Below are 56,815 nucleotides of genomic sequence, written 5' to 3'. Positions count from 1 at the left end.
CGACTTCCAGCCTCAGATGCTGTTCATCTCGGCCGGGTTTGACGCGCACCGCGAGGACGACATGGGTTCGATGGGGCTGACCGAGGCGGACTTCGAGTGGGTGACCCGCCATCTGGTGCAGGTGGCTGACCTCTACTGCCAGGGCCGGCTGGTGTCGGTGCTCGAAGGCGGCTACGACCTCTCCGCGCTGGGGCGCAGCGCCGCCGCGCATATCCGCGTGCTGTCCGACCTGTAAGCCGCCGGCACGCGCACAAGACAAAGCCTGCTTGCACGGCAAGCAGGCTTTGTCTTGGATGACCGCCGCCGACGCTGGCGGCCGGCAGCGTCACACGCCGATCTGGTTCAGCGGCAGCGCCGTGGTCTGCTTGAAATCCTTGAGCACGAAGCTCGACTTCACGTCCTCGACCCCCGGCTGCTGCAACAGCTGGTCCATCACGAACCGCGAGAAGTGCTCGAGGTCCTCGAAGTACACCTGCAACAGATAGTCCATCTCGCCGGTCATCGCATAGCAGTTGACCACCTCGCTCCAGCCCTGCACCGCCTCGATAAAGCCCTTGAGGCTGCTCCCGCCCCTTTTCTCCAGCTTGACCCGCACGAAGGCGTGCAGTCCCAGCCCGATGCGCGCCGGATCCAGCAGGGCCACGTACTGGCGGATCACGCCGGACTCCTCCAGTTGCTTGAGCCTGCGCAGGCAGGGCGACGGCGACAGCGCGACCTTTTCGGCCAGTTCGACGTTGGAGAGCCGCCCGTTCAATTGAAGGGCGGCCAGCATTTTCAGGTCCGTTTTATCCAGCGCAACAGTCGGCATGATTTCTCCTGTAAAGACGATTTGTTTGTAATTTTTATCCGTGCAGGCCGGCGCGGCACACCGAGAACGCACATTAATTGCAGCGCTTCTACTCTAGAATGAAATGCCAAATTCAGTCCAGATGATGGTGTCAGATTGCGTCGTTTAGTGTTGTAAGGGAGAAACCGCCATGCTCGCAGCCCCTGCCGCCGCCAGGACATCCAGCACGTGCTGGCCGGATATCCACGGCGTGCCGGTGCCGGCCTACGACGAGGCCGAACACGCTGTGTGGCGGGCGCTGATCGGGCGCCAACGCGCGCTGTGGCCCGGGCGCGCGTGCGACGAGTACCTGCAGGCCCTCGCCGACACCGGGCTCGTCTGCGAACGCATCCCCAGGCTTGCCGACATCAGCGACCGCATCTCTTCACACACCGGCTGGCAGCTGGTGCGCGTCGACGGCATCGTCCCCGACGACGAATTCTTTGCGATGCTCGCAGCGCGCCGCTTCCCGTCGACCGACTTCATCCGCGACGCCGCCGACCTCGACTACACGCCGGCCCCCGACATCTTCCACGACCTGGTCGGCCACGCACCGCTGCTCACCCACCCGCGCTTCGCCGCCTTTTTCCAGCGGTTTGGAGAGGCCGGCGTGCGCGCGCACAAGCTGGAGCTCCCGGCACGCCACGCGCTCGCCCGCCTCTACTGGTACACCGTCGAATTCGGGCTGATCTGCACCGGCGAGGGCTTGCGCATCTACGGCGCCGGCATCCTCTCCTCGCACCAGGAAGTGGGCTACAGCCTGTCTGCGGCGACCCACAAGCACGCGTTCGACCCCGACCTGATCGCACGAACCGATTACGACGTCTGGCACCTGCAGGACGAGCTCTTCGTGATCGACAGTTTCGACGCGCTCGAAGCAGGCTTCGCGCGCTGGACCGAACAAGCCGGGCTTTCCGGCTGAAACGGGACGGGGCAAAGACCCCGCCCGCCCGACAACAAGCAAGGAGACAGCATGTTCAACCCCCTAGGCTGCGACGGCTTCGAGTTCGTCGAGTACACCGCCCCTGACGCCGCCGGCATCGCCGAACTCAAGGCGCTGTTCGCCACGCTGGGTTTCACCGAAATCGCGCGGCACCGCCACAAGGACGTCAGCCTGTTCCGCCAGGGCGATATCAACTTCATCGTCAACGCCGAGCACAGCCACCCGGCCCACCTGTTCGGCCAGGCGCACGGGCCGTCGGCGTGCGCGATGGCGTGGCGGGTCGAAAACGCCGCGCGCGCGTACGAATACGCGCTTGCGCACGGCGCGCGGCCGTACACGCACAAGGCCGGCTTCATGGAGCTGAACATCCCGGCGATCGAAGGCATCGGCGGCTCGGCGATCTATCTGGTCGAACCGCTTGCAAACGGCTGCGAGATCTACGACGTCGACTTCGTCGCGCTGCCCGGCGCCGAGCGCCACCCGGCCGGCGTCGGCCTGCAGGCGATCGACCACCTCACGCACAACGTGCACCGCGGGCAGATGCAGCACTGGGCGTCCTTCTACCAAGACATCGCCAACTTCCGCGAGATCCGCTACTTCGACATCGAAGGCAAGCTGACCGGCCTGCGCTCGATGGCGATGACCAGTCCGTGCGGCAAGATCCGCATCCCGATCAACGAGTCGGCCGACGACAAGAGCCAGATCGAGGAATTCCTGCACGCCTACCACGGCGAGGGCATCCAGCACATCGCACTCGCCAGCGCCGACATCCACGCGACGGTCGAGGCGCTGCAAGGCGCCGGCGTACGCTTTCTCGACACCCCGGACAGCTATTACGCGCGCGTCGACGCGCGCCTGCCCGGCCACGGCGAAAACGTCGAGCGGCTGCGCCGCAACCGCGTGCTGATCGACGGCGCGCCGCAGGACGGCGGCGGCATCCTGCTGCAGATCTTCACCGAGACCGTGATCGGCCCGATCTTCTTCGAGATCATCCAGCGCAAGGGCGACGAGGGCTTCGGCGAAGGCAACTTCAAGGCGCTGTTCGAGTCGATCGAGGACGACCAGGTCAGGCGCGGCGTGCTGCAGGAATCGTGAGCCGGCAAGGGGTAATTTTTGAAAAGCGGGTTTTTTCCAAATTCACGCTTGACCATGCCGTTTTTGTCTGGTTAAATGCACGCCTCTGAACGCGATGCAGCAAAGGCGTGAAGGCCAATTAGCTCAGTTGGTAGAGCAGCGGATTGAAAATCCGCGTGTCCGTGGTTCGATTCCGCGATTGGCCACCATCCACCTTTACGCATTGCTTCGAGAGGCCAATTAGCTCAGTTGGTAGAGCAGCGGATTGAAAATCCGCGTGTCCGTGGTTCGATTCCGCGATTGGCCACCAGATTCCACGCCCGACCGTCACCGGCCGGGCGTTTTCACGTTTAAGCCCCTCCTTTCGGTGGACTTGCCGCCCCAGCCAGACGGATCGCCGTCTGCCTGCCGCTGATAAGCAAGCATCGTCATCGTGCTGCGCCAGTAGGGATGTCGCCCCTGCGGCATCAGCCAGGCCACTTCGCCGTCCAGCGGAACCAGCACACCGTCTTGTCGCTGATAATTGGATAGCCGACCCTCCCACGGCGTAGAGACCAACCGCCCCCCCACCAGCCTTCCCCGCTGCTCGGCGCGGACAGCCTCAACCAGACCGTCCCGGCCAAAATGGAATGTGAGCGACACTACAACTTCGCCATCGCAAAGCGTGGCGAGGGCGCTGGTTCCGTCGATTGCTTGCCACTTCACCCCCTGCCCAGGCAGTAGCACGTGCGGGTACCACGGCGCTTCCGCCAGAAACCGTGTCAGTTCGTCATGTGCGAGCTTAGATCGGTCGCAAGGCGCTCCCAGGGCAAACAGTCCCAGCAGCGCCGGCTCGAGCAGGCCCTCCCCGGCGACGTAGCCGTCATGTACGCAGACCGTCAGCAGAGGCAGCAGCGAAACCCGGGCATCCCAGACAAAGCCGGGGCGCTGCAACACCACCGTCTGCCGCGCACTGAACGGCCGCCAGCACTCGCCGCTTTGCCGCAAGTTGAGCACGCCTTGCTGACTCAGTGTCACCGAGCGGACTTGCACGGCACCTGCCGGCAAAACCTGTCGCAAATACCGGGCGACCGGTGCAGGCAAACCATGCAGGGCGTCAGGGTAGAAGCGTGGAACTGCCATGTCTTGGCGCAAGACGCATAACCGCGCCTGCACGGCACGCGTTTTCGCCGCCCAGCGCCGCAAGCCGTACCAGCGCAGCGCTGCAAGCAGCACACAGCCGGCGGCCAGCACGTCCCATGGCCAAGCGCTCATCGTCGCACCCGGGAAGGCTCACCAGCGGCAGGATGCAGCACGCTGTCCAGCGAACGCCTGGGTGTCACCGGCAGCGGCGCCTGCGGGTAACCCCAGCACAAGAGCAACTGCGGAAATGCCTGCGTGCCCAATAGCGACTGCAAACGCCGGCGCAGCACTGGCAACTGCACTGGCTGGTTCAGATAGGATGCCTGGATGCCATGGCGGCACGCCGTGAGCAAGGCGCGTTGCAAGGCCTGCCCGGCCATCAACCAGGCGCGGGGGTTGTCTTCCTCGCTGCTGACCACCGTCAGCCAGGGCGCCTGCGTCAAGCCTTGCCGGTCGTGCCCGGCCACCCTCTTGCCCAGGTCCAGCTTCCGCACGGCGGCCCGGGCCAACGGTGCCAGCAGTGCCGGCAAAGCCAGCCCGTCGCCGTCGCGCCGGCCATGCAGCCACATTGCCAGCTCCGCCCGCCAGGCTCTGTCGCGCCAACGGATGCGGTCGCCCTCGGCGACCAATTCGCCCACGGCCAGCCGCTGCGCCGCGTCGACCGTGATCAGCCCGGCGCCTTCCTCAGCGAGTGCTGCCACGACCGCGGCAGCTACAGCCGGCTCGGGCGCACGGCCGTCGTAAGCATGGCGGCAGGTACGCCGCGCGTCGATGCCAGGGCCAAGCCAGGCAAGCGAGGCGTCGGCCGGTCCGCACGACAGCCCGACATGGGCCAGCAAGTCCGCGTCGGCACGGCATGGCAGCAGCTCGACCCGCGCCGCCAGCCCGGCGGCGGCGGCCGCGACCCGCAACGTCATCAGCGCCGCGCCGCAACTGATCAGCAGCTCGCGGCCGTCCGGGTCGTTGACCGGCAATGCGCGGCGGCGGTCTGCCCACAGTTCGATCCGCGCGTCGTCCACTGCAAACTGCCACGGTTGGCTGTTGTGGCTGGAAGGCGCCTGCAAGGCCCGGGTGAGGAGGCTGGTGACGATGTCGGCCTGCATGAGTCTCCCTTTCTGGCTAATGCCGCGCGCCAAGCGGCACGCAGCGTACAACGGGACGCCTGTGCTGCTGCGACTAGCCCATCTACCACGACACAGGCCCCGCAGAAGCGTTAACGGGCGGATGCGTCCGGCTCGCCGACACGCGCCAGCATCACCGCGCGTGCCGCATCGCGCAACGCAAGCGCCGAACGCCAGTCCGTACCGGACGGAAACAGCGGCGGGTGGATCGTGACCGACAGCCGGGCAAACCGCGGCCAGCGCCGCTCGCCCGGCAACAAGGCGCGGGTTCCGCCCAGCGTCACCGGCAGCACAGGCGATCCCGTGCGCGCGGCGGCGAGGAAGGCGCCCATATGGAAGGGCAACAGCCCCGGCGCTTCGCCGAAGGTGCCTTCCGGGAAGAACACCAGCGCGTCGCCCGCCGCGAGCCGCGCCTCGAGCGCTGCTGAATCCTGTGCGCCGCGCGCGGCGTCGAAACGCTCGACGAAGGCTGCGCCCAGGCGGCGCAGCGGCAGCGCAGATAAGGCGCCGTTCAGCAGTTCGCGCTTGGCGACGTAGCCGAAGCGCGCGGGCAGCACGGCGCAGAGCAGCAGGCCGTCGACGTAGCTTGCGTGGTTGGCGACCACGACGACCGGCCCGTTGGCCGGCAGCCATTCAAGCCCCTCCACGTGCGCCGGCAGGCCGGCGGCCGCGAGCGCGAGCCTTGCGCCCGTGCGGGCCGCGTACCGGCGCAGGCGCAGCGTCGGCCCCAGCGCGATCAGGCACCACACCAGCGGCACGCACAGCACGAACACCGCCCACGCCCAGCATGGCCACAAGGTGCCGAGCGCCCTACGCAACGCGGCACGCACGCGCACCAGCGCCGCGGCGCCGGCTACCGTCGCCGCCTGGCGCCGCGCCGAGCGCGCCCGGCGCAGCAGCGTGCCCTGCTCGTAAGCCGCGCGGCAGGCCGCCCGGCGCAACTTGCCGCTGGAGGTCTTGAGGACCGTCCCCGGCGGCGCGAGCACCACGTCGTCCGCCGGCAGCCCGGTCAGGTCGACGGCCAGCGCTTCGACCTGCCGGCGGATCGCCCCCCTCGCCGCCTCGTCCCGTACGCGCACTTCAGCGAGCACCACCAGGCGCTCGGTGCCGGCACCCTCGTCGGTCGCGGCAAACACCACCACATTGCCGGCGCGCACGCCGGCGATGCGGCCGACCGCCTCCTCGAGCTCCTGCGGGTGGATGTTGTGCCCGCCGCGGATGATGATGTCTTTCTCGCGGCCGGTAATGAACAGTTCGCCGTCGGCCAGATATCCGAGGTCGCCGGTATTCAGCCACGCACCGTCGAACAGTTTGGCGGTGGCAGCCGGGTTGTCGAAATAGCCGGCGCACGCCGACGGCCCGCAAAACTGGACGCGGCCGACCCGCCTCTCGGGTAGCGCCAGACCTGCCGCGTCGACGATGCGCAACGCGTGCCCCGGCAAGGCATGGCCGCAGCCGGGCACGGCCTGCACGCCGGCACCGGCCGCTGGGGCAGGCTCGGCGACGCCGTCGTCGGCCAGCGCGCGCCGCGCCACATGGTCGATGCGCGGCCCGCGCCCCGATGGCGGAAAGGCCAGGCCCACCGACGCTTCGGCCAGCCCGTACACCGGCGACAGCGCCTCGCGGCGCAAGCCGTAGGGTGCGAGGCGCGCGGCGAAACGCTCGAGTGTCTGCGGGCTGACCGCCTCGGCGCCGTTGCACGCCATGCGCCAGGAAGAGAGGTCGAGCCCGGAGAGCGCCTCGTTGGCAAGCTTGCCGGCGCAGATCTCGTACGCGAAGTTGGGCGCCGCCGAGAGTGTGCCGCGGTAGCGCGAGATCGCCTGAAGCCAGCGCACCGGCCGCGCGAGGAAAGCAAGCGGCGACATCAGCACCAGCGTGAAGCCGATCACCATGCTGCCAAGGCCGGCGCCGATCAGCCCCATGTCGTGGTAGAGCGGCAGCCACGACACGAACACGTCGTCGGGCGTCGCCCGCGCCGCCTCCTGCATCGCGCGAAGGTTGGCGAGCAGGTTGGCGTGGCTCAACATGACGCCCTTGGGCTCGCCGGTGCTGCCCGAGGTGTACTGGAGGAAGGCAAGGTCACTACCCTGCCGGCGCGGCAGGCTCGGCGCCGCGCCGTACGCATTCAGCTCGCCGACGGTCAGGATGCCGTCCAGTGCCGGGCAGCGGGCGGACAAGGCGCTGGCGAACACCCGCGCGCGCGGGTCGGTCACCAGCCAGCGCGCGCCCGAGTTGGCGAGGATGGCGGCGACGCGGCGCAGGTGCTCTTCCAGTTGCGCCGGGCGCGCCGGCGGGTAGAGCGGCACCGGCACGCAGCCGGCGTAGAGCGCGCCGTAGAACACGGCAAAGAAGTCGAGCCCGGTCGGCAGCATCAGCGCGACGCGGCTGCCGGGCGCGGCGCCTTGCGCGAGCAGGCCGGCAGCGACCGCCCGCGCCGCGGCAGACAAGCGCGCGTAGCTGACCGCATCGTCCCGCCCCGCCTCGTCCAGCAGGTGGATATGCACGCGCCCGCCCTGGTGGCGGACATGCCAGTCGAGCACGACGGTGAGCGTCGCAAGGCTGGGTGGCGCCGCTGCGAACGCGCCGCCAAGCGAGGGCGCGTCCTCGGGCGCGGCCGCGCCTTGCTCCCGCTCCGCCAGTGCGGCGCCGGCCAGCGCCAGGAGCTCGGCCGGGGTCTCGGCGGCGAACGCGTCCTCCCCCAGTTGCACGCCCAGTTCGCGCTCGACGCGCGCAAAGAGTTCGACACGGGAGAGGCTGTCCAGGCCGAAGTCGCGCTCCAGGTGGTGATGGAGCCCGTAGCTTGCCAGCTCTGGCGCACCCGGCTTCAGCTCGCCAGCTAACTCGCGCACGATGGCCAGCAGACGCTCGTCTTGTCCCATGCTGCCGTCTCCTTATGCCCGCGGGACAGACGCCCGGCAGCAGGCGGAATCCGGCGGGCCCGGGCGAGTCCCGGCGCCCGCCTTCCAGCCAGGCGCAATCGGTGCTCCTGACCGCCGGATCCCTGACGTACAGCTCAGCCAGCCAACCCTGCTACGCGGGCACAGCCCGCCCCGTCCTCTTCCACACCATGCCGCAAACCCTGCAGGCGGGACAGCAGCGGCAGGTCAGGCTCTTCGACCCATTCCGCCGCACCTGCGATCACCTGCCCGCCCTCCGCATCCAGCGTCAGGCATGCCCCCTCGGCGACCACCTGATCGCCAAAACGCAGCACCCGCAGGGAGAGGTCCACCTGCATCGACTCGCACCCGACCAGGCAGACCTTGCCCAACTGCCGTGCGACCACCGCCGCGTGCGAGGTTCTGGCGCCGCGGCTGGTCAGCAGCCCGACCGCCACCTGCAGGCCTTCGATGTCGTCGGTTTCCGCATCCGTCCTCACCAGCACTACCATAGCTCCGGATGCAGCCCTGCGCCGGGCGGTATCCGCGTCGAGCACGACCTCGGCGCTCACCACCCCCGCGCTGGCCGGCGTCGCCCGCGCCAGCACCTGCAAGCCCGACGCGTCCTTGACGGCCAGGCGGGTATGCGAGAGCTCGCCCGCGGTGAGTTCCCGGGTACGGCTCAAGGCAAGCGCCCTGTCGATCACCCCCTCTTCCTGCAGGTCCAGCGCGATCCGGGCCGCCGCAATGCCGGAGCGCTTGCCGGCCCGCGTTTGCAGCAGGTAAAGGCAGCCCTCCTCGACGGTAAACTCCAGGTCCTGCATGTCCTGGAAATGACGCTCCAGCAAGCGCGCAGCCGCCTCGAGTTGCGCCAGACACTCGGCAGGCATGCCTGCCTCCTGCCCGGGGGCGCGGCGACGTCCGCCGACCACGTCCTCGCCTTGTGCGTTGCGCAAGTAATCAAACCAAAGACCCGGGGCGCCCGTGACCGGGTTCCGGGTAAAACCCACGCCGGCACCGGAACGCAAACCCGCATTGCCGAACACCATCCGCTGGATCATCACCGCCGTCCCCATCTCCTCGCCCAGACCGTGCATTTTCCGGTAGGCCTGCGCCTTGGCCTGATGCCAGGAACGGAATACGGCGAGCACTGACTGATGCAACTGGACTTGCGGGTCCTGCGGGAAGTCCTGGCCGGTACTGCTCAGGAAGAAATCCAGATAGCTGCGGACCAGCGACCGGTGTTCGGAGAAGTCCAGTTGCCGCTCGTCGCGCCCCTGCGCGACCTCCTCCGTCAGCCGCTCGAAGTGCTGCGCGGGAATACCCGCGACCACCGATCCGAATGTCGCGACCAGGCGCCGGTAGGCATCCCATACCATGCGCGGGTTGCCCGTCTGGCGCAGCAGGCCGCTGACGGTTTTGTCGCACAGGCCGACATTGAGCAGGGTCTCCAGCATGCCGGGCATCGATACCGGCGCGCCCGAGCGGACGGACACCAGCAGCGGCTGCCTCTCGTCGCCAAAGATTGCCCCTGCGGCCGCCTCCAGAGCGGGCATGCCGTGTGCGGCCAGCAAAGGCAAACAGGACTCCGGGCTCGCCGTGTAGGCCGTACCGATCACCAGTGCGGGCGGAACCGGCAGCCCCAGGTTTGCCATTTCGCGCAGGTTGAAGGCCTTCGCCCCCATGTCCTGCAAGGAGGCGTCGTTCCTTTTCGCCTGCGGACATCCGGCTATCAGGTAAAAATGCGGCGGCCACCGCGTATCCATTCTCATGACTGAACTCCAGACTTCTCGAGGACCCTGCCACGCAGGACGTAGGCAACCTCCAGCAGGCGGTCGGTCGCCTGTTCGACATTGGACGCGAACTCGACGGCCATTTGCAGCGCGGCGGCTTGCCCGCGCCACTGGCCGACCAGTTCCCAGCGCGCCATGCGCAGCGCCTCGTCACACGCGCGCTCGGCACGGACGATTCGCCAGAGCACCTGCAGGAATTCGTCGCCGTCACGCTGGGCGCTCCCCTCCTCCAGGTGGCGCGAGATTTCCACAACCTTGACCTGGTCCTGAATCGCGCCCAGGGTCAGTTCGGCAATGGCAGACAGATGCCGGTTGACCTCGGCAGGCATCACCGGCATGCCCGGGTGCTGCAGCAAGCCCAGCACAAAGACGGCCTCCTCCAGCACGTCGGCGACATCGTCCATCCGTTCAAGCAAGCCGAGCATCGGCTGCCAGCGCTCGAAGTGGTGGCTGCGCTGCCTGGCCTCGACCAGCAAATGGTCCGCCTGCCGCTCCCATGTCTTGGCCCGCGCCAGTTGCTGCTGGAGCCCGGAAGGCGAAGCCGGTTCGAGCAGCATTTCCACGATGCTCTGCGCCAGCGCTTGACAGTAAGCCGCCTGCTCTGCCAGCAAATCGAATTCGAAAGCGCGTTTGCGCATGGCCCGCGCCAGCAGCAGGCGGGCCTCGTCCGCCACCAGCGCCACCGGCTGCTGCTCCCTCAGCCTGACGCTGGCCTCCCGCATCAGCGCATACAGGTAGTCGCGCGCCGCGGCCTCTCCCAACACCCGGTCGAGGCGGTCGCCCACCCGGAAGCCCCCGCCATCCATCGACTGCATGGCGTCGTACACCAGCTGCTCGCCTCCGGCGAGCAGCCAGGCCATGTGTCCGAGGTCTTCCCGCGCCAGCTGTTCGAGAATGCCGACCGCCACGGGTTTACGGACAAAATGCTGCAAGCGCTTGCGCGCCCGGTTCCAGTCGATGACAAAGACGATCCTGGAAGCCGCCCGCTCCAGGGCTTCGGCCAAACGACTCTCGCTGCCGGATTGCAAGGAAGCGTACCCCACCTGATAGGACTTGCCTTCGTTGAGTGCCGCATCCTTGCCCGGAGAGATCGCCGTCCACTCGAACCCGAGTGGGCGCAACATGCCGGCAAAGAATTCGAAACGCGCCGGGTGCAGATCGGAGTAAGTCAGGTGCAGCGCATCCGGTGTCCATTCGATCACCAGCACATGGGCGTCGTTGGTACCGATATCGTTTTGCAGCAGCAGGCGGTCGCCGTCACGGGTGACCGCGGTATCCAGCCCGGGATGGCCGAACTTGAGCGCGGCGGTCGAGTGGAGTCCGCGCATGAAGGCCTGGACACGCGGGCGATCCTCGTCGAGGACCTGCCAGGCATGGGCGCCGTCAATTTCCTCGGTCGCCACGTCCCCCGCCAGGGTGTTGATCGCCTTGTGCAGATCCATGACCAGCAGGTGCAGGCTGTCCCCCGACTTGCGGTCCCCGTGCGTCAATTCATGCAAAAGGGCGGGGCCGATTTCCTCTGAGCCTGCCAGCGCTTCGAGCCTCGCATGCCAGGCGTCACATCTGGCCGCAAGCTCGGGCACGGGATGATCCGGCCGCCCGCAGACCGGCCTAGCCATGGCATGCAAGTCCCTGTCCAGCGCATCCAGCCACTCGCCCAGCCGCGGCACAAAGACAGCGTCGCCCTGCCGGTAGGCGCCATGGCCCAAGGCGGGCCAGCCAAGCCTGGCCCTGCAGGCCGAGGCGGACAAACTCTTTTTGCCAGTCGATACCGATGTCCCCACCGTGGTCCACTGCGTGGATCACGGTCTGCATCAGGCTCAGGTAGAGTTTCAGCCTGTCGTTCGCGGCCAGCGCGGCGGTAATCCACGCGGGCAGCAGTAAGGATGACTCCCCAAGGGAGGCGACAGCGCCTGTTTTCTGCATCGGGACGTCCTCATCGAGTGCGATCCGAGCATCATTAGCATGTGCAGATGTCACTTCCGTGACGCCCAAGGCACAAGGCAAGCAACAGGCCGCACCTGTGGCCAACCGGCTACAGTGCGGCTGCACAACAGGCGGACTGGGCCGCCACACGGTTCAGGACAAAGGCGCCCATTCCGCCAGCCAGAGGCCGGAGCCCAACGACAACGCCCGGCCAGATGGCCGGGCGTTGTCGTTTCGGGCGTGAAAAACGGCTAGCCGAACTGGCGGATATACGCGGCGATGCCGCCTAGCAGCATCTCGATCGAGATCGCCGCGAGCACCAGGCCCATCAGCCGCTCGAGCGCGGTGATCGCCTGCTCGCCCAGCAGCTTCTGAAGCCGGGTGGAAAACAGGAAGACGACGGTGGTCACCAGCATGGTGATGGTCAGCGCGCCGACCCACTCGAGCATGCGGTCAGGCTCGCGGGTCGCCATCAACAGCACGGTCGCCATCGCCGACGGCCCGGCGATCAGCGGGATCGCGATCGGCACGATAAAGGGCTCGCCGCTGACCTTGTCGCTGCCCAGTGCCCCGCCTTCGCCCGGGAAGATCATCTTGATCGCGATCAGGAACAGGATCACACCGCCGGCGACGCTCAGCGACTCGTCGGTCAGGTGCATCACCTTGAGAAAGGTCTGCCCGCCGAACATGAAGGCGAGCAGCACGCAGAACGCGATCAGGCATTCGCGGTAGATGACAAGACGCCGCCGCTCGGGCTTGACCTGCTTGAGCGCGGCGATGAATAACGGGATGTTGCCCAGCGGGTCGGTGATCAGGATCAGCAGGATGGTCGCGGAAACGAAGGTTGATTCCATGGTCGTCAAATTAAACGGCACAAAATGATAAAGGCGTGCGAATTATCGCACGCCTTGACCCTTTACGCCGCCGCTTAGCGGTTGGAGCCGGCGACCATCGGCAACACGAACAGACGGCAGTCGAGCGCGCCGTTGTAGAGCGGGATCTTGCGCGCCGGCGTCAGCCGCATCAGCTTGGGCATGCGCAAGTCACCGGTGAAAAAGTTCGCCGTCCAGCCGGCGAAGTGCTGCTTGAGCCAGCTGCCCAGTTGCGGGTAGAGCTCGGCGAGCGCGTCCTGCTCGTCCAGGCGCACGCCGTAGGGCGGGTTGCACACGATCAGCCCGCTTTCGGCGAACGGACGCGCGTCGAGCACGTCGCGCTGTGCGAGCGTCACCGCGCCGGCGAGGCCGACCCGGCCCAGGTTGTGCCGCGTCTTCACCAGCATCTGCACTGCGCGGTCCGAGCCGTGGATAGGCAGGGGCGCCACCGGCTTCTCGGCCTGGCGCGCGCGCGCCCGCACGCCTTCCCAGGCGACGGCGTCATAGCTTCTCAGTTCGGTGAAGCCGAATTCGCGCAGTCGGCCCGGCGCGCGGTTCAGCGCGATGTCGGCCGCCTCGATCAGCAAGGTGCCGCTGCCCATCATCGGGTCGAGTAGCGGCTGGCTGCCGTCGTAACCGGCCAGCAGCAGCACGCCGGCGGCGAGGTTCTCGCGCAGCGGCGCCTCGCCGGTCTCGTCGCGCCAGCCGCGCTTGAACAGCGGCTCGCCCGAGGTGTCGAGGTAGACGGTCGCCCACTCGGCGTCGAGGTAGACATGGATGCGCACGTCCGGGTAGCGGGTGTCGACGCTCGGGCGCGCGTCCTGCGCGCGGCGGAAGCGGTCGCATACCGCGTCCTTCACCTTGAGCGACACGAAGTCGAGGCTGCGCAAGCCGCTGCCGTGGCCATCGGTCTTGACCTTGATGGTGCGGCTGACGTCGAACCAGCGCGGCCAGTCGACATTCAGCGCCAGCGCGTAAATGTCGCGCTCATCGCGGTAGCGGCCGTGCGCGAGCCTGAGCAGCACGCGGCTGGCGGTGCGCAATTCGAGGTTGGCGCGCATCATCAGCGTCATGTCGCCGACAAAGCCCACGCCGCCGTCGGCCGTCTCGACGCGCTCCGCGCCCAGGGCCGCCAGCTCGCGCGCGAGCACGCCTTCCAGCCCGCGCGGGCAAGGCGCGAACAGGTCGAGCTCACGCGGCGGGCGCGCGGCCGCCTCGCGCTGGACGGGGGCGCGACGCTCTGCGGGCGCCTCGGGCTTGCTCGCCTCGTGCTCGGCTGCCGGCCGGATGAAATGGCGGCCAGCCTGGCTGCGCTGGCGGGATCTGAAACTGGACATGCCGACTCCTTGGAACAATCCCGCATCTTAGCGGATTTCGCGCGCCACTTCCCGCGCCGCAAGGCCGCATTTGGGCTAACATCGGCGGTTTTCCCGCAAAAGAGCGCCGCATGCAAGCGCAAGCCTTCGCCCCCCGCCTGATCGCCTGGCAAGCCCTCAACGGCCGCCATGACCTGCCCTGGCAGGTGAACGACCCGTACCGGGTGTGGCTATCCGAGATCATGCTGCAGCAGACGCAGGTCAGTAGCGTGCTCGAATACTACCCGCGCTTTGTCACGCGCTTCCCCGACGTGCAACAGCTGGCCGCCGCCCCCCAGGAAGAAGTGCTCGCGCTGTGGAGCGGGCTTGGCTACTACAGCCGCGCGCGCAACCTGCACCGCGCGGCGCGCATGGTCGTCGACGCGTTCGGCGGCCGCTTCCCCGAGACGCGCGAGGCGCTGGAAACCCTGCCCGGCGTCGGCCGCTCGACCGCCGCGGCGATCGCCGCCTTCGCCTTCAACGCGCGCGAGACCATCCTCGACGGCAACGTAAAAAGGGTGCTCACCCGGGTGTTCGGCGTCGAGGGCTGGCCGGGCGAGCGCAACGTCGAGAAGGCGCTGTGGACGCTGGCCGAGTCGCTGCTGCCAGAGGACGCCGCCTCGATGCCCGCGTACACGCAGGCGCTGATGGACCTGGGCGCGACCTGCTGCACCCGCGTAAGGCCCGCCTGTACGCGCTGCCCGTTCGCCGCCGACTGCGTGGCCCACCAGCAGGCGCGCACGGCCGAATTGCCGGCGGCGCGCCCGAAGAAGGTGCAGCCGACCCGCTACGCGACCCTGCTGCTCGCCTGCCACGGAGGCCGCGTGCTGCTCGAGCGCCGGCCGCCGGCCGGCGTGTGGGGCGGCCTGATGTCGCTGCCCGAACTGCCCGCGGGCGAATTGAGCGAGGCGTGGCTCGCGCAGTTAGGTACCGGAGAAGTGCTGCCGGCGTGGCCCGAGTTCGTCCACGTGTTCACCCACTTCAAGCTGGTGATCACCCCGCAGCCGGTAGAGGTCGACGCGCTCGCGCCACGCGCGGCGGACGACACGCGCCAGTGGCTGACGCCCGAGGCGGCGATCGAGGCCGGCGTGCCGACACCGGTGCGCCGTCTGCTCGAAGCGCTCAGTTCGGGTACACTGTCGGTCAGCCACCAGATCAGTACATAGTGATAGTCGTATGGTTTCTGTCGTCCGCCCTGTTGCCGATACCCTAGCCGACGCCGTCGACGCTGCGGCGTGGCTCGACCGGCTCTCCGCCGCCCTGCCCGCCGCCGACGGCGAGCTGCTTGCCCGTGCCTTCGCCGAGGCGCGTACCCTCTACCAAGACAAGACGCTGCCCTCGACCGGCGAAGACGTGTTCAGCCACGCGGTCGGCGCCGCCGCCATCGTCGCCGACCTTGACCTGCTGCCGGACGCGATCGCCGCGACCTTGCTGTTCGCGGTGCCCGACTACCTTGCCAACGGCCACGAATGGCTCGCGCGCACCTTCAACCCGACCGTCGCCATGCTGGTCGAGGGTGTCGGCAAGGTGCGCCGGCTGACCGAACTGGCCCGCCTCGACCGGCTGGCCACGCCGGAAGACCGCGCGCGCCAGGCCGAGACCATGCGCAAGATGCTGCTGGCGATGGTCACCGACATCCGCGTGGTGCTGATCAAGCTCGCGTGGCGCACGCAGACCATGCACTACCTGCCCAAGGTCGACGACGAGCCGCTGCGCCGGCAGATCGCGACCGAGACCATGGACGTGTTCGCGCCGCTGGCCAACCGGCTGGGGGTATGGCAGATCAAGTGGGAACTCGAGGACCTGGGCTTCCGCCACCAGGACCCGGACAGCTACAAGAAGATCGCCCGCCTGCTCGACGAGCGCAGGCTCGAACGGCTCGACTATATCGACCGCGTGCTGGACACCCTGCGCGGCGAGCTTGCGCGCGTCGAGGTGCACGCCGAAGTCGCCGGCCGGCCCAAGCACATCTATTCGATCTGGAAAAAGATGCGCAAGAAGAAGCTCGACTTCTCCGAGCTTTACGACATCCGTGCGGTGCGCATCCTGGTCGACAAGCTACAGGACTGCTACACGGCGCTGGGTATCATCCACAATATGTGGCAGCCGATCCCCGGCGAGTTCGACGACTACATCTCGCACCCCAAGGCCAACAATTACCGCAGCCTGCACACCGCGGTGATCGGCCCCGAGGACAAGGCGGTCGAGGTGCAGATCCGCACCTTCGAGATGCACGAGCACGCCGAATTCGGCGTCGCCGCGCACTGGCGCTACAAGGAAGGCGGCAAGGGCGACTCGGCCTACGAGGAGAAGATCTCGTGGCTGCGCCAGTTGCTCGACTGGCGCGAGGAGATCTCGTCCGAGCGCGAGGACCTGGCCGACGCGTTCAAGACAGAGCTGTTCGCCGACACCATCTACGTGCTGACGCCGCAGGGGCGCGTGCTGTCGCTGCCAGCCGGCGCGACGCCGATCGACTTCGCGTACGCGCTGCACTCCGACCTTGGCAACCGCTGCCGCGGCGCCAAGGTCGAGGGACAGATCGTCCCGCTATCGACCCCGCTCGCCAACGGCCAGCGCGTCGAGATCCTCGCCGCCAAGGAAGGCGGCCCCAGCGTCAACTGGCTGCACGAGGGCTGGGTCAAGAGCTCGAAGGCGATCACCAAGATCCGCCAGTTCATCCGCCAGCAGAACGCCGACGCGGTGCGCGAGACCGGCCACCAGCTGTTCGAGCGCGAACTCGCCCGCCACCCGGCGCACCACCCGAACCAGGCGGCGCTCGCCGAGAAGCTCGGCTTTGCCAAACTCGACGAGGTGTACGCGGCGCTCGGCCACGGCGAACTCTCCTTGCGCGCGCTCGCGCAGGCGATCGAGAGCTTCGCGCCGCCGCCGCCCGAGCTCGCGCCGGAAGACCTGGTCAAGCGCAGCCGTGGCGGCCACAACGCGGGCGGCATCCTGATCGAGGGGGTCGACAACCTGATGACCATCCTCGCCGGCTGCTGCAAGCCGGCACCGCCGGACACGGTGGTCGGCTTCGTTACCAAAGGGCGCGGCATCTCGATCCACCGCAGCAACTGCCTGACGCTCAAGCGCCTGTCGTCCGAGGCGCCCGAGCGACTGATCACCGCCGACTGGGGCGAGCAGAAGAACAGCGTGTTCCCGATCGACATCGAGATCATCGCGCGCGACCGCGCGAGCCTGCTACGCGACATCTCGGACACCCTGTCGCGCGAGAAGCTCAACGTGATCGCGATCAACAGCCAGACCAAGGACGCGCGCGCGCGCATGCGCTTTACGGTCGAGGTGCGCGGCGTGCAGGAAATCAGCCGCGTGATCGCGCATATCAACGAGATCCAGGGGGTGCAGGAGGCGTACCGCTGCTGAGGCGGAACGGGAATGCGTCGCGTTTTGTGCTTTGCACAAAAAATTGCTTGCCTTTCCGTGATGCAATGCACATAATTCGTATCGCATCATCACGTCGCACCTCATGCACGTTTTGGTGTTGTCTCCTCCATCCTCCTTCTTTAGGTGGAACTTGGCGCGATCTAACCGATTGCGCTTTTTTTTGTCCGCTCGCCCCCATATGCCATACGACTAGACAGCCGGCACCGGCTGCGGCAGTCTCGGGCGAAACCTTTCGGGAGAAAAGCATGCTCAGTCGCCGCGACCTGCCCGCGCTCGCCGCCGGCCTCGTCACCGTCCTCGTCGGCTACACCAGCTCGGCCGCGCTGGTATTCGAGGCGGCGCGCGCAGTCGCCGACACGCCGGAGGCGATCGCCTCATGGCTGATGGCGCTGGGGCTGGCGATGGGCGTGAGCTGCATCGCGCTGTCGCTGCGCTACCGGGTGCCGGTGGTCACCGCGTGGTCGACGCCGGGCGCGGCACTGCTGATCACCGCGCTGTCGGGCGTGTCGTTGCCGGACGCGGTCGGCGCCTTCATGTTCTCGGCGCTGCTGATCCTGGTCAGCGGCGCGAGCGGCGCCTTCGAGCGGGTACTCGCGCGCATCCCGCTGCCGATGGCCGCGGCGATGCTCGCCGGCATCCTGTTCAAGTTCGGCGCCAACGTCTTTCTCGCGATGCAGCACGAGACGCTGCTGGTCGGCGCGATGTTCATGCTTTATCTCATCTTTCGCGCCGGGCGCTCGCGCTATACGGTGCCGCTGGTACTGCTCGCCGGCATTGCCCTCGCCTCGCTCGAGGGCAACCTGAGAAGCGACCTGATCCGTTTCGAACTGGCCGCGCCGGTATGGACCGCGCCGTCGTTCGACCCGGCGGTGCTGTTGGGCGTCGGCTTGCCGCTGTTCGTCGTCACCATGGCCTCGCAGAACGTGCCCGGCGTCGCCACCTTGCACGCGCACGGCTACCGGCCGCCGATCTCGCCGATCATCGGCTTTACCGGCCTCGTCAACCTGGTGCTCGCGCCCTTGGGCTGCTTCGCGCTGAACCTGGCGGCGATCACCGCCGCGCTGTGCATGAGCCCGGACGCGCACCCCGACCCGTCGCGCCGCTACCTGGCGAGCGTCGCCGCCGGCGGCTTCTACCTGTTGCTCGGGGTGTTCGGCGCGACGGTCGGCAGCCTGTTCTCGGCCTTGCCGCCGGCGCTGGTGCTGGCGATCGCCGGCATCGCGCTGTTCTCCACGCTCGCCGGCGCCCTCGCCACCGCGATGCGCGACGAGGCGATGCGCGAGAGCGCGCTGATCACCTTCCTCGTCACCGCGTCGGGCTTCACCCTGTGGGGGGTCGGCTCGGCGTTCTGGGGACTGGTCGCCGGCGCGCTCGCCTGGCTCGCGCTCAAGCCGCGCGCCGCCTGAGTCAGTCCGCCGGCACCACCATGCCGCGTACCACCGCCGGCCGCGCGCCGACTGCGGCGAGCCAGCGCGCGACATGCAGGAAGGGTTCGAGGTCCACGCCGTGCCAGTCGTGCTTGGCCGCCCACGGGTAGAGCGCGATGTCGGCGATGCTGTACTCGTCACCCGCCACGTAAGGCTGCCCGGCCAGCGTCGTGTCGAGCACGCGGTAGAGACGCAGCGCCTCGTCGTGGTAGCGCTTTTGCGCGTAGGGGACCGTCTCGGGCGCGTAGCGCAGGAAATGGTGCGCCTGGCCGAGCATCGGGCCGAAGCCGCCCATCTGGAACATCAGCCACTGCAGCACCCGGTAGCGCGCCTCGCCCGCGGCGGGCAGCAGGCGGCCGGTCTTCTCGGCGAGGTAGACGAGGATCGCACCCGACTCGAACAGCGCGAGCGGCTGGCCGTCGGGACCTTCCGGGTCGACGATCGCCGGGATCTTGTTGTTCGGGCTGATCGCAAGGAAGGCCGGCGCGAACTGCGCGCCCGCGCCGATATCGACGGGGTGCACGCTGTACGCGAGGCCCAACTCCTCAAGCGCGATGGAAATCTTGCGGCCGTTCGGCGTACCCCAGGTGTAGAGCTGGATCATGACTTGCCTCCGTCATCAGGAAGACGCCATTGTGCCAGCCGCCAAGCCGCGCGCAAATTCCCGTCTCAACGCCCGTCTCAACGCCCGTCTCAGCGCCCGGCGGTGGTGCCCAATTCGACCACCTGCTCGGGCGGCAGGCGGTAATAGTCGGCGAGGTTCTGTCCTTGCCGGGCGAGGAAGCGGAACAGCGCGCGCCGCCAGCGTGGCAGCCCCGCCAGCGTCTCCAGCCGGCCGACCTGGCTCAGGAAATACGACACGTCACCCGACAACAGCGGCGCGAGCGCCGGCTCGGCCATCAGCGCGGCGGGCACGTCGGGTTCCTCGCGAAAGCCGAAGCGCAGGTAGACGCTCCAGGTCTCCGGCCCCAAGGGGTAGAGCGTCAGCCTTTGCCCGGCGCCGGCCTCGGGCGACTCCAGCATGCCGACGTGCACGAACAGGTTGCGCGCATGCAGGCAGTGGTAGTGCTTGAGGTTCTGCTGCAGCGCGAGCGGCACCGCGTTGTCGTGCGAACTGAGATAAACCGCCGTGCCGGGCACCCGTACCACGTCGGGCAGGTGGACGACGAAGTCGTGCAGCGGCAGCGCGCATTGATGGCGGCGCGCCTCGATCACGGCCTGCGCGCGCTGCCAGCTGGTCATCAGCGCGAACAGCGCGAGCCCCAGCGTCAGCGGCAGCCAGCCGCCATCCGGGATCTTGCTCGCGTTGGACGCGAGAAAGACGAGTTCGGCCAGCCACAGCCCGGCGAACGCCGCCAGATAGCGCAGCCTCTGCGTGCCGGAGAAGGTCAGCGCGACCAGCGTCAGGCACAGCACGGTGGTGATGTTCATCGAGCCGGACACCGCGATGCCGTAGGCGGCGGCCATCGCCTCGGCCGAGCGGAAGCCGAGCACCAACAGCACGACCACCGCGAGCATCAGCCAGTTGATTCCCGGCAGGTAGACCTGGCCGCGCTCGCGCGCGGAGGTGTGGCGCACCGCGAACGGCGGCAGGTAGCCCAGGTGGCCAGCCTGCTGCGTCATCGAGAACACGCCGGCGATGGTCGCCTGCGCGGCGATCACCGTCGCCATGGTCGCCAGCACCACCAGCGGCAGTTGCAGCGCCGCGGGCGCCAGATGGTAGAAAGGGTGGGCGGCGGCCTCGGGCGAGCGCAGCAGCGCGGCGCCCTGCCCGAAGTAGTTGAGCATCAGCGCAGGCCACACCGCGCGGAACCAGGCGACGCGGATCGGCGCGCGCCCGAAGTGGCCCATGTCGGCGTACAGCGCCTCGCCGCCGGTCATCGCGAGGAACACCGCAGACAAGAGCAGGAAGGCCGCCGTCGGGAACTCAAGCGCGAAGCGCAGCGCGTACCAGGGGTTGAGCGCGGCGAGCACCTCGGGCGAGCGCGCGATGCTGGCGCCGCCAAGCAGCGCGAGCACCGCGAACCACAACAGCATCACCGGGCCGAACAGTTTGCCGACCACCCCGGTGCCGAAACGCTGCAAGGAAAAGAGCGCAAGCAGGACGGCGAGCGAGAGCGGCAGCACCATGGGCAACAGCGCGGGGTCGGCGACGCCCAGTCCCTCGACAGCGGACAGCACCGAGATTGCCGGCGTGATCACCGCATCGCCGAAGAAGAGCGCGGCGCCGAACACGCCGAGCAGCACCGCGAGGCGCGCCACGCGCGGGTGCGCGTCGGCCTGGCGGTGCACCCGCGCCGCCAGCGCGAGCACCCCGCCCTCGCCGTCGTTGTCGAAGTTGAGGACCAGCGCCATGTACTTGAGCGAGATCACCAACAGCACCGACCAGAACAGCGCGGAGAGGGTGACCAGCACATGGTCGGGCGTCGGCGTGAGCGCGAAAGGCCCGGCAAACGCCATCCGGAACGCGTAAAGCGGGCTGGTGCCGATATCGCCGTACACCACCCCCATCGCCGTCAGCGCCATCAGCCACGGCGTGCCGCCCTTTTTCGCGTCCATCCTGTCCTCCGCCTGCGCGTATTTCAACAGACTAGATGACAGTTCCCAAAATCGCGCGGCTAGGGCTTGCCCGCGTCATCGGGCGCGCCGACAGCCAGCGCGCGCCAGCCGGCCCAACCCAACTGGTGCAGGGTTTCGATATTGGCGCGGTAGATCGCGTCCGGGTCGGCCAGCGCGGACACTGCACGCTCGACGTCAGCCTCGCGCAGCAAATGCAGCGTCGGGTAGGGCGAGCGGTTGCTGCAGTTGGCGACATCGCCCTCTTCGGCATCCTCGAAGCGGAAGTCGGGGTGGAAATGCGCGACCTGAATCACGCCGGTGAGCGCGTGCTCGTCGACCACCTCTTCGGCAAGATCGAGCACGTCGTTGAAGGTCTCGAAGTCGGGAAACAGCGTAGGGTGCACCAGCAAGGTGGTGTCGATCTTGGCCGGGTCGGCCTCGGCGAGGGTGTCGAGTTCGCGGTCGAGGTCTTCGAGGAAGGCGTCGAGGTGGCGCGCGGCGCTCACCACGATGCGCACCCGCCCCTCGACGTAGACGCTGCGGGCGAACGGACACAGGTTCAGGCCGATCACGGCCTCTTCCACCCAGCGGCGGGTAGCTTGTTCAACGGTTTTCGGATCCATGACCTTCTCTTTCTGGCTGCGGGACGGGTAGACGGGACGGGGCGGCACCGGCGCTCAGGGCTTGATGTAGGCCGCGCCCGCCTGCTGCAGCTCGACCAGCCGCACGATGCCTGCCGGCACCACCTGACAGCAGGCGGGCAAGGCCTCGCGGGCGACCCCGAAATTTTGCATCGCATTATGACAGACCTCGAAGCGCAGCCCCTGCCCGGCAAGCGTTGCTGCCAGCGCGGCGCTGTCGCCGGAGAGGTCGCGCACCAGCAGGATGGCGGGGCCGGTCACCACCAGGGTCAGCTCGAACGGCTGCCCCTGTCCTGAGACGGCCTCGAGGGTATGCCGGATATTGCCCAGGGCCATGCCAAATACCTGGAGGTCCTGGTGATCGACGTGGAACGCGGCTTTGAACATGCTCGATACTCCCCGGGAATTGAAAGTATCCACAGCATAGGACAGCCCGTGCGCGCAGCGCCCGGGCAGAAAAGACAGCCGCCGGATCAGCTGACCCGGCGGCTGTGGACTCAGGCTTGGCGGGGAATTACTTGCCGGCCTTGAACTGCTGCCACAGGCGGGTGTAGCCCTGGATCACCTTGGGCGGCACGGTCAGCATCACGAAGCTCGACTTCAGGCTGTCCTTGGACGGGAAGATCGACGGGTTGCTGACGTATTCCTTCTTGATCAGCGGCTTGGCGGTCAGCGCGCCGGGCGCGTAGGTCACCGTGTTGGCGTTGTTGGCGGCAACCTTGGCGTCGAGCGAGTAGTTGATGAACTTCAGCGCGTTATCGACGTTGGCTGCGCCCTTGGGGATCGCCAGGCTGTCGATCCAGATGCCGGTGCCTTCCTTCGGCATCAACACGTCGACCTTGACGCCGTTCTTCGCCTCGGCCGCGCGGCGCTTGGCGATATTGAGGTCGCCCGAGTAGCCCATCGCCACGCAGACCGAACCGCCGGCCAGCTCGTTGATGTAGCCGGACGACGAGAAGCGGGTGTACGACTTGCGCGCTTCCTTCAATTGCGGCATCAGCGCCTTGTAGTCGTCGAGGTTGGTGCTGTTCGGGTTCTTGCCGTAGTAGTGCAGCGCCATCGGGAAGAACTCGGCCGGCGAATCAAGCACGCTGACCCCGCAGCCCTTGAGCTTGGCGACCACTTCCGGCTTGAACACCAGGTCCCACTGGTTGGCCGGCAAGGTGCCGCCCAGAGCCTTCTTCACCTTGTCGACGTTGATCGCCAGCGTGTTCACGCCCCAGAAGTACGGCACGCCGTACTGATTGCCCGGGTCGAACTGCGCCATGATGCGCAAAAGCTCGGGGTCGAGGCTCTTGTAGTTCGGGATCTTGCTCTTGTCGATCGGCTGGAACATGCCGGCCTTGATGCCGAGCTCCAGCGTGTTGTTGGTCGGCACCACCAGGTCGTAGCCCGAGTTGCCGGTCATCAGCTTCGCGCGCAGCACTTCCATGCTGTCGTACACGTCGTAGCGGACCTTGACGGCGTTGGCCTTCTGGAAGTTGGGGACCGTGTCCTCGGCGATATAGTCCGACCAGTTGTAGATGTTCAGCGTGCCTGCCGCGTGCACGCTCCCGGCCATCCCCAGCGCGGCCAGCACGCACCCCAGCGTCTTCTGTGTCTTCATTGTTTTCTCTCCTTGCAGGAAATGCCGTCGTCGTGATGCGACGCTACCGGCAAGGCTAAACCCGGACATCATTTTTGTCTAACAATTTCAACGCCATAACCGGACAAACAGAGCACAAGCTCGACAGACAGAATAAACAGCACGCGAAACAGATAAACCGGCAATAAAAACAACGGCCTGCACACCGGCCGTTTAACAAGTCAAACACCCGGTTCCGTCCACCCGATCAGCGTGCGCTTTTCAGTCGCTGCCACAGGCGGGTGTAGCCCTGCATGGTCTTCGCGCTGAGCGTCTTGGCCATATAGCTGCCCTGCAGGTCCTGCGAAGTGGGGAACACCGAGCGCTCACGGGTGAAACGCGCGTCGATGTACGGGCGCGCCGCGCTCACGCCCGGCGCGTAGCTGACCGCGTTGGCGTTGGCGGCCGCCGTCTTCGGGTCGAGCATCGCATTGATGAAGGCGTGCGCCTCGTCTATGTTGCGCGCATCGACAGGAATGGCCATGGTGTCGACCCACACGTCCAGCCCCTTCTTCGGCAACAGCACCTGGATCTTCACGCCGTTTTTCGCCTCCTCGGCACGGCGCTTGGCAATATGAAGGTCGCCCGAAAACCCCATCGCGACGCAGATCGACCCGCTCGCCAGTTCGTTGATATAGCCGGACGACGAGAAGCGGCTGTAATGGGGGCGCAGCTTGCCCAGGGCCGGCATCAGCGCCTCGTAGTCGGCAATATTGTCGCTGTTCGGGTCCTTGCCAAAATAGTGCAGGGCCTCCGGGAAGAACTCGCTGGGCGAGTCGTACACGCTGATGCCGCACTGCTTGAGCTTGGCGACGGTCGCCGGGTCGAACACCAGCGCCCACGGGTCATCCGGCAACTTGCCGCCGAGCGCCTTCTCGACCTTGGCGACATTGATGCCGATGGTGTTGATCCCCCAGAAATACGGCACCGCGTAGCGGTTTCCCGGGTCGAAAGACGCCAAGAGCCGCAGCAGCTCCGGGTCGACGTATCTCCAGTTGGGCAGTTTGCTCTTGTCCAGCGCCCGGAACATGCCGGCCTTGACGCCCAGCCCCATCGTATTGTGCGACGGCACCACCACGTCGTAACCGGTCTTGCCGGTCATCAACTTGCCCTTGAGCGTCTCGTTGCTGTCATACACGTCGTAGCGCACCTTGATCCCGGTACGCTTCTCGAACGCAGGTACCGTTTCCTCGGCGATATAGTCGGACCAGTTGTAGACGTTGAGCGACTTGGCCGCCTGCGCGCCGGGCAGCCACGCGCAAAGCAGAAGCACACCGCAGAGCTTGCTCATTTTCATGTTGATTTCTCCTGGGAAGCACGGATGGGCAGGCGCCGCCGCACCTGCCCGGGCAACGCTTAACGCCGGTAGACCTGCCGGCCCATGAAGACGGTCATCTCGACTTGGGTGTCGGCGATCTGCTGCGCCTTGCCGGATGCGACCAGGTCGAACAGGTTGCGGTCGAGCACGATGAAGTCTGCGGACTTGCCCTTTTCGATCGAGCCGCTGACGGCATCCTGCCGCACCGCACGCGCACCGTTGATCGTGTACGCCATAAGCATGTTCTGCAAGGACGTGCGCTCGTGCGCGGTATAGCCCCCTGTGCCATCACCTTCCGTCGAGCGGGTCACCCCGCTCGCGATGTTGACGAAGGGGCGTGGATCGCGGCTGTCGACCGGCGCGTCGCTGCCGGCTACCAGCACGGCGCCTTCCTTGCGCGTGCTCTCGACCGGGTAGAACGCCTTTTTGACGTAGCCTAACGGGTCGTACAGCACGTCCTCGATCTTCTGCCCGGCCTTGCTCGGGTGAATGAAGGGGGTGACCAGCAGGTCGTACGCCATCGACGGCGCGGTCCAAGCGTAGGTGTAGGTCAGGAAGATGCCCAGCGCGCCCAGACGCTTCTGGTCATCGGGGTGGACCATCTGCAGGTGGGCAACGGTGTGCGGGATCCCGCTCTTGCCGTTGCGTTCCCGTGCCGACTGCAAGGCGTCGACGGCGGCGCGGGTGCTGCGGTCACCGATGCTGTGCATGTGCACGCTGAAGCCCGACTTGTCGAGCGCGCTGACGTAGTCGTTCAGCAGGCCCGCCTTTTCTTCGTAGTTGACGATGCCCCTTTCACCGGAGTCCTCGCTGTCGGCGCTGACCGTCACCTGGCCGTCTGCGTCCTTTTGCAGGTGGGGCTTGTGGAAGCTCTCCAGCATGCCGGCATTGGGGAAGGCCGGCGGCGAACTGAACGGATCGCCCTCCAGCACGCCGTCGACGAAGATCTTCACTGCGTCAGCCTTGATCAGCGGGTTGCCGGCAAACTGCTGGCGGACCGCCTGCGCCCTGGCCAGGTGGGTATCGACGTACGCCTGCGCCTCGTCGCCGGACTTGTCGCGGTAGTCGTCGCCGATAAAGCAGGTCGCAGCCGTGACCCGCATGTTGAGAATCCCCTGTTTTTGCATGTTGAGGTAGCGCTGCCGGATGAAATCGCTGGTACACGCGTCCTGCACGCTGGTGATGCCGCGCGAGGCAAGCAGGGAAGAGACCGCGGGCAGGATCGCGTCGTACAGTTTCGCCGCCTTGTCGTCCGACGCGCTGAGCAGGCCGGAGTCGGGCACCGGGATCGCGCTGCGCGCATCCTCGCGCACCACCCCGCTGTCGAGGCTCACATACGGCGCAAACTCGGCGAATACGCCGCCTGCGGCCAGCGTCGACGCGCTGAAGCCCACCGTCCTGCCCTGCTTGTCCTGCGCCAGGTCCAGCGCCCGCTGGCTATACGCGCTGGCATGGCCGTCGGTCCCGGCCAGCACCACCGGGTTGTCCGGCGCCACCTTGTCGAGCACCTCCCGCACGTTCCGGTAGCTCGCCGTCGGATTGTTGCCTTCATAGGGAGACCACTGGTTGACCACCAGCCAGTCGCCCTTGGCCGGCGCGTACTTGGGTAGGCAGGCTTTAACCTTGTCAGCCAGTTCGTCCAGCGTCACCCCCTTGCTGTCCAGGTCGCACATGTCGAGCGCGACCGTCCCCATCGCATGCACGTGGTTGTCGTGCAGCCCGGGCAGGACCATCTTGCCGCCCAGGTCGACCACCTTGAAGCCCTGGCGCCGGTAGGCCGCGACGTCCGCGTCGCTGCCTACCTCGACAAACTTGCCATCCTGCACCGCAAACGCGCTCGCCTCCGACAACTTCGCATCCTGCGTATACACCTTGCCGTTCACGTACACGGTCCCCGACACCGGCGCCCCGCCGCCGCCTTGCGAACACCCCAGCAGGAGCCCTGCCCCCACCCCCATGACAAGTGCCCTGCCCACGGCACGCTGGTCAATCCTTTTCATCCTGGCTTCCTCCTTTTTGCAGTTATTGCTGCAGTATGAAAGCCATTTATCGCACCCAGATCGATTTATTGCAGTAAAAACTTAACTTCAAGACTGGAATCTGTAGTTGCTTTACAACTTCGTCATCTCCTAGAGTGGGCACTCCGCAGCGCCTGAAGACCATCATGCCACCAGTCCTTTCCGCTTCCGCCCTTCCCGGGCACCTGCAGATGCGCCGCCAGCCCAGCCAGGCGCGCAGCCGGGATACCGTCCACAAGATCGAGCAGGCCACCCTGGCTCTGCTTGCAGAGCAAGGGTTCTACGCGCTGAACACCAACGCGATCGCCGAGCGCGCCGGCATCGGCATCAAGTCGCTGTACCACCTGTACCCGAACAAGGAGGCAATCATCGGGCAGTTGGTGGAAGAATGGCTGGAGGCGGTCTGTCGCATGCAGGAGCAGGTTCGCGAAGCCTTCCCGCAATGGCCGCTGCTGTACCTGAAATTCGACGAGGCGCTGGACGAACTGGACCTGCGCTATTCGGGTTACGGCCCGCTCTGGCGCGCAGTCACGCTGATCCCGGACCTGCAAGGGCTGGAGGACATGCACGAACAAAGACAAGTCCGATTCTGGAGCGGATGCTTTCGAGAACTGGGTTGCCGCTGGCCGGATGAGGAACTGGCGGCGCTGGCGACCTACTTTTACCGCAGCGGCGACTCCGCCCGGCAATGTGCGAGCGAATGCGGCACAGCCGGCCGCTGGGTGTGGACGATGCACCGCAACTGGCTTATCCGCACGATAGACACCGCGCTCGCAGAACCTGACGCCGGCAAGGCCCTCGCGGCGCTGGGTCTCGCCACGCCGGGCTGAGCCGGGCAAGGCGGAGCAGCCCCCTTCACCGCATCAGTCCTTCCATGGCATCCGTCATCACGCATCAGCAGCGAAACACCTGCCAGATAGTAAAAACGGCCTGCGAGCAGGCCGTTTAAAAATTCAAACATTTGTAAACGATCAGCGTCCGGCCTTTAGTTGCTGCCATAAGCGTGTATAGCCGCTGATCGTCGTCGGCTTGAGCGCGACCGTGACGAAGCTGCCTTTCAGGTCATCCTTGCTTGGGAATAGCACCCGCTCGGACACCAACGACTTGTCCATCAAATCTCGTGCGGCCAGCACTCCCGGGGTGTAGCTGACGAAGTTGCCGTTGGCTGCGGCCGTTTTGGGCTCAAGCATTGCGTTGATGAAGCGGTGCGCCTCAACACGGTTGGTCGCGCCCTTGGGAATGGTCAGGCTGTCGACCCAGATGTTCAGTCCCTTGTTTGGCATCAGCACCGCGAGGTTCACCCCACGGCCAGCCTCGGCAGCACGCTTGCGTGCGGTGTTGAGGTCGCCCGAGTAACCCATTGCCACGCAGACAGAACCGTCGGCCAGTTCGTTGGTGTACGACGCAGAATTGAACGTGCGGTAAGACTGACGCGCGGCCCTGAGGGTGGGCATCAGCGCCTGATAGTCCAAGAGCGCGTTGCTGTTGGGGTTCTTGCCCGCCCAGTGCAGCGCGGAGGCGAAATAGACGCCTGCCGAATCAAGCACACTGACGCCACACCCCTTCAGCTTGGCGACGACTTCGGGCTTGAACACCAGGTCCCATGGGTTGTCCGGCAACTTACCCCCTAGCGCCTTCTTCACCTTGTCGACGTTGATCCCGACCGTATTCAGCCCCCACAGGTAAGGCACCGCATAACGGTTACCCGGGTCGAACTGCTCCATCAGCTTCAGCAGTTGCGGGTCGAGGTACTTCCAGTTCGGCAGCAGGCGGCGGTCAAGCGGCTCGAACATGCCGGCCTTGATGCCCATGTCGACCGTGTACTGGGTCGGCACCACCACATCGTAGCCACTATTGCCAACCATCAGCTTGCTGCGCAGGATCTCGTTGCTGTCGTAGACGTCGTAGCGCACCTTGATCCCGCTACTTTTCTCGAATGCCGGCACCGTGCCTTCGGCGATATAGTCGGCCCAGTTGTAGACGTTGAGCGTGCCGGCGGCTTGCGCCACCCCCACGCTGCCCAACATCGCCAATCCCAGCGCACACCCTTTGACTGTCTTCATTCAGCTCTCCCTTTAGGTTCGGTCAAATCAGCGCCTCTTACCCGGACGCGTTACTACACATCAATGCATCAGCCCTTCCATCGCGTCGGCCGCCGCGCTGACGGTGCAGCGAACCCAGCTTGGCACGTGTGGCCGGTCAGCGAGCGCGTCATCCAGCGCAAACGAGGTACGGATCGCGTGGTAGCCCAGATAGCGCAGCGGCTCGGGTTCCCAGTGGCGCAGACTTGCGAGCGTACCCTCGCCGCGCACCCACGGCTGGCGAGTCAAAATCGTGTCTCGACCAAGCATCAGATCGGCCAGCGTGCGCCCCATCAGGTTGCTCGCGCCGACCCCTTCGCCACCAAAGCCACCGGCGCTGGCGATGCCACGGACACAGTCGCGTAGCGCAAACGGTGTAAAGGCGCGGGCGATCCCCAGCGAACCGCCCCAGGCGTGGCTGACACGCACGCCAGCGAGTTGCGGGAAGAACGCGCGCATCAGTTCGCCGCGCTTGGCAAGTTCTTCGCCCTGCGGGTCGAAGTCCCAACGCGCACGCCCGCCGAAGCAGTAGCCGCCACGCGCGCCGAACAGCAGGCGGTTATCGGCGGTGCGCTGGCCGTAGGTGATCCCGCGCGACAGGTCGGCAAACGCCGGCCGTCCGGCGAGACCGATTTCGTCCCACTGCGCATCGCTCAGGGGCTCGGTGGCGATGATCAGGCTCTGCGCCGCCTGCACCCGGCCGCCAAGCTCAGGTAGTGCGCCGCTCGCCCCCTCCAGCGCCGGCACGATCCAGCGTGCGCGCACCGCCCCGTCAGACAGACGCAGCCGGCCGTCGCCCAGGCCCAGAACCGGGCAGTGCTCGTGCACCGCCACGCCCAAACGGCGCACTGCGGCCAGCAGCCCCTGCACCAGCTTGAACGGATGCAGCGTCGCGCAATGCGGCGAGAACACCGCGCCGACAGCACCGGCCATCTGCAGCCGCACGGCAAGCGCGCTCTGATCTAGCCAGCAAAAGTCGGCCTCACCGTGGCCGGCCGCGCGCAGATCTCCAAGCCACGCGGCGGCGCGGTGGGCCTGCGCGTCGCCCCGCGCCGCGTACAGCACGCCGCTGTGCGCGAGATCGCACTCGATCGCCTCGCGCGCGCACACCGCCTTCACCTCGTCGACGATGCCGTAGAGCAACGCACGGGTCTCCTCGCGCGCATCCGGCGCAAGGCCGGTGAGCCAGCCCTCCTGCCCGGCCAGCCCGCCGATCAGCCAGCCGCCGTTGCGACCGGAGGCGCCGAAGCCCGCGTGTGCGGCGTCGAACACCTGCACCGACAACTGCGGGGCAAGCCTCTTGAGGTAGTACGCGGTCCACAACCCGGTGTAGCCGGCGCCGACGATCGCGACATCGCAGTCGTCGGCGATGGCGGGCGGCGTGTCCTGGGTGGCCGGCGGCATGGCGTGCCGCCACAGGCAGCTCTCGGGTAGACTGCTCATACGGGCGCCATCCAAAGTGGCGGAGTTTGCGCCGGCATCATCATGAAGAACTTGCGCACCGGCTCGAGCGAAGTCCAACTACCGTCAAAACCTGGTTCGAGCAAGAACGCGTCGCCGGCGCCGAACTCGACGCTGCACCCCGCAACGTCGGCGATGCGGACCCGCCCGGAGAGCAGAAGGCAGAATTCGTACTCATCAGGCAGTACCTTGCGTTTGCTGTACTCGTCGGAGGACCATAGCCCGGCCTGGCCGGAGAGGTGCTCGAAGAGCGGCCACAGCCGCAGCAGCGGCTGCCCACCCAACACCAGTTCGGGCGCGTCGCAATACTCCTCGGCCGCGGGCTGTCCTGCCCGGTTCACTACCCTGACGAAATCCGGCAACATGCATTCCCCTCCCTTCTCTAGACCATACGCATATATTAAGGGGGGGGATCGCACCATGTCGTTCGCGCGGGACCGCGCGAAATCCGCCTAGCCGAAGTAACGCTGCACGGTGGTACCGGTCGCTTCGCGGAAGGCCTTGTAGAAGGTCGAGGTGGAGGAAAAGCCTGCGGCGTGCGCCATCGCGAGCGCGCCCTTGGGGCGTTCGGCAGCGGGCAGCGAGAGCAGGTGGGCGACGCGCGCGCGGGAGAGGTAGGTATAGAAGCTCACGCCCAGCACGTGGTTGAGCGCGTGGGAGATCTGGTTGCGGGTGTAGCCGCTCGCGTCAGCGACCGCAGCAAGGTCGAGACCAGGGTCGAGGTAGGGTCGCCGGCTCGCGAAGTAGTCTTCCAGGTCGGCCACCAGCCGTGCCACGCGGATCGGCGATAGGCCAAGTCGGCCGGCGCCGCCCGCCACACCCTGCTCGGCGACTACGTTGTACACCCTGACCTCGATAATCAGGCCGTCACGCACCCGGACCATTTCGCTGCCGTGAAAGCGGGTCAGCCGGCCACCGGTAACGCCGCGGTTGACCGTGTAGCAGTACTGAAAGAAGGCAGTGTCGCCGTCGACGCGAATGCGGTCGGTATCCTCAAGCGACTCGCCCGCGCCGGAGGGCAGGCAGTCGAGCACGTAGTCGCGCAAGGCCGGCAACGTGAGTACGCCGTGACCGTACAAGTCGTGATAGCGGATATCGGGGTGGTAGAGCGCCACCACCGCGTCGGCGTCGAGCGCCTCCCACGCGCGGTGGTAGCGCTCGACCACCGCGCGGGTCTCTGAGCTAGAGCAAGCGTCAGTGGCGGACATCGCCGTCGCCAGCGGCCTTCACCGCACCGACCACGTCGGCGCCGAACAGTTCGGTCACGTCGTCGTGGTCGAACACGTAGTTCTGGTTGCAAAAGTCGCAAGTGATCTCGACACTCCCCTGCTCGAGGATCACGTGCGCGACTTCCTCGCCGCCCAGCATCTTCAGCATGTCGCCGACGCGTGTGTGGCTGCAGTTGCAGGCGAACGCCATCGGCTCGGCGTCGAAGAGGCGCAGCGCCTCGTCATGGTAGAGGCGGTGCAGCACCTCAGTGCCGGGTAACTCGAGCAGCTCCTGGCTCGACAGGGTGTCGGCTAGCACCTTGACGTGCTGCCAGCCCTCGGCGTCGCCGTGCCCGTCCGGCAGGCGCTGCAGCAACAGGCCCGCTGCGGCGCCCGCGTCGGAGGCGAGGATCAGCCGGGTGTCGAGCTGCTCGGAGCGCTGCATGTAGTTCTCAAGCATCGCGCCGATCGAGTAGCCCTCTAGCGCGACGATGCCCTGCCACGGCTCGCCCTGGCGCGGGTCGAGCGTGATCACGAACTGCGCGTGTTCGCCGAAGAGCTCGCGCGGGGAGGTGACCTGCGACGGCACCTCGTCCCACTTGGCGGTCGCGCGCAGCGTGCGGTCGCTGTTGCTCTCGACCACCGCCAGCCTGAGCGGGCCCTTGCCCTGGATCTGCATCACCAGCGTGCCGTCGAACTTCAGGTTGGCGGCGAGCAGCGCCGAGGCGGCCATCATCTGCCCGAGCACGTCGCGCACCGGCGCCGGGTAGGCACGGCGCGACAGCACCGCCTGCCAGGCGTCGTCCAGCCGCACCGTCGCGCCGCGCACCGGCGCGCCGTCGAAGATGAAGCGTTGCAGGGTGTCCTTGTGGTTCATGTTCATTCCTTGCTAAGCGGTAGGGTGTAGAGCGACATCGGCAGCGACGAGGACAGGTCGAACTCGCAGCCGGCGAGGATGCCGCGCTCGGCGATCTGCGCCGCGCTCAGGTCGTCTTCGTAACAGGTATACATCGCGCCCATCGCGAACGCGCGGCCCGAGCCGATCGCCCAGAAGCGGGAGAACTCGTAGACCTCGCGCATCGGGTAGACGCCGAAGATGCCGTGAGGGTTGGCCAGCAGCAGCATCAGCTGGCTCGACTCGTACGGGTCGTCGTCCTCCTCTTCCGGGCGCAGGAAGAAGTGGTCCTTCAGCTTGGGATGCAGCTTGCGGAAGGTTTCGAAGATGCCGGCACGGCTCTTGAGGTCGCGGCTCTTCAGGCTGCGCAAAGCGTTCTGCAGCACCAGGTCGTGCGCAGCGGAGCCGGCGATCGCCAGGTGGTGCTCGCCGATGCTGAAGATCTTGTCGTGGTGGAGGTCGTAACCGGCCAAGAGCTTCTGGTCGTCGCCGAACGTCGTCTGGCTGTCCGCGGCGATCGCGACCTCGCCCCCCTTCCTTACCACCACTATGGTCGTCATGCCCTCACCCAAAGCGTCCAAAACCGGTAAGATGCAGGCCGAAACGCGAAATTACAAGGGCGCGCCCACCGCCGTACCGACACCATGTGCCAGCTACTCGGAATGAACTGCAACACCCCGACCGACATCCTGTTCTCGTTCGAGGGGTTCCACCGTCGCGGCGGCCTGACCGACCACCACGCCGACGGCTGGGGCATCGCCTTTTTCGAGGGGCCGGGCGTGCGCGTGTTCCTCGACGACAAGCCCTCCAGCGAGTCGCCGGTCGCCGACCTGGTGCGCCGCTACCCGATCAAGTCGGAGAACGTGATCGCGCATATCCGCAAGGCGACGCAGGGCGAGATCAGGCTGGAGAACTGCCACCCCTTCGTGCGCGAGATGTGGGGGCGCTACTGGATCTTCGCGCACAACGGCGACCTCAAGTCTTTCGCCCCGCCCGCCGGCCACTTCTACCGGCCGGTCGGCGGCACCGACTCCGAACGCGCGTTCTGCCACATCCTGGAGACGCTGCGCCACAAGTGGGGCGCGATGCCGGAAACCGGCGCGCTGTACGCCGAGCTTGACCGCCTCGCCCGCGAGATCCGCGCCTTCGGCGTGTTCAACTTCATGCTGAGCAACGGCGAGCTCCTGTTCGCGCACTGCTCGACCCACCTGCACTTCATCGTGCGCCAGGCGCCGTTCAACACCGCGCACCTGGTCGACGACGACGTGTCGGTCGACTTCGCGACGGTGACCACCCCCAACGACCGCGTCGCGGTGATCGCGACCCAGCCTTTGACCGACAACGAGGCGTGGACCGCGCTCGCGCCGGGCGAACTCGTGCTGTTCCGCGACGGCACGCCGCTGTACCGCGACGCGTAGACTTGCTGTTGCGCCGGCCAGACAGCCGGCATGCCCCTGATGGCCACGCGGTCAAGCTGCAGTTATGCTAGAGAGATAACTCAGGATCGCGTGCCGCCATGACCCGTTTCGACTTCAACCATCCGCCGTTCGACCAGCTCGAACCCGCCGAACGCCAGAGCCTCGAGGCGCAGGCCGACATCGTGTTCTTCGGCGACGACGAGACCATCCTCGGCCCGGGCGACACGGTCGACGCGCTGTGGATCGTGCTCAAGGGCATCGTGCGCGAGATGGCCGGCGACGAGGTGATCGGCGTCTACCGCAAGGACGACGTGTTCGACGCGCGCGCGCTGGTCACCGGCGCCACCGCCCACCGCTTCGTCGTACACGAAGAGGCGCTCTTGCTGTCCCTGCCGCGCGCGGCGCTCATCGCGCTGACCGAGCGCAACCTGCGCTTTGGCGCGTACTTCTTCGCCAGCGTCTCCGAGAAGTTCGGCGCACTCTGGGAGCGCTCGGGCTCGCGCGAGCTGCAGACCCTGCTCACCGCCACGGTCGGCGACGTCGAACTGCGCACGCCGGTCTGCGTCGAGGGCAGCCTGAGCCTGCGCGAGGCGGCGCGCACGATGAAGGAAAACAAGGTCAAGTCGCTCTTGGTGCGCGACGGCGAGCGGCTCGGCATCTATACGACCACCGACTTTCGCGAGGTGATCATCGAGGGCATCCCCTACGACACCCCGCTTGCCGCGCTCGCCAACTTCAAGCTGGCGAGCGTCAGCCGCGACGACTTCCTGTTCAACGCGCTGTTGACGATGACGCGCAGCAATATTCGCCGGCTGGTCGTGCTCGAGGGGAGCGAGGCGGTCGGCATCCTGTCGCAGGTCGACGTGCTGTCGTACTTCTCCAACCACTCGCACCTGATCGCGCAGCGCATCGCGCGCGCCACCACCCTCGCCGAGCTCGCCGGCGCCGCGCGCCAGATCACCCGCCTCACGTCCATCCTCAACAGCCACGGCGTCAAGCCGGTGCAGCTCGCGCGCCTGGTACAGACGCTCAACGCGCAGCTGTTCGAGCGCACCTGGGCGCTGGTGGCGCCGGGCGAACTCGTCGCCAACAGCTGCTTGGTCGTGATGGGGTCGGAGGGGCGCGGCGAGCAGATCCTGAAGACCGACCAGGACAACGCGCTGATCATCCGCGACGGCTTTCCCGCAGACGGCGTCGAAGCAACATGCCAGGCCTTCTCGGCCGCGCTCGAACAATTCGGCTACCCGCCCTGCCCGGGCGGCATCATGGTCTGCAACGCCGCGTGGCGCTTCTGTGAAAGCGCACTCGCCGGGCAGTTGCGCCAGTGGACCTGGCAGCCGGCCGGCGACGCGCTGATGAACCTCGCGATCTTCGTCGACGCCGAGGCGGTCGCCGGTGACGCCGGCCTGCTCGCGGCGGCCAAGGCGCAGTTGGGCGAGCTGGTCGCCGACGACGCCGCGTTCTACGCGCGCTTCGCCGCCGCGATCGAACAGTTCGACACCCCGCTTGGCCTGTTCGCGCAACTGCTGACCCGCGAGGCCGACGGACAGGCGGTGCTCGACCTCAAGAAGGGCGGCATCTTCCCCATCGTGCACGGCACCCGCGCGCTCGCGCTGGAAAACGGCGTGCACGCGTGCAACACGCACGAGCGCCTGCTGGAACTCGCCCGCCTGGGCGTGCTCGGCGAGGAGATGGCTGAGGAAGTCGGCGAGGCGCTGGCCTTCCTGTTGGGGGTCAGGCTTGCCAGCGGCCTTGCCGCGCTGGAGGACGGCCAGGCGCCTGGCAACCTGGTCGCGCCCGAGCGCCTGAGCGCGCCCGAGCGCGACCTGCTCAAAGACGCGTTCGCCGTGGTCAAACGCTACAAGCAGCAGTTGCGCCACCACTTCAAGCTGGGGAGCTTCTGATGCTCGCCGCCATCAAGCGCGGCTGGCAAAAGCGCAGCCTGCGCGACGATCGCTACCTCGCGCTGTTTGACGAGCATCCGGACGAGCTCGTCAGCGTCGACTGCGAGACGACCAGCCTCAACGTCGGCGAGGCCGAGCTGCTGTCGATCGGCGCGGTGAAGATCCGCGGCAACCGCATCCTCGCCAGCGAGACCTTCGACGTGCTGGTGCGCCCCGAACACCGGCCCGGGGCCAAAAACGTCAGCGTGCACGGGCTGCGCCCGCGCGACCTGAGCGCGGGGCTCACGCCGGCCGACGCCGTCGGCCGGCTGCTCGACTTCATCGGCGGGCGGCCGCTGGTCGGCTACTACCTGGAATTCGACGTCGCCGTGCTCAACAAGTACGTGAAGCCGCTGATCGGCAGCACGCTGCCCAACCGGCAGGTCGAGATCTCGGCGCGCTACTACGACTACAAGTTCCGCCAGCACCCGGACAGCCACGTCGACCTCAAGCTGCAGACGCTGATCGACGAATTGAAGGTGCCGGCGCTGCCGCGCCACGACGCGGCGGGCGACGCGATCACCGCGGCGATGCTCTACCTCGCGCTGAAACGGCGCGGCTTCGGCTAGTCAGCCGCGCGCAGGTCGATGCCCTCGATGTTCTGCTCGATTGCGGCGCCGGGCGCGCAGCGCACGGTCGCGGCCGGACGTCCGTCTATGCTCACGTGCACGCCGGCTTCGACCTCGTGCCCATCGCTCAGGCGGTCCATGCCCCAGAACACGCTGTACTCGGTGTTGCCGTTGGGCAGGTTGACCGCGTACGAGAGATAACGGCCGACGCCCTGCCACTGCCAAGTCGACGCCGCCGCGCGCGGCACGCGCAGGACGATCTCGGGGCGCTGCCCGGGACGGCCGAAGGCATAGCTGAGGGTGCGCCCGGCGTCGCATACCTCGATCCGCTTTCCCTGCACGGTCCGGCAGGCAAACACGGTTTCCTCGCCGTGCAGGCACGTGGCGCCAGCGAACGTAGGTGCCGTCGCCATCATGAGGACGGCCAGCGCCCCGGCCCGCCGCCAGCCGCGCTCAGTAACCGCTCTCGGCATGGCGGGTCTCGACCAGTTGTCCGGCCCCCAGCGACATCATCAGCAGCGCGACGCGCTCGTGCACGATCACGGTATGCGTGTTGCCGCCTTGCTGCATCAGCGTGCGCAGGCGCTCGCGCACCGCCGGCACGCCGGTGACGTCGATGATCACGTCGAGGTCGGGCTGCCCGCCCACCAGCGCCTCGAAGTTGTCGCTGACCGCCACGCCACGCCGCGCGCACGCGCAAGCGCGATGCCCGGCCGCGAGAGGTTAAGGTCGGCGACGCCGCGCACGTCGACGAACGGCGCGTCCAGCAGTTGCGTCAACAAGGGCGCGCCGGTCTCGCCGGCGCCGATCACCAATACCGAGATGTCCTTCATCGGGTGTTTCTTTCCAGTCAGGGCAAAACGCGCAGCCTAGACCCGAAACCCGCAATGCATATTGCGTCAGGTCAACAAAAATGGCGCCGCAGGGGCGCCATTTTTGCAAGCACGCGACAAGCGCTTACTGCTTGACCAGTTCCAGCGGAACCGGGATGTTCTTCTCGACGCTCGCGCCGTCGATGATCTTCTTGGCGGTGTCGACACCGGCCTTGCCGATCAGCTCCGGCTTCTGCGCGACGGTCGCGGCCATGCGGCCGGCCTTGACGGCGGCGACCGCGTCGTCGGTCGCGTCGAAGCCGACCACCACCACGTCCTTCAGGCCGGCGGATTCCAGCGCCTGCAGCGCGCCCAGCGCCATCTCGTCGTTGTGCGCGAACACGCCGGCGACGTCCTTCTGGCCCTGCAGGATGTTTTCCATCACGCTCATGCCACGCGCGCGGTCGAAGTCGGCCGGTTGCTTGGCGGCAACCTTGATGCCGGCTTCCTTGTCGATCACGTTGTGGAAGCCCTGGCCACGCTCACGCGCGGCGGACGCGCCCGGGATGCCTTCGAGCTCGACGACCTTGCCCTGGCCTGCGAGTTTTTCCTTCAGAAAGTTCGCGGCCATCTCGCCACCGGCGACGTTGTCCGACGCGATATGCGCGACCACTTCGCCGCCTTCGACCGAGCGGTCGAGGGTGACCACCGGGATGCCGGCGGCGTTGGCGGCCTTCACCGCGGAGACCACGGCGGCGGAGTCGGTCGGGTTGACCAGGATGACCTTGACCTTCTTCTGGATCAGGTCCTCGATGCTGGCGATCTGTTTGGCCGGGTCGTCCTGCGCGTCGACGACGACCAGGTTCAGGCCCTGCGCCTTCGCCTCTTCCTCGGCGCCGTGCTTGAGCGAGACGAAGAACGGGTTGTTCTGCGTGGAGACGGCCAGACCAATGGTCGGCACGCCGCTGTCGGCAGCGGCGGCGGACGCCTCGGCCGAAGCTTCCGGACCCTGCTTGCTGCAACCGGTGGCGATCAGGGCCGCGAAGGCGGTGCCCATCAGCATTTTCACGAGCGAGTTCATCTTTTGTATTTCCCTTGAGACTTGGTACGGATTATTTGCGTCAGCGTCCCTGGCGGCGGTCGAGCAACACCGCCAGCAGGATGACTGCACCCTTGATCACTTGCTGGTAGAAGGACGACACCTCCAGCAGGTTCAAGCCGTTGTTCAGCACGCCGATCAGCAAGGCGCCGATCAGGGTGCCGACGATCCAGCCGCGGCCACCGGCGAGGCTGGTGCCGCCCAGCACGACCGCGGCGATCGCGTCGAGCTCGTAGCCGGTCCCCGCCGTCGGCTGCGCCGAATTGAGACGCGAGGTCAGGATCAGGCCGGCCAGCGCGGCGAGGAAACCCGAGGTCGCGTAGATCATGATCTTCACGCGGTCGACGCGCACGCCCGAGATGCGCGATGCCTCCTCGTTGCCGCCGACCGCGTAGACGTGGCGGCCGAACGCGGTGCGCTTGAGGATGAACCACAGCACGCCGAAGGCGATGAACATGGTGATCACCGGCATCGGCACCAGCGCGCCCAGGTAGCCGTTGCCCAGCATGAAGAAGAAGTCGCTGTTGAGCCCGGTCACCGGACGGCCGCCGGTATACACCAGCGCGAGGCCGCGGAAGATGGTCATCGTCGCCAGCGTGACGATAAAGGGCGCCAGGCGGCCCTTGGTGATCGCCAGGCCGTTGAACGCGCCCATCAGCGTACCGCAGGCAAGGCCGGCGAAGGTCGCCAGCACCGGGTCGGTGCCCGAGGCCATCAGCCCGGCGGTCACCGCGCCGGACAGCGCGAGGATGGCGCCGACCGACAGGTCGATGCCGCCGGAGAGGATGACGAAGGTCATGCCGAACGCGATCAACGCGTTGATCGAGACCTGCCGCATCACGTTGAGCAGGTTGCCGACGGTGAGGAAGTTGTCGCTCATCACGGCGAGCACGACGCACAGAACGATCAGGCCGATCAACGGGCCCAGCTTCTGCACGAGTTTCTTGGTTTGACTGACGGCCACTTAATACCCTCCGGTAGCCAGATGCATGATGGATTCCTGGGTCGCGTCGGCCGCGGCGAGTTCACCCGCCAGCCGGCCTTCGTGCATCACCAGGATACGGTCGGAAATGCCGAGCACTTCGGGCAGCTCGGACGAGATCACCACCACGGCCACGCCGTCGAAGGCGAGCTGGTTGATGATCTGGTAAATCTCGGCCTTGCCGCCGATGTCGACGCCGCGGGTCGGCTCGTCGAGGATCAGCACGCGCGGCTTCAGGCTCAGCCACTTGGCCAGCACCACCTTCTGCTGGTTGCCGCCGGACAGCGACTTCACCTCGAGCTCGGCGTCGCGCGTGCGGATCTTCAGCATGTCGATGCAGCGCGCGACCAGGCTCTTCTCCTCGCCCTTGGCGACGATGCCGGTGCGGCCCATGGTCGGCACCAGGGGCAGCGTGATGTTCTCGCGCACCGACATCTCGAGCACCAGACCCTGCGCTTTGCGGTCCTCGGTGACGAAACCGACGCCGTAGGCGATCGCGTCGGACGGCTTGCCGATCTTCACCTCGGCGCCGTCGACAAAGATGCGGCCGCCGGCGCGCTTGTTCAGGCCGAACAGGGTGCGCGCGATCTCGGTGCGCCCGGCGCCCATCAGGCCGGCGATGCCGATCACCTCGCCCGCGCGCACCGAGAAGCTGATGTCCTCGATATGGCGGCCGTCGGACAGGTGCTCGACGCGCAGGCGCTCGGCGCCGTGGCTGACCTCGCGCTTGGGGAAGCGCTCGCCCAGCTCGCGGCCGACCATCATCTGCACCACATGGTCGAGCGAGGTGTCGGCGATGCGCTCGGTGCCGACGAACTCGCCGTCACGCAGCACCGAGATGCGGTCGCACAGCGCGAAGATCTCTTCCATGCGGTGCGACACGTAGACGATGCCGACACCGTCGGCGCGCAGCTCGCGGATCACCTTGAACAGCGCGTCGATCTCGCGCTCGGTCAGCGCGGCGGTCGGCTCGTCCATGATCAGCACGCGCGCGTTCAGCGACAGCGCGCGCGCGATCTCGATCATCTGCTGCTGCCCGATCGACAGGGAGCCGACCTCGGCGTCCGGGTCGAGCTCGACCGCGAGGCGCGACAGGTACTCGCGCGACAGCCGGCGCATGGTGCCCATGTCGAGCAGGCCCGCACCCACCGTCTTCTCGCGGCCGAGGAACAGGTTCTCGGCGACGGTCAGCTCGGGGATCAGGTTCAGCTCCTGGTGCATGATCGCGATGCCGAGCGACTCCGCGTGCTTGGGGTCGCGGATGCTCACCGTCTCGCCGGCGACGGCGATCTGCCCCGCGTCGGCGCGATAGAGGCCGGTCAGGATCTTCATCAGCGTCGACTTGCCGGCGCCGTTCTCGCCCATCAGCGCGTGGATTTCCCCCGCCGCGAGCGAGAACGCGACGTCCTTCAGCACGTTGACCGGGCCGAAGGACTTGGCGATGCCGCGCATTTCTACCAGCGTACTCAAGCGCATCCCCTTTAGAACACGACGCCGGAGAACAGGATCACGTTGGCGTAAGGCGTCGCCTCGCCGGTACGGATCACCGCACGGGCGCCCTTGCTCAATGCCTTGAAGTCGGCGTGGCTGACCAGCCGCACGCCGATGCCCGCTTCCTGCAGTTCGACCGCGCACTGGGTCGCCTTGGGGTTGAAGCGGCGCACCTCCTCGGCCATCACCGCGTGCTCGACCTGCATCTCGGAGAGCACGACCTGCAGGGTGTCGACGAAGGACGGGATGCCCGGCGTCAGCGCAAGGTCGATGCGCTCGACGCCCGGCGGGATCGGCAGGCCGCAGTCGGCGATCACGATGCTGTCGCCGTGGCCGAGCTCGGCCAGTACCCGCGCAAGCTGCGCGTTCAGCGTTCCGGTCTTTTTCATGCTTTATCCTTGATGAACGCGGCCAGTTCGTCCGCGTGCGGCATGCCGCCTTGTGCGCCCAGCCGGGTGACCGACAGCGCGGCCGCGGCGCACGCGTAGCGCATGGCGGCGGCAGCGCCCTCGCCCAGGTAGGTGGCGAACGCCGCGTTGAAGGTGTCACCGGCACCGGTGGTGTCGACCGCGTCGACCGCAAAACCCGGCTGGTGGACAAAAGCGCCCTGCGCGTCGACGTGGTAGGCGCCGTGCGCGCCCTTGGTCATCACCACCTGGCCTGGCAGGCGCGCCATCATGTCCGGGAACGGCGTGTCGCCGGCGTCCAGCACGATGGAGAGTTCGTGTTCGTTCGGCGTGAGGTAGCTCACCTTGGCGAGCAGCTCTGCCGGCAGCGCGGTGGCCGGCGCCGGGTTGAGGATCAGCGGCACGCCGTGGCGGCGCGCGACGCTGGCGGTCGCCTCGACCACCGCCAGCGGCACCTCGAGCTGGGTCAACACCACGTCGGCCGCGGCAATCTCGGCCTCGGCCGCCTCGACGTCGGCCACCGTCAGCCGGTGGTTGGCGCCGGGGATCACGATGATGTGGTTCTCGGCGCCGCTGACGGTGATGCAGGCGACGCCGCTGGCCGTCCCTTCCGCGGTATGCACGTGGCGGGTTTCGACGCCTTCGCGCTCGAGGCCGGCCTTGAGGTCGCGGCCGAACAGGTCGTCGCCGACGCAACCGACCATGGTGACCTCGGCGCCCAAGCGGCGCGCGGCGACAGCCTGGTTCGCGCCCTTGCCGCCGGCGAAGGTCGCGAAGCGTTCACCGCTAAGCGTCTCGCCCGGTTCGGGAAAACGGCTGGCCAGCGCGACCAGGTCCATATTGATACTGCCGACAACGACAACCTTGGGCATTTTGTTCTGTTTCCGTGTGTTCCGAGACGGCACCCGTAGTCGGCGGGCACTATAAAAGCCGCGAATATTAAAATATTAACAACTACAAGCCAAACCCGACCGATACCGAACATTGCCGATTACGCAAAGCTCACCGGCCTCTTTTATTCATATCGCGCAATCCCCACTTGCGCAAAACCCCATGGAAATATCGCGCAGGATGGGTGCCCGGCCATCTGCCCCCTGCTTGCGGGGAGGACGGCTAAATCGGGGACTTGCCCGACCCGGCGTCCGCCGTCCGTCAGGGACGCTGCCACGCGCACTTGCAAAAAAGTCACGCCGCTAGCGCAGGCGGCCGGACTCGGCGAGCGAAACCGCGGCCTGCGCGGTCACCACGAAGTGGTCAAGCAAGGCGATGTCGACCAAAGCAAGCGCCTCGCGCAGCGTCGCGGTCAGCGCAATGTCGGCCATCGACGCCTCGGCGCGCCCGGACGGGTGGTTGTGCGCGACGATCAGGGCGGCGGCGTTGTGCAGCAAGGCGCGGCGCACCAGTTCGCGCGGGTAGACCCGGGTCTCGGTCAGGGTGCCGGCGAACAGCTCCTCGACGGCGAGCACTTCGTGCGCGGCGTTGAGGAACAGCGCGACGAACACCTCGCGCTCGCGCGCGCCCAGCAGCAAGCGCAAATAATCACGCACCGCGCCGGGGCTCTCCAGCACGTCGGCGCGCGCGAGTTGCTCGGCGAGCGCGCGCCGCGTCAGCTCGTGCGCGGCCATCAGTTGCGCGTACTTGGCGCGGCCGACGCCGGGCTCCATGCACAGTTCGGCTTCGCTCGCGCGGCACAGCGCCCCAAGCGAGCCGAAACGCGCGAGCAGCCGCTGGGCGAGCGCCAGCGCCGAGACGCCCGGCACGCCGGTACGCAGGAAGATCGCCAGCAACTCGGCGTCGGAGAGCGCCGACGCGCCGCGCGCGAGCATTTTTTCACGCGGCCGCTCGCCAGATGGCCAGTCGGCGATCGTCACCACACCCTCCCCGCCTGTCGACAACGGTTTAGTTGTAGCAAGCCGCCGGCCTCGCCGGCCGGCAAATTCCGGTAAACTCGCCTTTTGCGTCCCCCTCCCCCGTCCACACCATGACAGCCAAACGCATCTTGCTGGGCGTCACCGGCGGTATCGCCGCGTACAAGTCCGCCGAACTCACCCGCCTGTTCGTCAAGGCCGGCCACCGTGTCGAAGTCGTGATGACCGAGGCGGCGACCCGCTTTGTCACCCCGCTGACCTTCCAGGCTCTGTCCGGCCACGCCGTGTACACCGACCTGTGGGACGAGCGCCCCGCCGGCGGCATGGCGCATATCGAATTGTCGCGCCGCGCCGACCTGTTTCTTGTCGCGCCGGCGAGCGCCGATACCCTGGCCAAGCTCGCGCATGGCCAGTGCGACAACCTGCTGACCACGCTGGCCGCCGCGCGCACCTGCCCCTTGGCCGTCGCGCCGGCGATGAACCGCCAGATGTGGGAGAACGCGCCGAACACGCGCAATGTCGCGCAGCTCAAGGCGGACGGCGTCGCCGTGCTGGGGCCGGCGTCGGGCGCGCAGGCGTGCGGGGAAACCGGGGACGGTCGGATGCTCGAACCGGAAGAACTGTTCGAGCTCGCGCTGGGCCTCTTGGAAGACAAGGTGCTCGCAGGCCAGCGCGTGCTGCTGACCGCCGGGCCGACCTACGAGCCGATCGACACCGTGCGCGGCATCACCAATATCAGCTCGGGCAAGATGGGCTACGCGCTCGCGCGCGCCTGCCGTGACGCCGGCGCCGAGGTCACCCTCGTCTCGGGGCCGACCGGGATGGCGGCGCCCGCCGGCGTGCGCCGCGTCGACGTGCAAAGCGCGCGCGACATGCAAGACGCGGTGCTCGCCGAAGCCGCGCGCTGCGACGTGTTTGTCGCGGTCGCCGCCGTCGCCGACTACCGGGTGACGAACCGCTCGGAACACAAGCTGAAGAAGGGTGACGCGCCGCCGGTGCTCGAGCTGACCGAAAACCCGGACATCCTCGCCACCATCGCGTCCTTGCCGGCCGCGCCGTTCTGCGTCGGCTTCGCCGCCGAGAGCCGCAACCTGCTCGAATACGCCGACGCCAAGCGCCGTCGCAAGCAGGTGCCGCTTCTGGTCGCCAACCTCGCGCAGCAGGCGATGGGCGCCGACGACAACGAGGTCGTGCTGCTCGACGACACAGGCAACCACCCGCTGCCGGCGATGCCCAAGCGCGACGTCGCCCGCGCCATCGTCCACCACCTGGCCGCGCTGCTCAGCAAGCGCGCCGCCCCCACTGATCAAGGAAGATAAAGATGCCCGTGACGCTAGACGTCAAGATTCTCGACCCCCGCCTGCACGAACAGCTGCCCGCGTACGCGACCCCCGGCTCGGCCGGCCTCGACCTGCGCGCGATGCTGGACGACACCACCGTGATCGAACCCGGGCAGACACTGCTGGTGCCCACCGGCCTGGCCATCCATATCGGCGACCCGTCGCTCGCCGCGATCATCCTGCCGCGCTCGGGCCTCGGCCACAAACACGGCATCGTGCTGGGCAACCTGGTCGGCCTGATCGACTCCGACTACCAGGGCCAGCTCTTCGTGTCGGTGTGGAACCGCGGCCAGACGCCGTTCACGCTGAACCCGCTCGAACGCATCGCCCAGCTGGTGCTGGTGCCGGTGGTGCAGGCCACCTTCAATCTCGTCGAATCATTTGACGAGAGCGAACGCGGCAGCGGCGGCTTCGGCAGCACCGGCAAGCACTGAGATACTTGGCGGGCTTGTGCGGCAGGCGGGCTGCCTATACTGCAAGCGCCGCATTCGCGGTGCCTGGCAGGAAAGGACGGACCATGCGCATGCCAAAACTACTGGCTGCCGTGCTGTTGGCCGCGCTCGCCGCGGTCACCGTCGGCGGGTGCAGTAGTACACCCGAACCCGTCAACTGGAGTACCGGCGGCGGCCCCGCCGACCCAAGCTGACGTTTCGCCACGCGACCGCCCGGGCAGATGCCCGGGCGACTTGCTTTTCAGGCCTTGCGGGTGCGCATGCGCTCGGCGCGGCCGCGCAGCCATTCGAGCGTCAGCAACAGCGCGATTGAGAACAGGATCAGGATGGTCGCCGCCGCCGCGATCGCCGGGCTGATGTTCTCCTTGATGCCGCCGAACATCTGGCGCGGCAGCGTCATCTGCTCGGGCGCGGCGAGGAACAGCGTGACTACCACCTCGTCGAACGAGGTTGCGAAGGCGAACAGCGCACCGGAGATGATGCCCGGCGCCACCAGCGGCATCACCACCTTCACGAAGGTCGTCAGCGGACCGGCCCCCATGCTCGCACTGGCGCGGATCAGGTTGGTGTTGAAGCCGGCCAGCGTCGCGCTGACGGTGATCACCACGAAGGGCACGCCCAGCGCCGCGTGCACCAGCACGAGGCCGAGGTAGCTGCCGGTCAGCCCCAGCGGCGCGAAGAAGAGGTAGGCGCCGACACCGACGATCACCACCGGCACCACCATCGGCGACACCAGGATCCCCATCAGCAGCGACTTGGCCGGGAACTCGCGGCTGGCGAGGCCGACCGACGCCAGCGTACCCAGCACGGTCGCGATCAGCGTCGCCGCCGGCGCGACAATGAAGCTGTTCATCAGCGCGCGCGTCCACTCGCCGTCGGTCAGGAAGGCCTCGTACCAGCGCAGTGAAAACTCGCGGATCGGGTAGACCAGAAAGGAATCGGCCGAGAACGACAAGGGCACGATCGCGAACAGCGGGCTGACCAGGAACAGCAGCACCAGCACGTTGAAGGTTCGGAACAGCCAGAACCAGGCTTTTTCAGGCAGGGAAGCGTAGGCAGGCAACATGGTTTACCCCAGGCTCAGTTTGTCGCTGCCGACCAACCGCTGGTAGACGGTGTACAGCAACAGGGTGGCGGCCAGCAACAGTGTGCCCAGCGCGGCGGCCATCCCCCAGTTGATCGTCACGTTGGTGTAGAAGGCGACGTAATAGCTGACCATCTGCTCTTCCGGGCTACCCAGCAGCGCCGGCGTGATGTAGTAGCCGATGCACATGATGAACACCAGCAAGGCGCCGGCGGCGACACCGGAGACGGTCTGCGGGAAGTAGATCTTCCAGAACGCGGCGAACGGATGGTCCCCCAGCGAGATCGCCGCGCGCATATAGCTTGGCGGGATGCTCTTCATCACGCTGTAGGCGGGCAGGATCACGAAGGGCAGCAGGATGTGCACCATCGCGATGTAGACGCCGACGCGGTTGAACGCGAGTTCCAGCGGCGCGTCGGTCAACCCCAGCGACATCAGCGCGCTATTGATCAGGCCCTCGCGCTGCAACAGCACGATCCACGCGGCGACACGCACCAGCACCGAAGTCCAGAACGGCAACAGCACCAGGATCATCAACAGGTTGCTGCGTCTGGCCGGCAGCTGCGACAGCCAGTACGCCAGCGGGTAACCCAGCAGCAGGCACCACACGGTCACCCAGAAACTCATCCACAGCGTACGCCCGAAGATGCTCAGGAAGGCGCGCTCCTCCCCCGCCTTCAGCTGCGGCGTACCGTCCACGCCCTGCTGCATGTCGAGCGACGAGAGCAGGTAGTAAGGCGTCACCGTATCGCCATTGCGCGCGATGGCACGCCAGTACGGCAACTCGCCCCAGCGCTCGTCGATGTCCAGCAGCGCGGCCTTCGGCGCTTCGCCCGCCTCAAGCGGCATCTTGCGCGCGGTTTTCTGCAACAGCGAGCGGAAGCCCGGCTCCTCCATATTGAGTCGCTTGGCAAGTTCGGGGACGGTCTTCTCCTCCTTGGCGCGCGCAAGGTCCGCGGCCAGCGCGAGGAAGGCGTCGTCGCCGGGCAAGGCGCGGCCGTCCCACGTGGCGAGCGCGCGGCCCGTCTGCGGCAGCACGGCGGCGACCTCGGGATTGTCGACACTGCGGGTCAGCAAGGCGCCGATCGGCAGCAGGAAGGTCAGCAGCAGGAACAGCATCAGCGGCAGCACCAGGAGCACCGCCTTCAACTGGCGCAGCCTGCGCTGGCGGGCCAGGCGTGCCTTCAGCGGCACGCCGTCGGCGGCGAGCAGCACACCGGGCATGGGTACACTTTCGGACATGGCAGTCCCCGGGAAAAAACGGCCGGCGTCAGGCGCCGGCCGCAGGTGGTACGACAGTTTTCGGGCTTACTTCGCTGCCCAGGCGTTGAAGCGCTCCTCGAGGTCTTCACCATGCTCGACCCAGAACGCGACGTCGATCGGCAGCGCGCCCTTGAGGTTGGCCGGGTCGGTCGGCAGGTTGGACGCGACCTTGGCCGGCAGCAGCTTGATCGACTTCACGTTGGTCGGACCGTACGCGATATTGCTCGAGTAGACCTTCTGCTGTTCAGGCTTGCTGGAAAACGCGATGAACTGGGTCGCCTCGGCCACCTTCGAGCCCTTGGGGATCGCCCATGAGTCGACGTCGTAGATGCTCTGGTTCCACACCACCTTGAGGTTCTTGCCTTCCTTCTGTGCGGCGTCGATGCGGCCGTTGTAGGCCGAGCTCATCACCACGTCGCCGGAGGCGAGGAACTGCGGCGGCTGCGCGCCGGCTTCCCACCACTGGATGTTCGGCTTGAGCTGGGACAGCTTCTTGAACGCGCGCTCGACGCCGGCCTTGGTGCCGAGCACCTTGTACACGTCGGACGCCGGCACCCCGTCGGCCATCAGCGCGAATTCGAGCGTGTACTTGGCGCCCTTACGCAGGCCGCGCTTGCCCGGGTATTTCTTGACGTCCCAGAAATCCTTCCAGCCTGCCGGCGCCGCCTTCAGCTTGTCTGCGTTGTACGCCAGCGCCGTCGACCACACGAAGATGCCGACGCCGCACTCGGAGACGGCCGGCTTGACGAAGTCGGCCTTGTTGCCGACCTTGGCCCAGTTGATCTTCTCGAACAGGCCTTCCTCGCAGCCGCGCAAGAGTTCGGGCGACTCGACCTCGACCACGTCCCAGCTCGGGCGGCCGGCGTCGACCATCGCCTTGATCTTGGCCATCTCGCCGTTGTAGTCGCCGGCGACGACCTGAGTGCCGGTCGACTTCTCGAACGGCTTGTAGAAGGCGACTTCCTGCGCGGCCTTGTTGGCGCCGCCGAACGACACCACGGTAATGCTCTTCTGCGCGAAAGCCGGCGCGGCAAAGCTCAGGGCCAGTACGGCGGCCAGTGTGGTCTGTTTTTTCATGTATTCCTCTCCTTGATGTTGTCTGCCAGCCTGTTCAAGCATCCTGCGGCGCCAGCGCCCGCAAATCCTTCACCATCCAGCCCACGTCCAGCGTCTGCCCGGCCTGCCAGGCCGTGTCGACGTCGCCGATCGGCACCTTGACCATGAAGCCCTGCGCCGGCCCCAGCGCGAGGCGCAGCCGGACATGGTCACCCAGGTAGATCTGCTCGATCAGCTGTGCGGAGAGCCGCGTCTCGCACGGCGCGGCAAGCAGGCCGAGGCGCACCCGCTCCGGACGGATCGACATCGCCGTCGGCCGTGCCGCCTCGGCACCCGCGCGCTCGGCCCTGACCACCACGCCGTTTGCGAGGCGCACCTCGCACAGCGTGCCGTCCACCGACACCACCTCGCCGTCCAGACGGTTGTTCTCGCCGATGAAACTGGCGACGAAGGCGTTGCTCGGCGTCTCGTAGAGCGCGTTCGGCGTGTCGATCTGCTGGATGATGCCGTCCTTGAACACCGCGACGCGGTCGGACATGGTCAAGGCCTCGCTCTGGTCGTGCGTCACGTAGACGACGGTCACGCCCAGGCGCTCGTGGATATGCTTGATCTCGAGCTGCATATGCTCGCGCAACTGCTTGTCGAGCGCGCCCAGGGGCTCGTCCATCAGCACGAGCTTGGGCTCGAACACCAGCGCGCGCGCCAGCGCGACACGCTGCTGCTGCCCGCCGGAGAGCTGGCCCGGGTAGCGGTGCGCGAGGGCGTCCAGCCTGACCATGCCGAGGGCCTTCTTCACCCGCTCGGCAATCTCGCTGGCGGACAGCTTGCGAAGCTTCAGCGGGTAGGCAAGGTTCTCACCGACCGTCATGTGCGGAAACAGCGCGTAGTTCTGGAACACCATGCCGATGTCGCGCTTGTGCGGCGGCACGCGGTTGAGCAACTTGCCGTCGAGCCAGATCTCGCCGTGGCTCGGCGTCTCGAAGCCGGCGAGCATCATCAGGCAGGTGGTCTTGCCCGAGCCGGACGGCCCGAGCAGGGTCAGGAACTCGCCGCGGCGGATGTCGAGGTCCAGGTGTTTGACGATCAGGCTCTCGCCGTCGTAGCTCTTTTGCACGCCCCGAAAACTGACGAGGGCGTCGCCGGACTGGGTTTCGCTCATGGGCTCTCCTAAGGGTGGCCTACTTGTTCCGCTTTGCGGAATCTAGTTTTGCATTTGCAAACACATTAACCACATCGTCATTCCATGTAAAGAGCCAAAGCTCTACTTCGCATGATGCGGAAGCGTCGCGGCTAGCCATGCAAAAGGCATGCCCGTTCATACAGAAGGAGAGGCGCCGGCCAGACAAAGAAAAAGCCTGTCCGCCGGGGCGGACAGGCTGTCAGGCAGCGAGAAAGGACGGTCAGTCGAGCAGGTGGTTGTTCAGCTCGCGCATGCCGGCCGACAGCATCGCCAGGTCGAGCACCGCGAAGCCCTGCAGTTCGGCGAAGATCGCCCGGCAGGCGTCGACCTGCGCACCACGCGCCGCGCTCCACACCTCGACCGGCTCGCCCTCGCCGGCCGCGTGTTCGAACGCGCTCCTGGCCAGACGGCGATGCAGGCGGTACAGGTCGTCGCGCAGCGCCGAGCGCGCCAGCGACTGCCAGCGGTTCTCGCGCGGCAGCGCGGTGATCGCGCCGCGCAGCCAGTCCAGCTGCAGCAGGCGGCCGAGCGTGAGGTAACCGGCCAGCACGCGCTCCGCGTCGAGCGCGACATGGTCGGCCACTTCGATCACGTCCATCAGCGGCACCGCAAACTCCAGACGCGCCACCAGCGCGGAGAGTTCAGCCGGTACCCCCTCGGCCAGCAGCGCGGACTCGCGCACGCCCACTTGCGGGTACTCGTCCGTGCCAAGCGTGGCCGACAGGCGTGCTTCCAGTGCCTGCACCTTGCCCGCGAACAGGGAAATCTGCTCGCTGACCGCGCCCAGCGGACGGCGGTTGCGCAGCACCCAGCGCGTCGCGCGCTCGATCAGCGTGCGCACGTCGACCATCATGCCCACCTGCACGTCGGCCGCGACGCGGTTGTCGAGCGCCTCGATCTGCTGCCACAGCGCCTCGCCGCCGAACACATGGTCGGCGACCCACCACGCGCGGGCGATCTCGGCGTCGGACAACGCCATCTCTTCCTTCAGGCGGAACACGAAGGTGGTGCCCATGCGGTTGACGATGCGGTTGGCCAGCTGGTTGGCGATGATCTCGCGCTTCAGGTAGTGCCCCTTCATCGCCTCGCCGAAGCGTGCCTGCAAGGGCTGCGGGAAGTAGTCGGTCAGCACCGGTAGGAAGTCCGCTTCGTCCGGCAGCTCGGACGCGAGCAGCGCCTGGTCGAGCGTGATCTTGCTGTACGCGAGCAGCACGGCGACCTCGGGCGAGGTCAGCCCGCCGCGGGCCGCACGGCGTGCCGCGATCTCGCCCTCACCCGGCAGGTACTCGAGCTCGCGGTTGAGCTCGCCCGCCTTCTCCATCGCGCTCATCATCCGGCCCTGCGCGCCGAGCATGCCCGGCGCGTTCAGGCGGTTGACCGCGAGGATCTGCGTCTGCAGGTAGTTGTTGCGCAACACCAGATCGCCGACTTCTTCGGTCATCTGCGCGAGCAGCTCGTTGCGCTGCTTGAGCGTCATGTCGCCCTGCTGCATCACCGTGCCCAGCAGGATCTTGATGTTGACCTCGTGGTCGGAGCAGTCGACGCCGGCCGAGTTGTCGATCGCGTCGGTGCAGATCAGCCCGCCCTTCTGCGCGAACTCGATGCGGCCCTTCTGGGTGCAGCCGAGGTTGCCACCCTCGCCGACCACCCTGACGTTGAGCTCACCGCCGTTGACGCGCAGCGCGTCGTTGGCGCGGTCGCGCGCGTCGGCGTGCGTCTCGTCACTCGCCTTTACGTAAGTGCCGATACCACCGTTGTAGAGCAGGTCCGCCTCGGCCTTGAGGATCGCGTGCATCAGCGCGGTCGGCGCCATCTGCTCGGCGTCGGTCTTCAGCCACGCGCGCACCTCGGGCGAGAGCGGGATGCTCTTGGCGGAGCGCTCGAAGATGCCGCCGCCCGCCGAGATCAGCGCGCGGTCGTAGTCGGACCACGACGAGCGCGGCAGCGCGAACAGGCGGGCGCGCTCGGCGAAGCTCACCGCCGCGTCCGGGTTCGGGTCGAGGAAGATGTGCTGGTGGTTGAACGCGGCCTTGAGCAGGATGTGCTCGGAGAGCAGCATGCCGTTGCCGAACACGTCGCCGGCCATGTCGCCGATGCCGATGACGGTGAAGTCCTCGTTCTGGATGTCGACGCCCAGGTGGCGGAAGTGGCGCTTGACCGACTCCCACGCGCCGCGCGCGGTGATGCCCATGCCCTTGTGGTCGTAACCGGCCGAGCCGCCGGAGGCGAACGCGTCGCCCAGCCAGAAGCCGTACTCGGCCGACACGCCGTTGGCGATGTCGGAGAAGCTGGCCGTGCCCTTGTCGGCGGCGACCACCAGGTACGGGTCGTCGGCGTCCAGCCGCACCACGTCACGCGGCGGCACGATCTCGCCGGCGACGATGTTGTCGGTCAGGTCGAGCAGCGACGCGATGAAGATCTTGTAGCAGGCGATGCCCTCGGCCATGAACGCCTCGCGGTCGGATGGCGCCGGCAGCTGCTTGCACACGAAACCGCCCTTGGAGCCCATCGGCACGATCACCGAGTTCTTGACCATCTGCGCCTTGACGAGGCCAAGCACCTCGGTGCGGAAGTCTTCCATGCGGTCGGACCACCTCAGGCCGCCGCGGGCAACCTTTGCACCACGCAGGTGCACGCCCTCGATGCGCGGGCTGTACACCCAGATCTCGAACAGTGGGCGCGGCTGCGGCAGGAAGGGGATCGCGCCGGACTCGAGCTTGAACGACAGCGCGGCCTTGGCGCTGCCGTCGGCGGCCGCCTGCCACAGGTTGGTGCGGCGCACGGCGAGGATCACACTTAACAGGCCGTTGAGGATGCGGTCCTCGTCGAGGTTGGCGACCCCGTCGAGCAGGGTCTTCACTTCCTGCTGCAGCGCCTGTGCGCGCGCGTCATCGCGCGCGGTGGGCGACAGGCGCGCGGCGAACAGGTCGACCAGAGCGCGGGTGATCGCCGGGTAGTGCGCGACGCACTGCTCGATATAGCTCTGGCCAAACGGCAGGCCGCCCTGGCGCAGGTACTTGGAGAGCGCACGCACCAAAGTGATCTCGCGCCAATCGAGCCCGGCCAGCAGGGCGAGGCGGTTGAAGCCGTCATTCTCGACACGGCCCGCAAACACTTCGGCGAGCAGTTGCTGGAAGTCCTGCTGGGTCGCCTCGTCGCACAGCTTGTCGAAGGCGTCTCCCAGGTCCAGGCCGTAGTCGGAGATCCACACCGCATCGCCACCGGCACGCTCGATGCGGTACGGGTGCTCGTCCTTCACGCGCACGCCCATGTTCTCGAGGATGGGCAGGCTAGACGACAGGCTGGCCGGCTCGCCGGCACGGAACAGCTTGAGGTTGAACTGGCGGGCGCCCTGCTGGAACGGGCGGTACAGCTTGATCGCCAGCGACTGGCGGCTCGCCGCGTCTTCGATGTGGCGGATGTCGACCAGCGCGTTGCGCGCGCCGAATTCCTCGCGGTAGGCGACGGGGAAGGCGTCCGCGTAACGGGCGAACAGCGCGTTGCCGCCCTCCTCGCCGCCGGCTTCGACCAGCAGGCCGTGCAGCTCGTCACTCCAGCCGCGCACCACGCGCGCGATCTCGGCTTCGATCTCGCTCTCGCGGTAGGCCGGCAGCGTCGAGGTCGGCACGCGGATGATGTAGTGCACGCGGGCGAGCATGCCGTCGCCGATCTGCACGCTGAATTCGCAGCTGCTGCCGCCGAACGCGCGGCGCAGCACCTGTTCGATCTTCAGGCGCACCTCGGTGTTGAAGCTGTCGCGCGGCACGAACACCAGGCAGCTGACGTAACGGTGGTAGCGGTCCTTGCGCACGAACAGGCGCACACGCGGACGCTCCTGCAGGTTGACGATGCCCTCGGCGATCGGCTGCAGCACCTCGGCTTCGATCTCGAACAGCTCGTCGCGCGGGTAGGTCTCCAGCACGAAGGACAGCGTCTTCGCCTTGTAGCTGTTGTCGACGAAGTCGCAGGTACGGGTCACATAGTCGACCTTCTCGCGCAGGATGGGGATGTCCTTGGGCGAGGCCTGGTAGGCGCGCGCGGTATAGAGGCCGAGCAGGCGCGACTCGCCGATCACCTCGCCCGCCTCGTTGAAGCGTTTGACGCCGGCGAAGTCCATGTACGCCGGACGGTGGATGATAGAGCGCGACTGCGACTTGTTGAGCACGATGCGGTGCGGCAGGTGCGCAAGCTCGCGCAACTCCTGCGGCAGCGCCTCGAAACTGGCCGAGTATTCCTTGCCACCCTGGTCCTCGAGGATGCCGAGGCCCGAACCCTTGACGATCTTCAGGCTGTCCTGCCCATCTCGCTTGACGAGGTCGTAGTCGCAATAGCCGAGGAACAGGAAATGGTTGCCTGCCATCCACTCGAGGAAGGCGCTGGCCTCGGCGGCGTCACCGTCTTGTTCGGCAAGCGCCGCGCACAACGCTTCGACGCGCGCACGCATGGCCGGCTCGTCGCGCACCGCGAGCTGGATATTGGAGAGCACGCGTTCGAGCTCGGCCTGCAGGGCTGCGAGGCGGGCCGGGTCTGTCACCCGGTCGACCTGCGCGTGGATCATCGATTCCAGTGGCAACGCACGCGCCTCGGCGCGCTCGATTGCGAGCAGCTTGCCCCCGGCATCGCGCTCGACCTCGACCACCGGGTGCACCAACAGGTGCAGGCCCAGGCTGTTGCGCGCGAGGAACATGGTCAGCGAATCGATCAGGAACGGCATGTCGTCGTTGACGATCTCGATCACCGTATGCGTGCTCTGCCAGCCGTCGCGTTCGAAGTCCGGATTATAGATGCGCACCCTGGTGGCGCCGGCGCGGCGCTCGGCGGCGAACTCGTAATGCGCGACAGCCGCGCCGAACAGGTCGGCCGCCGGCAGGCGGGACAGGTCGGCGTATTCGGTTTCCTCGAAGTAGACCGGGAAGAATGCGGACAGGCGCGCCGCCTCGGCGGCGGACAGCTTCTGCGCGCCGACGGCCTGGATATCGGCGATCAGGCTGGCCAGCTCGGCCTTGTTGCTCAACGACATGATGTCTCCTGCTTTATTATGGAGAGTGGGTAGCGTGGCGATTGTAGAACCCGCCAGCCAGCCGGCATTTCCGGATTGCGACACGTCCGTACACATCCCACTTAGCGTGAACGCTCCGCGACAAGGTCATTCCTTGAATCGGGCGAAGCGGTTAGAATTTCCGCCCCGCGCAGCCTCGTACCGGTGCGCCGCCTACCCCTATGGAGAGCATGATGCCGCGCCCGGCCCGCCTGTTAGCCCTGACCTTCAGTTGCCTGCTGACGATGGCGCACGCCGAAACCCTGCGCTTCGGCATGGACCTCAACTACCCGCCGTTCAGTTCGATCAGCGCGGGTGGCAAGCCGCAGGGCTTCGACGTCGATATCGCCTACGCGCTATGCCGCGAGATGAAGGTCGACTGCCTGATCGTCTCGCAGGACTGGGACGGGCTGATTCCCGCGCTCAAGGCCGGCAAGTTCGACGCGATCCTCTCGTCGATGCAGATCACCCGCGAGCGCAAACAACTGGTCGACTTCTCCGACCGTTACTACAAGATTCCCAGCAGGCTGATCGCCCGCGAGGGCAGCGTCCAGCCACCCCGGAAATTGACAGGTTGGCGCGTCGGCGTGCTGACCGCGTCGACCCAGGCCCGCTTCGCCGAAGCGAACTGGGCGCGCCAGGGCGCCGAGGTCGCCGGCTACCGCAAGATAACCCAGGCCTTCGACGCGCTCGCCCAAGGCAAGCTCGACGCCGTGTTCGTCGACAGTGCGGTCGGCGACTACGCCTTCCTGCAAAAGCCGCAGGGCAAGGGCTTCGCCTTCGTCGGCCCCGAATACCGCCAGAGCGAGTATTTCGGCGAGGGAACCGGCATCGCCGTACGCAAGGGCGACCTCGCACTGGCCACCCGCCTCAACCGGGCCATCGCCTCGTTACGCACCAGCGGCCAGTACCGCCAGATCGAACGGAGCTACTTCGGCTTCGACCTGTACGGCAAAGATAGCCACTAGCGCGGCCGGATGCTCGCCTGCCGGGGGGCATTGGTCGTACAATATGCATAATCCGCCGTCGCAATCCCGCAAGCTGGCGGCACCCTGTTTTCTTCACTCATCACCAACCGGCCCGACCTTTAGATGGCTCCTCCCAAGATGCAGGCCAGCAGACCGTTACGCTACGGCTTCCTGCTGCTTCCCAATGCCTCGATGGCTGACTTTGCGATTGCCAGCGAGGTACTCACCTGCGCCAACCAGTTGGCGGAAAACCGCTGCTTCGAATGCCTGTCGCTGTCACCGGATGGCCAGCCGGTCACCCTGCTGGGCGGACAACGGCTGCCGGTCGAGTTGCCGCTCTCCCATGCGCCCAGGCTGGACGCGCTGTTTGTCCTCTCCAGCGACACCCATTGCGAGGTGAACACCGACGAGATCAGTCGTGCCGTCAACCAGTCCGGCAACGACAAGCTGCTAGTCGCGGCCATCGGCTGCGGCAGCTACTGGCTGGCACGCGCGGGCCTGCTAACGGGTTTTCGCGCGACCATCCACTGGCAGGAAATCGGCCGTCTGTCCGAGGACTATCCTGAAGTCATCGTCTCGTCCAACCTGTTCGAGATCGACCGTACCCGCGCCTCCTGCGCGGGCGGTGCGGCGACGCTCGACTTCATGATCAGCCTGGTCTCTTCGCACCTGGGCGGCGAATTCGCCGCCCGCCTGTCCGAGCGTTTCAGCATGGAGCGCATCCGCCCCGGCAACGAACGCCAGCGCATCCCGCTGGCGACGCGGATCGGCGGCAGCCAGCCCAAGCTGACCGAGGCGGTCAGCCTGATGGAAGCGAATATCGAAGAGCCGCTGTCGACCGACGACATCGCCTTCTACGTCGGCGTATCGCGCCGCCAGCTCGAGCGCCTGTTCAAGCAGTACCTGAACACCGTGCCATCCAAATACTACCTGGAACTGCGCCTCAACCGCGCCCGCCAGTTGCTGCAGCAGACCTCGAAGTCCATCGTGCAGATCGGCCTCGCCTGCGGCTTCTCGAGCGGCCCGCATTTCTCGAGCACCTACCGCAACCACTTCAATATCACGCCGCGCGAAGAGCGCGCGCAACACGCGAACCAGCACAGCGAACACTCGCTGTAAGCGGCCGCAACGCGAGAACGCAAGAAGGGGCGTGTCCGTCAGGACACGCCCCTTTGTTTTGGACGGCGGAATGCAGGGATATGGTGGTTGTAGCGCGCAGTGGATGGGTTTTTCCGCGCGCACAAAGCAAAACCCCCAGCTCATTGAGCTGGGGGTCTGCGGATGGGGCGTCTGGCGGTGTCCT

Annotated in this window: 49 protein-coding genes, 2 tRNA genes and 1 pseudogene (1 of these 52 cut by a window edge); 17 read left to right on the top strand and 35 right to left on the bottom strand. The window is 67.0% G+C overall.

Going from position 1 to position 56,815, the window contains the following annotated elements; all coding sequences use genetic code 11:
* On the top strand, positions 1-235 hold the final stretch of the coding sequence (locus E5K04_RS09965) for a histone deacetylase family protein (RefSeq protein WP_136553570.1). 731 nt of this gene lie to the left of the window's left edge; the window shows 235 of its 966 coding nt (coding positions 732-966); the start codon falls outside the window, past its left edge; the stop codon is at positions 233-235.
* Positions 236-325: 90 nt separating this feature from the next.
* On the opposite strand, the gene E5K04_RS09960 is transcribed toward E5K04_RS09965, so the two are convergent.
* Complete coding sequence (locus E5K04_RS09960; RefSeq protein ID WP_136553568.1) at positions 326-808, bottom strand: Lrp/AsnC family transcriptional regulator; 483 nt, start codon at positions 806-808, stop codon at positions 326-328.
* Between the two features lie 169 nt (positions 809-977).
* On the opposite strand from E5K04_RS09960, the gene E5K04_RS09955 reads away from it, so the two are divergent.
* The 4 genes from E5K04_RS09955 to E5K04_RS09940 all read left to right on the top strand — a co-directional run bounded on the left by E5K04_RS09955 (position 978) and on the right by E5K04_RS09940 (position 3,153).
* A complete protein-coding gene (locus tag E5K04_RS09955; protein ID WP_136553566.1) occupies positions 978-1,748 on the top strand; it encodes a phenylalanine 4-monooxygenase in 771 nt (256 codons plus the stop codon).
* A 51-nt stretch (positions 1,749-1,799) separates the two neighbouring features.
* Complete coding sequence (gene hppD, locus E5K04_RS09950) at positions 1,800-2,864, top strand: 4-hydroxyphenylpyruvate dioxygenase (RefSeq protein ID WP_136553564.1); 1,065 nt, start codon at positions 1,800-1,802, stop codon at positions 2,862-2,864.
* A gap of 112 nt (positions 2,865-2,976) precedes the next feature.
* Positions 2,977-3,052: transfer RNA gene (locus tag E5K04_RS09945), tRNA-Phe, on the top strand.
* A 25-nt stretch (positions 3,053-3,077) separates the two neighbouring features.
* Positions 3,078-3,153: transfer RNA gene (locus E5K04_RS09940), tRNA-Phe, on the top strand.
* Positions 3,154-3,170: 17 nt separating this feature from the next.
* Here the strand turns inward: E5K04_RS09940 and E5K04_RS09935 are convergent.
* The 7 genes from E5K04_RS09935 to E5K04_RS09905 all read right to left on the bottom strand — a co-directional run bounded on the left by E5K04_RS09935 (position 3,171) and on the right by E5K04_RS09905 (position 13,890).
* Complete coding sequence (locus E5K04_RS09935; protein ID WP_136553562.1) at positions 3,171-4,097, bottom strand: DUF6920 family protein; 927 nt, start codon at positions 4,095-4,097, stop codon at positions 3,171-3,173.
* Positions 4,094-5,068: an Acg family FMN-binding oxidoreductase gene (locus tag E5K04_RS09930; protein ID WP_136553560.1), complete on the bottom strand. Its 975-nt coding sequence runs from the start codon at positions 5,066-5,068 to the stop codon at positions 4,094-4,096. The genes E5K04_RS09935 and E5K04_RS09930 overlap by 4 nt, the downstream gene beginning before the upstream one ends.
* A gap of 110 nt (positions 5,069-5,178) precedes the next feature.
* Entirely contained in the window at positions 5,179-7,965 is a 2,787-nt protein-coding gene (locus tag E5K04_RS09925; RefSeq protein WP_136553558.1) for an AMP-binding protein, read from the bottom strand.
* 134 nt (positions 7,966-8,099) lie between these two features.
* Positions 8,100-9,734, bottom strand: coding sequence for a PEP/pyruvate-binding domain-containing protein (locus E5K04_RS09920; RefSeq protein ID WP_136553556.1), 1,635 nt, complete (start codon positions 9,732-9,734; stop codon positions 8,100-8,102).
* Entirely contained in the window at positions 9,731-11,338 is a 1,608-nt protein-coding gene (locus E5K04_RS09915) for a DUF47 family protein (RefSeq protein ID WP_205700336.1), read from the bottom strand. The genes E5K04_RS09920 and E5K04_RS09915 overlap by 4 nt, the downstream gene beginning before the upstream one ends.
* Before the next feature lie 594 nt (positions 11,339-11,932).
* Positions 11,933-12,535, bottom strand: a complete 603-nt coding sequence (locus E5K04_RS09910) for a MarC family protein (RefSeq protein ID WP_136553554.1) — start codon at positions 12,533-12,535, stop codon at positions 11,933-11,935.
* A gap of 74 nt (positions 12,536-12,609) precedes the next feature.
* On the bottom strand, positions 12,610-13,890 hold the full coding sequence (locus tag E5K04_RS09905) for a THUMP domain-containing class I SAM-dependent RNA methyltransferase (RefSeq protein WP_136553551.1): 1,281 nt from the start codon (positions 13,888-13,890) through the stop codon (positions 12,610-12,612).
* 110 nt (positions 13,891-14,000) lie between these two features.
* Here E5K04_RS09905 and mutY point away from each other — a divergent pair, with 110 nt between their 5' ends.
* The 3 genes from mutY to E5K04_RS09890 all read left to right on the top strand — a co-directional run bounded on the left by mutY (position 14,001) and on the right by E5K04_RS09890 (position 18,716).
* A complete protein-coding gene (gene mutY, locus E5K04_RS09900) occupies positions 14,001-15,074 on the top strand; it encodes an A/G-specific adenine glycosylase (RefSeq protein WP_136553549.1) in 1,074 nt (357 codons plus the stop codon).
* Between the two features lie 10 nt (positions 15,075-15,084).
* Positions 15,085-17,289: a RelA/SpoT family protein gene (locus tag E5K04_RS09895; RefSeq protein ID WP_136553547.1), complete on the top strand. Its 2,205-nt coding sequence runs from the start codon at positions 15,085-15,087 to the stop codon at positions 17,287-17,289.
* A gap of 266 nt (positions 17,290-17,555) precedes the next feature.
* Positions 17,556-18,716, top strand: a complete 1,161-nt coding sequence (locus E5K04_RS09890) for a benzoate/H(+) symporter BenE family transporter (protein WP_136553545.1) — start codon at positions 17,556-17,558, stop codon at positions 18,714-18,716.
* Position 18,717: 1 nt separating this feature from the next.
* Here E5K04_RS09890 and E5K04_RS09885 read toward each other — a convergent pair whose 3' ends face one another.
* The 7 genes from E5K04_RS09885 to E5K04_RS09855 form a co-directional block, all read right to left on the bottom strand.
* A complete protein-coding gene (locus E5K04_RS09885) occupies positions 18,718-19,341 on the bottom strand; it encodes a glutathione S-transferase family protein (protein ID WP_136553542.1) in 624 nt (207 codons plus the stop codon).
* An 89-nt stretch (positions 19,342-19,430) separates the two neighbouring features.
* Positions 19,431-21,296: a potassium transporter Kup gene (locus E5K04_RS09880; protein ID WP_136553540.1), complete on the bottom strand. Its 1,866-nt coding sequence runs from the start codon at positions 21,294-21,296 to the stop codon at positions 19,431-19,433.
* A gap of 59 nt (positions 21,297-21,355) precedes the next feature.
* Positions 21,356-21,919 (bottom strand): DUF1415 domain-containing protein, encoded by a 564-nt coding sequence (locus E5K04_RS09875; protein WP_136553538.1) that lies wholly within the window; start codon positions 21,917-21,919, stop codon positions 21,356-21,358.
* Between the two features lie 54 nt (positions 21,920-21,973).
* On the bottom strand, positions 21,974-22,324 hold the full coding sequence (locus tag E5K04_RS09870; protein WP_136553536.1) for a DsrE family protein: 351 nt from the start codon (positions 22,322-22,324) through the stop codon (positions 21,974-21,976).
* A 127-nt stretch (positions 22,325-22,451) separates the two neighbouring features.
* Positions 22,452-23,543 (bottom strand): polyamine ABC transporter substrate-binding protein, encoded by a 1,092-nt coding sequence (locus E5K04_RS09865; protein WP_136553534.1) that lies wholly within the window; start codon positions 23,541-23,543, stop codon positions 22,452-22,454.
* A 226-nt stretch (positions 23,544-23,769) separates the two neighbouring features.
* Positions 23,770-24,858, bottom strand: a complete 1,089-nt coding sequence (locus E5K04_RS09860; RefSeq protein ID WP_136553533.1) for a polyamine ABC transporter substrate-binding protein — start codon at positions 24,856-24,858, stop codon at positions 23,770-23,772.
* A gap of 59 nt (positions 24,859-24,917) precedes the next feature.
* Complete coding sequence (locus tag E5K04_RS09855; RefSeq protein WP_205700335.1) at positions 24,918-26,879, bottom strand: amidohydrolase; 1,962 nt, start codon at positions 26,877-26,879, stop codon at positions 24,918-24,920.
* Between the two features lie 164 nt (positions 26,880-27,043).
* On the opposite strand from E5K04_RS09855, the gene E5K04_RS09850 reads away from it, so the two are divergent.
* Positions 27,044-27,727, top strand: coding sequence for a TetR/AcrR family transcriptional regulator (locus E5K04_RS09850; RefSeq protein WP_136553531.1), 684 nt, complete (start codon positions 27,044-27,046; stop codon positions 27,725-27,727).
* 141 nt (positions 27,728-27,868) lie between these two features.
* On the opposite strand, the gene E5K04_RS09845 is transcribed toward E5K04_RS09850, so the two are convergent.
* The 6 genes from E5K04_RS09845 to E5K04_RS09820 form a co-directional block, all read right to left on the bottom strand.
* Positions 27,869-28,960, bottom strand: a complete 1,092-nt coding sequence (locus tag E5K04_RS09845) for an extracellular solute-binding protein (RefSeq protein WP_136553529.1) — start codon at positions 28,958-28,960, stop codon at positions 27,869-27,871.
* A gap of 60 nt (positions 28,961-29,020) precedes the next feature.
* On the bottom strand, positions 29,021-30,421 hold the full coding sequence (locus E5K04_RS09840) for an NAD(P)/FAD-dependent oxidoreductase (protein ID WP_136553528.1): 1,401 nt from the start codon (positions 30,419-30,421) through the stop codon (positions 29,021-29,023).
* Complete coding sequence (locus E5K04_RS09835; RefSeq protein ID WP_168929203.1) at positions 30,418-30,780, bottom strand: cupin domain-containing protein; 363 nt, start codon at positions 30,778-30,780, stop codon at positions 30,418-30,420. Before E5K04_RS09835 ends, E5K04_RS09840 begins: the two co-directional genes overlap by 4 nt.
* A 111-nt stretch (positions 30,781-30,891) precedes the next feature.
* Entirely contained in the window at positions 30,892-31,647 is a 756-nt protein-coding gene (locus E5K04_RS09830) for a nuclear transport factor 2 family protein (protein WP_136553525.1), read from the bottom strand.
* Positions 31,634-32,524, bottom strand: a complete 891-nt coding sequence (gene hslO / locus E5K04_RS09825; RefSeq protein ID WP_136553524.1) for an Hsp33 family molecular chaperone HslO — start codon at positions 32,522-32,524, stop codon at positions 31,634-31,636. Before hslO ends, E5K04_RS09830 begins: the two co-directional genes overlap by 14 nt.
* A gap of 2 nt (positions 32,525-32,526) precedes the next feature.
* Positions 32,527-33,102, bottom strand: a complete 576-nt coding sequence (locus E5K04_RS09820; RefSeq protein ID WP_136553523.1) for an Ntn hydrolase family protein — start codon at positions 33,100-33,102, stop codon at positions 32,527-32,529.
* An 84-nt stretch (positions 33,103-33,186) separates the two neighbouring features.
* Here E5K04_RS09820 and E5K04_RS09815 point away from each other — a divergent pair.
* The 3 genes and pseudogenes from E5K04_RS09815 to E5K04_RS09805 form a co-directional block, all read left to right on the top strand.
* Positions 33,187-33,954: pseudogene (locus E5K04_RS09815) on the top strand (class II glutamine amidotransferase); the annotation flags it as partial.
* Between the two features lie 104 nt (positions 33,955-34,058).
* Positions 34,059-35,864 (top strand): putative nucleotidyltransferase substrate binding domain-containing protein, encoded by a 1,806-nt coding sequence (locus E5K04_RS09810; protein ID WP_136553521.1) that lies wholly within the window; start codon positions 34,059-34,061, stop codon positions 35,862-35,864.
* Positions 35,864-36,472 (top strand): 3'-5' exonuclease, encoded by a 609-nt coding sequence (locus E5K04_RS09805; protein ID WP_136553520.1) that lies wholly within the window; start codon positions 35,864-35,866, stop codon positions 36,470-36,472. The genes E5K04_RS09810 and E5K04_RS09805 overlap by 1 nt, the downstream gene beginning before the upstream one ends.
* Here E5K04_RS09805 and E5K04_RS09800 read toward each other — a convergent pair.
* The 9 genes from E5K04_RS09800 to radC form a co-directional block, all read right to left on the bottom strand.
* Positions 36,469-36,945 carry a hypothetical protein gene (locus tag E5K04_RS09800; protein WP_136553519.1) on the bottom strand — a complete coding sequence of 159 codons (477 nt, stop codon included), beginning with the start codon at positions 36,943-36,945 and terminating at the stop codon, positions 36,469-36,471. The two genes, E5K04_RS09805 and E5K04_RS09800, sit on opposite strands and share 4 nt — an antisense overlap.
* Positions 36,926-37,150, bottom strand: coding sequence for a hypothetical protein (locus E5K04_RS16895; RefSeq protein WP_235844336.1), 225 nt, complete (start codon positions 37,148-37,150; stop codon positions 36,926-36,928). Before E5K04_RS16895 ends, E5K04_RS09800 begins: the two co-directional genes overlap by 20 nt.
* The gene (locus E5K04_RS16890) at positions 37,093-37,305 is read right to left on the bottom strand and encodes a hypothetical protein (protein ID WP_235844334.1); all 213 of its coding nucleotides are present in this window, start codon (positions 37,303-37,305) and stop codon (positions 37,093-37,095) included. The genes E5K04_RS16895 and E5K04_RS16890 overlap by 58 nt, the downstream gene beginning before the upstream one ends.
* 124 nt (positions 37,306-37,429) lie before the next feature.
* Positions 37,430-38,365, bottom strand: coding sequence for a ribose ABC transporter substrate-binding protein RbsB (gene rbsB, locus E5K04_RS09790; protein ID WP_136553518.1), 936 nt, complete (start codon positions 38,363-38,365; stop codon positions 37,430-37,432).
* A gap of 40 nt (positions 38,366-38,405) precedes the next feature.
* Positions 38,406-39,347, bottom strand: a complete 942-nt coding sequence (locus E5K04_RS09785; RefSeq protein WP_235844333.1) for an ABC transporter permease — start codon at positions 39,345-39,347, stop codon at positions 38,406-38,408.
* Positions 39,348-40,817, bottom strand: coding sequence for a sugar ABC transporter ATP-binding protein (locus E5K04_RS09780; protein WP_407920080.1), 1,470 nt, complete (start codon positions 40,815-40,817; stop codon positions 39,348-39,350).
* Between the two features lie 29 nt (positions 40,818-40,846).
* Positions 40,847-41,245, bottom strand: a complete 399-nt coding sequence (gene rbsD / locus E5K04_RS09775) for a D-ribose pyranase (RefSeq protein ID WP_136553514.1) — start codon at positions 41,243-41,245, stop codon at positions 40,847-40,849.
* The gene (gene rbsK, locus E5K04_RS09770; protein WP_136553511.1) at positions 41,242-42,135 is read right to left on the bottom strand and encodes a ribokinase; all 894 of its coding nucleotides are present in this window, start codon (positions 42,133-42,135) and stop codon (positions 41,242-41,244) included. Before rbsK ends, rbsD begins: the two co-directional genes overlap by 4 nt.
* 321 nt (positions 42,136-42,456) lie before the next feature.
* Positions 42,457-43,134 carry a RadC family protein gene (gene radC / locus E5K04_RS09765; protein ID WP_136553509.1) on the bottom strand — a complete coding sequence of 226 codons (678 nt, stop codon included), beginning with the start codon at positions 43,132-43,134 and terminating at the stop codon, positions 42,457-42,459.
* 110 nt (positions 43,135-43,244) lie between these two features.
* Between radC and coaBC the strand changes: the two genes are divergently transcribed.
* From coaBC to E5K04_RS17000, 3 genes are all read left to right on the top strand, one after another.
* Entirely contained in the window at positions 43,245-44,450 is a 1,206-nt protein-coding gene (gene coaBC, locus E5K04_RS09760; RefSeq protein WP_136553507.1) for a bifunctional phosphopantothenoylcysteine decarboxylase/phosphopantothenate--cysteine ligase CoaBC, read from the top strand.
* 2 nt (positions 44,451-44,452) lie between these two features.
* On the top strand, positions 44,453-44,905 hold the full coding sequence (gene dut, locus E5K04_RS09755) for a dUTP diphosphatase (protein ID WP_136553505.1): 453 nt from the start codon (positions 44,453-44,455) through the stop codon (positions 44,903-44,905).
* Positions 44,906-44,994: 89 nt separating this feature from the next.
* Positions 44,995-45,117 carry a hypothetical protein gene (locus tag E5K04_RS17000; protein WP_268907636.1) on the top strand — a complete coding sequence of 41 codons (123 nt, stop codon included), beginning with the start codon at positions 44,995-44,997 and terminating at the stop codon, positions 45,115-45,117.
* 47 nt (positions 45,118-45,164) lie between these two features.
* Here the strand turns inward: E5K04_RS17000 and E5K04_RS09750 are convergent, their stop codons facing one another.
* The 5 genes from E5K04_RS09750 to E5K04_RS09730 form a co-directional block, all read right to left on the bottom strand.
* On the bottom strand, positions 45,165-45,989 hold the full coding sequence (locus tag E5K04_RS09750) for an ABC transporter permease (RefSeq protein ID WP_136553503.1): 825 nt from the start codon (positions 45,987-45,989) through the stop codon (positions 45,165-45,167).
* 3 nt (positions 45,990-45,992) lie between these two features.
* Complete coding sequence (locus tag E5K04_RS09745) at positions 45,993-47,249, bottom strand: ABC transporter permease (protein ID WP_136553501.1); 1,257 nt, start codon at positions 47,247-47,249, stop codon at positions 45,993-45,995.
* Positions 47,250-47,315: 66 nt separating this feature from the next.
* The gene (locus E5K04_RS09740; RefSeq protein WP_136553499.1) at positions 47,316-48,347 is read right to left on the bottom strand and encodes an ABC transporter substrate-binding protein; all 1,032 of its coding nucleotides are present in this window, start codon (positions 48,345-48,347) and stop codon (positions 47,316-47,318) included.
* Between the two features lie 34 nt (positions 48,348-48,381).
* Positions 48,382-49,485: an ABC transporter ATP-binding protein gene (locus E5K04_RS09735; protein WP_136553497.1), complete on the bottom strand. Its 1,104-nt coding sequence runs from the start codon at positions 49,483-49,485 to the stop codon at positions 48,382-48,384.
* Between the two features lie 241 nt (positions 49,486-49,726).
* The gene (locus E5K04_RS09730) at positions 49,727-54,526 is read right to left on the bottom strand and encodes an NAD-glutamate dehydrogenase (protein WP_136553495.1); all 4,800 of its coding nucleotides are present in this window, start codon (positions 54,524-54,526) and stop codon (positions 49,727-49,729) included.
* A 209-nt stretch (positions 54,527-54,735) separates the two neighbouring features.
* On the opposite strand from E5K04_RS09730, the gene E5K04_RS09725 reads away from it, so the two are divergent.
* Positions 54,736-55,512 carry a transporter substrate-binding domain-containing protein gene (locus E5K04_RS09725; RefSeq protein WP_235844331.1) on the top strand — a complete coding sequence of 259 codons (777 nt, stop codon included), beginning with the start codon at positions 54,736-54,738 and terminating at the stop codon, positions 55,510-55,512.
* 138 nt (positions 55,513-55,650) lie between these two features.
* Complete coding sequence (locus E5K04_RS09720; protein ID WP_235844330.1) at positions 55,651-56,631, top strand: GlxA family transcriptional regulator; 981 nt, start codon at positions 55,651-55,653, stop codon at positions 56,629-56,631.
* The last annotated feature ends 184 nt before the right edge of the window (positions 56,632-56,815 follow it).

The sequence above is a fragment of the Crenobacter intestini genome (assembly GCF_004919095.1).
GTDB classification, from domain to species: domain Bacteria; phylum Pseudomonadota; class Gammaproteobacteria; order Burkholderiales; family Chromobacteriaceae; genus Craterilacuibacter; species Craterilacuibacter intestini.
This window is presented reverse-complemented; position numbering and strand designations above follow the sequence as displayed.

Excerpts from the sequence above, each read along its gene's own strand:
- E5K04_RS09960 (WP_136553568.1), bottom strand. The coding sequence starts at position 808 with ATGCCGACTGTTGCGCTGGATAAAACGGACCTGAAAATGCTGGCCGCC.
- E5K04_RS09955 (WP_136553566.1), top strand. The coding sequence starts at position 978 with ATGCTCGCAGCCCCTGCCGCCGCCAGGACATCCAGCACGTGCTGGCCG.
- hppD (WP_136553564.1), top strand. The coding sequence starts at position 1,800 with ATGTTCAACCCCCTAGGCTGCGACGGCTTCGAGTTCGTCGAGTACACC.
- E5K04_RS09935 (WP_136553562.1), bottom strand. The coding sequence starts at position 4,097 with ATGAGCGCTTGGCCATGGGACGTGCTGGCCGCCGGCTGTGTGCTGCTT.
- E5K04_RS09930 (WP_136553560.1), bottom strand. The coding sequence starts at position 5,068 with ATGCAGGCCGACATCGTCACCAGCCTCCTCACCCGGGCCTTGCAGGCG.
- E5K04_RS09925 (WP_136553558.1), bottom strand. The coding sequence starts at position 7,965 with ATGGGACAAGACGAGCGTCTGCTGGCCATCGTGCGCGAGTTAGCTGGC.
- E5K04_RS09920 (WP_136553556.1), bottom strand. The coding sequence starts at position 9,734 with ATGAGAATGGATACGCGGTGGCCGCCGCATTTTTACCTGATAGCCGGA.
- E5K04_RS09910 (WP_136553554.1), bottom strand. The coding sequence starts at position 12,535 with ATGGAATCAACCTTCGTTTCCGCGACCATCCTGCTGATCCTGATCACC.
- E5K04_RS09905 (WP_136553551.1), bottom strand. The coding sequence starts at position 13,890 with ATGTCCAGTTTCAGATCCCGCCAGCGCAGCCAGGCTGGCCGCCATTTC.
- mutY (WP_136553549.1), top strand. The coding sequence starts at position 14,001 with ATGCAAGCGCAAGCCTTCGCCCCCCGCCTGATCGCCTGGCAAGCCCTC.
- E5K04_RS09895 (WP_136553547.1), top strand. The coding sequence starts at position 15,085 with ATGGTTTCTGTCGTCCGCCCTGTTGCCGATACCCTAGCCGACGCCGTC.
- E5K04_RS09890 (WP_136553545.1), top strand. The coding sequence starts at position 17,556 with ATGCTCAGTCGCCGCGACCTGCCCGCGCTCGCCGCCGGCCTCGTCACC.
- E5K04_RS09885 (WP_136553542.1), bottom strand. The coding sequence starts at position 19,341 with ATGATCCAGCTCTACACCTGGGGTACGCCGAACGGCCGCAAGATTTCC.
- E5K04_RS09880 (WP_136553540.1), bottom strand. The coding sequence starts at position 21,296 with ATGGACGCGAAAAAGGGCGGCACGCCGTGGCTGATGGCGCTGACGGCG.
- E5K04_RS09875 (WP_136553538.1), bottom strand. The coding sequence starts at position 21,919 with ATGGATCCGAAAACCGTTGAACAAGCTACCCGCCGCTGGGTGGAAGAG.
- E5K04_RS09870 (WP_136553536.1), bottom strand. The coding sequence starts at position 22,324 with ATGTTCAAAGCCGCGTTCCACGTCGATCACCAGGACCTCCAGGTATTT.
- E5K04_RS09865 (WP_136553534.1), bottom strand. The coding sequence starts at position 23,543 with ATGAAGACACAGAAGACGCTGGGGTGCGTGCTGGCCGCGCTGGGGATG.
- E5K04_RS09860 (WP_136553533.1), bottom strand. The coding sequence starts at position 24,858 with ATGAAAATGAGCAAGCTCTGCGGTGTGCTTCTGCTTTGCGCGTGGCTG.
- E5K04_RS09855 (WP_205700335.1), bottom strand. The coding sequence starts at position 26,879 with ATGAAAAGGATTGACCAGCGTGCCGTGGGCAGGGCACTTGTCATGGGG.
- E5K04_RS09850 (WP_136553531.1), top strand. The coding sequence starts at position 27,044 with ATGCCACCAGTCCTTTCCGCTTCCGCCCTTCCCGGGCACCTGCAGATG.
- E5K04_RS09845 (WP_136553529.1), bottom strand. The coding sequence starts at position 28,960 with ATGAAGACAGTCAAAGGGTGTGCGCTGGGATTGGCGATGTTGGGCAGC.
- E5K04_RS09840 (WP_136553528.1), bottom strand. The coding sequence starts at position 30,421 with ATGAGCAGTCTACCCGAGAGCTGCCTGTGGCGGCACGCCATGCCGCCG.
- E5K04_RS09830 (WP_136553525.1), bottom strand. The coding sequence starts at position 31,647 with ATGTCCGCCACTGACGCTTGCTCTAGCTCAGAGACCCGCGCGGTGGTC.
- hslO (WP_136553524.1), bottom strand. The coding sequence starts at position 32,524 with ATGAACCACAAGGACACCCTGCAACGCTTCATCTTCGACGGCGCGCCG.
- E5K04_RS09820 (WP_136553523.1), bottom strand. The coding sequence starts at position 33,102 with ATGACGACCATAGTGGTGGTAAGGAAGGGGGGCGAGGTCGCGATCGCC.
- E5K04_RS09810 (WP_136553521.1), top strand. The coding sequence starts at position 34,059 with ATGACCCGTTTCGACTTCAACCATCCGCCGTTCGACCAGCTCGAACCC.
- E5K04_RS09805 (WP_136553520.1), top strand. The coding sequence starts at position 35,864 with ATGCTCGCCGCCATCAAGCGCGGCTGGCAAAAGCGCAGCCTGCGCGAC.
- E5K04_RS09800 (WP_136553519.1), bottom strand. The coding sequence starts at position 36,945 with ATGCCGAGAGCGGTTACTGAGCGCGGCTGGCGGCGGGCCGGGGCGCTG.
- E5K04_RS16890 (WP_235844334.1), bottom strand. The coding sequence starts at position 37,305 with ATGAAGGACATCTCGGTATTGGTGATCGGCGCCGGCGAGACCGGCGCG.
- rbsB (WP_136553518.1), bottom strand. The coding sequence starts at position 38,365 with ATGAACTCGCTCGTGAAAATGCTGATGGGCACCGCCTTCGCGGCCCTG.
- E5K04_RS09780 (WP_407920080.1), bottom strand. The coding sequence starts at position 40,817 with ATGCGCGGCATCGCCAAGTCCTTCGGCCCGGTCAACGTGCTGAAGGAC.
- rbsD (WP_136553514.1), bottom strand. The coding sequence starts at position 41,245 with ATGAAAAAGACCGGAACGCTGAACGCGCAGCTTGCGCGGGTACTGGCC.
- rbsK (WP_136553511.1), bottom strand. The coding sequence starts at position 42,135 with ATGCCCAAGGTTGTCGTTGTCGGCAGTATCAATATGGACCTGGTCGCG.
- coaBC (WP_136553507.1), top strand. The coding sequence starts at position 43,245 with ATGACAGCCAAACGCATCTTGCTGGGCGTCACCGGCGGTATCGCCGCG.
- dut (WP_136553505.1), top strand. The coding sequence starts at position 44,453 with ATGCCCGTGACGCTAGACGTCAAGATTCTCGACCCCCGCCTGCACGAA.
- E5K04_RS17000 (WP_268907636.1), top strand. The coding sequence starts at position 44,995 with ATGCCAAAACTACTGGCTGCCGTGCTGTTGGCCGCGCTCGCCGCGGTC.
- E5K04_RS09750 (WP_136553503.1), bottom strand. The coding sequence starts at position 45,989 with ATGTTGCCTGCCTACGCTTCCCTGCCTGAAAAAGCCTGGTTCTGGCTG.
- E5K04_RS09745 (WP_136553501.1), bottom strand. The coding sequence starts at position 47,249 with ATGTCCGAAAGTGTACCCATGCCCGGTGTGCTGCTCGCCGCCGACGGC.
- E5K04_RS09740 (WP_136553499.1), bottom strand. The coding sequence starts at position 48,347 with ATGAAAAAACAGACCACACTGGCCGCCGTACTGGCCCTGAGCTTTGCC.
- E5K04_RS09735 (WP_136553497.1), bottom strand. The coding sequence starts at position 49,485 with ATGAGCGAAACCCAGTCCGGCGACGCCCTCGTCAGTTTTCGGGGCGTG.
- E5K04_RS09730 (WP_136553495.1), bottom strand. The coding sequence starts at position 54,526 with ATGTCGTTGAGCAACAAGGCCGAGCTGGCCAGCCTGATCGCCGATATC.
- E5K04_RS09725 (WP_235844331.1), top strand. The coding sequence starts at position 54,736 with ATGATGCCGCGCCCGGCCCGCCTGTTAGCCCTGACCTTCAGTTGCCTG.
- E5K04_RS09720 (WP_235844330.1), top strand. The coding sequence starts at position 55,651 with ATGCAGGCCAGCAGACCGTTACGCTACGGCTTCCTGCTGCTTCCCAAT.